Here is a 55982-nt window from a genome sequence, read left to right as displayed (position 1 = left end):
CGTCGGAATCGCCGTAGCGCTCGGACTCCTGGTAACCGTCCGGCTCCTGATAGCCGTCCGGCTCCTCGTAGCGGCCGGAATCCTGGTAGCCGTCGGATTCCCGGTAGGCCCCGGGCTCTTCGTCACGCTCGGACGGGGCCTCCCGGTCGGGAGCCTGGCTCCGCTCGGAGCCGTCCTCCCGGCCGGAGCCGTACTCCCGCTCCGTGTCCCCCCGCTCGCCTCCGCCGGAGTTCCGGCGGGGGCCGTCGTCCCGGCCGGAACCCTCCTCCCGGTCGGAGTCCTCCTCCCGGCGGGGGCCGTCCTCCCGGCCCGGCCGGTCGTTGCGCCTGGGTTCGTCCTCGCGGTCCCGGTGACCCTTGCGCCCGTGATCGCCGTCTCGCTCCCGCTCGGCCGGGGCGGCCGAGCGCGGGAAGGTCGGCTCGGCGGCCAGGTAGCTCTTCCAGCCGCCCTCCGGCCGCTGTCCGACGTCCACCTGTCGCAACTTCTCCAGGACCATGGGGTTCTGCGCGTCCAGCCAGTCGGCCAGTTGCTTGAACGACACGCAGTAGACGCCTTCGCGCGGGCAGACCTCCTTGATGACCTCTTCGACGGCGCGCATGTAGGTCCCGCCGTTCCAGGACTCGAAGTGGTTGCCGATGAAGAGCGGTGCGCGGTTGCCCTCGTAGGCCCGGTCGAAGGCGGCGAGCAGACCGTCGCGCATCTGGCGGCCCCAGCCGGCGCGCTTGGACTTCTTGCCGTTGGTCGAGGAACCCGACTGGTTGGCCAGGAAGTTGTAGTCCATCGAAAGGGTCTCGAACGAGCGGCCCGGAACCGGGATCTGCTGGAGCGGGAAGTCCCAGATTCCATCGATCTTGCGCGGCCACACCTGGAGACCGCCGACGGAGCTCGCGTCGTAGCGCCAGCCCATCTCCTTCGCGGCCCGCAGGAGGTTCTTCTGCCCCTCCAGGCACGGGGCGCGGCCACCGACGAGCTCCTTCTCGTAGTCGAAGGGCAGCGGTTCCTCGTCCTCCAGGCCGGTGTTGGTCTTCCAGTTCTTCACGAACAGCTCGGCCTGCCGGGTCTCGCTCATCCACTCGTCCGGCGTCCAGGTCCCGACACCGTCGTCGGGACCGCAGAAGTGGCCGTTGAAGTGGGTGCCGATCTCGTTGCCGTCCAGCCAGGCGCCCCGCAGCTGCTCCACGGTGTCCCGGATGCCCTCGACGTCGTTGAAGCCGATGGACGAGGTGCCGCGAGGATGCCTCGGCGGATCGTAGAGGTCCCGCTTCTCGTTGGGCAGCATGTAGACGCCGCTGAGGAAGTAGGTCATCGTCGCGCCGTACTTCTTCCCGACCTCACGGAAGTGGGAGAACAGCTTCTGCTCGTCCTGACCCGCGCCGTCCCACGAGAACACGACGAACTGCGGTGGCTTCTTGCCGGGCTGGAGCGTCTCGGTCTTGAACCGGTTCGGCTGCGGGCCGGTGTAGGCGGTCGAGCCGTCACCGATGAGGCGGAGCACCTTTCCGGCGTGGTCCGGGTGTTCCGGCACGGCGGGGCCCTTCTGCGGGCGTTCCCGATCATTGGGCCCTCCGCTGCCCGCGGCGTTCTCCCCGTCTCCGGAGTCACCCGAGCAGTTGGCCAGCGCCGCGAGCGCCGCCATGACGGCGAGCCATGCAGTGACGTTTCTCCTGACCCTCATACCGCCACCTCGTCCCTCTTGTCTCCCTTACCCCGGGAGCTCCGGCCGGATGGGAGCCAACCTCGCACGGACCGAGAAGAAGACAGAGCATGACAAGGCATTTCAAATGACTATTCACCCGATAGATGGAATATCGGCACAGTCGACCGCAAATTGCTTCCTGCCGACTTTACTCAGCATTACCATTCATTTACCAACGCTTGGGATTCGAAGAGGCGCCTCGGCGCTGCGCCGTCGACGACCGCGTTGCCTCCGCGACCACACAGCCCGGCGAGAACCGGAGAGGACAGGCATGGTGAAGTTCTTGGACCGGCACGACTGGGACGACCGGAGCGACCGGAGCGACCGGAGAGACCGGGACGACCGGAGAGACCGGGACGACCGGAGAGACCGGGGCGCACGCAGGGACCGGAGCGCACGCCACAAGGCGTTCGCCGCCTCGATCACCGTCTTCCTGATCGCCGTTCCTCTCGCTTCGGGTATCGCACTGGCCGCCGGAGCTCCGCTCGAGGCCGGGCTGATGGCCTCCGTCGGCGGCGGCGCTGTCGCCGTGCTGCTCGGCGGCCTCCCCCTGCGCCGAGGGCGGGACCGCGGCACACACCGCGACACCGCCGGTCATCGGCAGACCGTCCGCGATGGCCAGCCCCTCCCTGACGGCGGGGCGGGGCGGGCTCGCGCGGAGCCGTCGGGCACCCATGGCTGTCGGCCATGGGTGCCGTGGCGGCACCACCGGTGCACCCACTCCGGTACGACGGAAGGCCCTGGTGGCAGACACGGCGGCGGCCAACTGCTCGGCGGGGTGAGCGCGTTCCAGCGCAACACCGCACCGCTGGTGCGCGACGAGCTGGCCCGGCTGGCGCGGGAGGGGCAGCGGCCCGGCCAGCTCTTCCTCACCTGCGCCGACTCCCGTCTGGTGACCAGCATGATCACCTCCAGCGGGCCCGGCGATCTGTTCACCGTGCGCAATGTCGGCAATCTGGTGCCACCACCGGGCACCGATGGCTCCTGCGATTCGGTGGGCGCGGCCATCGAATACGCGGTGGAGGTGCTGAAGGTCAGCAGCATCACGGTGTGCGGCCACTCAGGGTGCGGGGCGATGCAGGCGCTGCTGGACGCGTCCGCCTCCGCGTCACCCCAGGGACCGGCACAGGCACCGGCACAAGCGCCGGTGCCGGCACCGGCGGCAGCTCCGGTGCTGACACCGGCACCGACCCCTGACCAACCCGAGGCCGCCGACGCGCCCGCACTCGCCACCGCCCCCGAGGAGCCGGCCGCGGCGCGGACCTCAGGAGGTACGGCCGACGGCTCGGCCGGGCAGACTCCGCTGGTGCGCTGGCTGCGCCACGCCCGCCCCGGGCTGGCCCGGATGGCGCGGATCGGGCGGCTGGGCCGTGGCGAGGTCGCCCTGGCCGACCGGCCGGTCGCCGATGATCTGGAGCGGCTCGCGCTGATCAATGTGATGCAGCAGCTCGACCATCTCCGGGCGCACCCATGTGTCGCCCGGAGGACGGCTGAGGGCGGGCTGACCCTGCACGGGATGTACTTCCATGTGGCAGAGGCCCAGGCATATGTACTGGACGGCGGGTCGGGACGGTTCCGTGCCGTCCGGCCGGGCGACGGCGCGCCGATGGCCACCGCCTGTGTGGAGACGGCCACCGACGGCGCCCCTCACGAGGCCGTCCCCGACGCGTTGGGCGTGAAGTGATCAACAACGCACTATAGGTCTAAACCAATTTTGGCCAACAACCCTTGTCAGGGTGCACTGCGGGCTGATGAGCTAAGGCCCTGGACACAACGGACACCCTGGGAATGGGAGATGTCGTGAGCAACGAAAGCCTGGCCAACCTTCTTCGGGAGGAGCGTCGCTTCGCGCCGCCCGCCGAGCTTGCCGCCAACGCCAATGTCACCGCTGAGGCGTATGAGCGGGCGAAGGCGGACCGCCTGGGCTTCTGGGCCGAGCAGGCCCGTCGGCTGACCTGGGCGACCGAGCCGAACGAGACACTCGACTGGTCCAACCCGCCGTTCGCGAAGTGGTTCGCCGACGGCAAGCTCAACGTCGCGTACAACTGCGTGGACCGCCATGTCGAGAACGGCTTGGGCGACCGCGTCGCGCTCCACTTCGAGGGGGAGCCCGGCGACACCCGTTCCCTGACCTACGCGGACCTCCAGCGCGAGGTCTCCCAAGCGGCACACGCCCTCACCGAGTTGGGGGTCGGAACGGGTGACCGGGTCGCCATCTACATGCCGATGATCCCCGAGACCGTCGTCGCGATGCTGGCCTGCGCCCGTATCGGCGCCCCGCACTCGGTGGTGTTCGGCGGCTTCTCGGCCGACGCCCTCGCCACCCGGATCAAGGACGCCGACGCCCGCGTCGTCATCACCTCCGACGGCGGCTACCGCCGCGGCAAGCCCTCCGCGCTCAAGCCCGCCGTCGACGAGGCACTGACCCGTCCCGGGACCGAGGAGGTGCGCAGTGTGCTGGTCGTCCGGCGCACCGGCCAGGACGTGGAGTGGCACGAGGGCCGCGATGTGTGGTGGCACGAGATCGTGGACCGCCAGCCGGAGCAGCACACCCCCGAGGCGTTCGACGCCGAGCACCCGCTCTTCATCCTCTACACCTCGGGCACGACCGGTAAGCCGAAGGGCATCCTGCACACCACCGGCGGCTACCTCACCCAGATCTCCTACACCCACCACGCCGTCTTCGACCTCAAGCCGGAGTCGGACGTCTACTGGTGCACAGCGGACGTCGGCTGGGTCACCGGCCACTCGTACATCGTCTACGGCCCGCTCTCCAACGGCGCCACCGAAGTGCTCTACGAGGGCACCCCGGACACCCCGCATCAGGGCCGCTGGTGGGAGATCGTCCAGAAGTACGGGGTCAGCATCCTGTACACCGCCCCGACCGCGATCCGCGCCTGTATGAAGTGGGGCGACGACATCCCGGCCAAGTTCGACCTGTCGTCGCTTCGGATCCTCGGCTCGGTCGGCGAGCCGATCAACCCCGAGGCATGGGTCTGGTACCGCAAGCACATCGGCGGGGACCGGACGCCCGTGGTGGACACCTGGTGGCAGACCGAGACCGGCGGCATGATGATCACGCCGCTGCCGGGCGTCACCGCCACCAAGCCCGGTTCGGCGCAGGTCCCGCTCCCGGGCATCTCCGCCACCGTCGTCGACGACGAGGCCAATGAGGTGCCGAACGGGGCGGGCGGTTATCTGGTGCTCACCGAGCCGTGGCCGTCCATGCTCCGCACGATCTGGGGCGACGACCAGCGCTACCTGGACACCTACTGGGCCCGCTTCGAGAACCGCTACTTCGCGGGCGACGGTGCCAAGAGGGACGACGACGGCGACATCTGGCTGCTCGGCCGGGTCGACGACGTGATGCTGGTGTCCGGCCACAACATCTCCACCACCGAGGTCGAGTCGGCGCTCGTCTCCCACCCCAAGGTCGCCGAGGCCGCGGTGGTCGGCGCGACGGACCCGCAGACCACCCAGGCCATCTGCGCCTTCGTCATCCTGCGCGGTGGCGCGGCCGAGGACGAGGGTCTGGTGGAGGAGTTGCGGGCGCATGTCGCCAAGCAGCTCGGCCCGATCGCCAAACCCAAGCGGATCCTCCCGGTGGCCGAGCTGCCCAAGACCCGCTCCGGCAAGATCATGCGCCGTCTGCTGCGTGATGTCGCCGAGAACCGGGCCCTGGGCGATGTCACCACGCTCACCGACTCCTCCGTCATGGAGTTGATCCAGAGCAAGCTGCCGTCCGCGCCCAGCGAGGACTGAGCGGCCGGATCCGCGTACCGGTTCCAGACCGGCGCACGCTCCAGGGGCGTCCCCGTCCGACGGGGGCGCCCCTCGCGCATCCGGGTTAAGGTTGAGGTCGTCGCGTCAAGAACGCGACAAGACGAAGAGGCGCGCCGGGAAGTCTGGTCGGCACACAGGACCTGTGTATCCGTTCCACCGACCCCAGGAGGCTCCCCCGTGGCCGCGCCCTCCCGCCGCACCTTCCTCGGACGCCAGTCACTGCCCGAGCGGACGTTCGTCACGGACGCGCTGCGCACCGAGACCGTCGGCGGCATCATCCTGCTCGTCGCCGCGATCGCCGCGCTGATCCTCGCGAACACCCCGCTCAGCGGCTTCTACACCGACGTCAAGGACTTCTCCTTCGGCCCCGGGGCGCTGCATCTGCATCTGTCGGTCGCCTCCTGGGCCACCGACGGGCTGCTGACCATCTTCTTCTTCGTGGCGGGCATCGAGCTCAAGCGGGAGCTGGTCGCCGGTGAGCTGCGCGACCCCAGGGCGGCCGCCCTGCCCGTGGTCGCCGCCGTCTGCGGAATGGCCATCCCCGCGCTGGTCTACGTCGCCGTGGGCGCGGCCGGGGGCGGCAGCCTCCAGGGCTGGGCGGTGCCGACCGCCACCGACATCGCCTTCGCACTCGCCGTCCTGGCCGTCATCGGCACCGCGCTGCCCGCCGCCCTGCGCGCGTTCCTGCTCACCCTCGCCGTCGTCGACGACCTCGGCGCGATCCTGATCATCGCGGTCTTCTTCACCAAGAGCATCCACGTCCTGCCCCTGGTGCTGTCCTTCGCCGGACTCGCCGTCTTCTGGCTGCTGCACCGCAAGGGTGTGCGCGGCGCCTACGTCTACGTACCGCTCGCCGTGGTGATCTGGGCCCTGATGCATGCCAGCGGGGTGCACGCGACCGTCGCGGGCGTCGCGATGGGCCTGATGCTGCGCTGCACCGTGCGCGAGGGTGAGGAGCGCTCCCCCGCCGAGCGCATCGAGCACCGGGTGCGTCCGCTGTCGGCCGGGCTGGCCGTACCGCTGTTCGCTCTGTTCGCGGCCGGGGTGCCCATCTCCAGCGGTGCGGTCGCGGACGTCTTCACCCGCCCCGAGACGCTCGGCGTCGTCCTCGGCCTGCTCGTGGGCAAGACCATCGGTGTCTTCGGCGGCTCCTGGCTCGCCGCCCGCTTCACCAAGGCCGAGCTCAACGAGGATCTGGCCTGGGCGGATGTGTTCGCCATCGCCTCGCTCGCCGGAATCGGATTCACCGTCTCGCTCCTCATCGGCGAACTCGCCTTCTCCGAGGACGTCGTGCTCGCCGAGGAGATCAAGGCGGCGGTGCTCATCGGCTCGCTCTGTGCCGCCCTGCTCGCGGGTGTCCTCCTCAAGCTGCGCAACAACACGTACCAGCGGCTGTGGCAGGAGGAGAACCGGGACGACGACATGGACGGCATCCCGGACATCTATGAACTCGACAGTCCGGAGTACCACCTTCGGATGGCATCGATCCACGAGGCGAAGGCGGCCGAACACCGGCGGCTTGCCGAAGTGGCTGCCGCTGGGGACTCCGGCGACGATGGTCCGGCATGATCTGAGAGGCTTGACATCCGCGGAACGGCGCAGAAGAGGCAGTAGGCGCGCACGACGCGGCGCATCGCAGGAGCGGAAGACGCACAAGAGCAGAGGGAGATGGCGATGAGCGCAGCCGATGACAGCGGCAACCGCGGCCTCGGCCAGGACGACGGCGGCAACCGCAGCCTCGGTCAGCTGATGGCCTCGGCGACCACCGAGTTGTCCGCGCTGGTGCACGACGAGATCGCGCTGGCCAAGGCCGAGCTCCGGGTGGGGGCCAAGCGCGCCGCGGTCGGCAGCGGTGCCGGTATGGCGGCCGGTGTGCTGCTGCTGTTCTCCCTGCCGGTGCTCAGCTTCGCCCTCGCCTACGGTCTGCGCTCCTGGACCGGCCTCGGTCTCGCCTGGTGCTTCCTGATCGTGGGCGGTATCTACTGGCTGATCGCCGGCATCCTGGGCCTGCTGGCGATGGTGAAGTTCAAGAAGGTCAAGCCGCCGAAGCGGTCCATCGCCTCGTCCAAGGAGACGGCCGCGGTCCTGGGCAGCGTCAAGCCGCATCCGCGCGCCTCGAGCAACGGCGGACGCTCCGTACGGGATGTGACACGCTCATCGGCATGACCGTCCCTGATACCTCCGCGTCGGTCGTCCGGCCCGACGGCCCCTGGACCCACCGGGACGTCGCGGCCAACGGCGCGCGCTTCCATATCGCCGAGCTCGGCGACGGCCCGCTGGTGATGCTGCTTCACGGCTTTCCGCAGTTCTGGTGGACCTGGCGGCACCAGCTGGCCGCCCTCGCCGACGCCGGTTACCGCGCGGTCGCCATGGACCTGCGCGGAGTGGGCGGCAGCGACCGCACCCCCCGTGGTTACGACCCGGCCAACCTCGCGCTCGACATCACCGGGGTGGTGCGCTCGCTCGGTGAACCGGACGCCGCACTCGTCGGCCATGACCTCGGCGGATACCTGGCGTGGACGGCCGCGGTGATGCGGCCGAAGCTGGTCCGGCGGCTCGCGGTGTCCTCGATGCCGCATCCGCGACGCTGGCGTTCGGCCATGCTCGCCGATATGCGGCAGAGCGCCGCCAGCTCCCATATCTGGGGCTTCCAGCGGCCGTGGCTGCCCGAGCGCCGGCTGGTCGCGGAGGACGCGGCGGCTGTGGGGGAACTGATCCGCGACTGGTCCGGCCCCCAGCTGCCCGACGACGAGGCGGTGGAGATCTACCGGCGGGCGATGTGCATCCCGTCCACCGCGCACTGCTCGATCGAGCCGTACCGCTGGATGGTGCGTTCGCTGGCCCGGCCCGACGGCTTCCAGTTCAACCGGCGGATGAAGCGCCCGGTGCGGGTACCGACGCTGCATCTGCACGGATCGCTCGACCCGGTGATGCGCACCCGCAGTGCGGCGGGCTCCGGGGAGTACGTGGAAGCGCCCTACCGCTGGCGGCTCTTCGACGGCCTCGGACACTTCCCCCATGAGGAGGACCCCACGGCCTTCTCCTCCGAACTGATCAGCTGGCTGAAGGATCCGGAACCGGACCGCTGAGCGTCCGGCGGTGCCTGTGTCGAGCCCGGTTGAGCACCGCTCAGTGGGGTCCGGTGTGCGGATAGCGACCGCCTCATGGCCGCCGTACGAACAGGTGTCCTACGAACAGCCAATTGCCCGGCGCATAGGCCAATTGCCGCAGCCAGTGGCGATTACGGACCTTGGGCCGGGGGCAGACTCCGGCGTATGGGCTGGACTCACGACTACCGTGACGCATCAAGCGGCCGCGGCTCCGAAGCCGCCGCTGCTGCCAATGCCGCACTGACCGTTTCCGAGCGAGGCGGCTCCGGGCCTGTCCAAGGCCATGACCCCGATATCGGGATTCCCCGCATCATCAGCCGCCGCGCCCGCTGGGTGTCGGCCCGGCTACGCCATCCACGCAGTCGCTAGCACCACCGGCTCCGCCACCACCAGTACTCTCACCGTCACCGACGGCAGCTTCGGCATGCCCGGCAGCATGACGGCACGCCGCTGGGGGCGCGCCCCGTGCTCCGCCGACGGCGGGAGACTCGCTAGAGGGCGCACCCCTGGCTGTCCACCGGCTGCTCGGCCGTGCGCCCTTCCTCGGCGTCCTCGGCCACCTCGTCCGCGGTGAGCGCGTACCCGGTGTCCGCGTCGTCGAGGGACTTGGCGAAGACCACGCCGTAGACCCGGCCTTCCGGGGTGAGCAGCGGGCCGCCGGAGTTGCCCTGACGCACGGTCGCGTACAGCGAGTACACATCGCGGTTGACGGTGCCCCGGTGGTAGATGTCCGGGCCGTTGGCGTCGATACGGTCACGGACCCGTGCCGGGCGGACGTCGAAGGCGCCGTTCTCCGGGAATCCGGCGACGATCGCGTCATCGCCGGATGTCGCGTCCTCCTGGTTGAACTGGAGCGCCGGCGCGCGCAGCGACGGCACGTCGAGCACCGCGATATCGCGCTTCCAGTCGTAGAGCACGACCTTCGCGTCGTAGAGCCGGCCTTCGCCGCCTATCTGCACGGTCGGCTCGTCGACCCCGCCGACGACATGCGCATTGGTCATGACCCGGTTCGGGGCGTAGACGAAGCCACTGCCCTCCAGGACCTTGCCGCAGCCGGGGGCGGTGCCGACCACCTTCACGATGCTCTCCTGCGCCCGGCCGGCCACCGGGGACCGGGCGAGCGCGGGGTCCGGCTGCGGCACCGAGGTGATGCGCTCATTGGCGAAGGGCGAGAAGACCTGCGGGAAGCCGTTCTGGGCGAGCACCGAGGAGAAGTCGGTGAACCAGGGCTTCGCCCCCTTCGGGACGACGTGGTCGACCCCGAGCAGCACCTTGGAGTTCCGGACCTCCTTGCCGACGGTGGGCATCGAGGTCCCGGCCACCAGGGAGCCGATCAGCCAGGCGACCATCAGCATCGCCAGCACGTTCACCAGGGCGCCGCCCGTGGCGTCCAGGGCGCGCGCCGGTGACCAGGTGATGTACCGGCGCAGCTTGTTTCCCAGATGGGTGGTGGCGGCCTGGCCGACCGAGGCGCACACGATCACCAGGGCCACGGCCATGACGGCGCCGAACGTGCCGGGGGACGCTCTGTCCGTCGCGCCGTCCCAGATGACCGGGAGCAGATAGACCGCGACCAGCCCACCGCCGATGAACCCCGTCACCGACAGCACACCGACGACGAAGCCCTGGCGATAGCCGATGATCGCGAACCAAACGGCGGCGAGCAGCAGCAGGAAGTCCAGCACGTTCACCGAGACACCGTCTCATGCACGCCAGTCGAGTGGGACGCGCTTGGCGCGGTCCCAGGGCCGCTCCCAGCCCGCGAAGTGCAGAATCCGATCGATCACCCCAGCGGTGAAACCCCAGACCAACGCGCCTCCGACCAGGAACGCGGGCCCTGTGTGACCGCGCGGATGCACAGCGGTCGCCCGATTCGCCGGATCCGTGAGATCCGCCACGGGGACGGTGAAGACGCGGGCCGTCTCGGCCGGATCCACCGGACCGACCGGGCTCGGACGGTGCCACCAGCCCAGCACCGGGGTGACCACGAACCCGCTGACCGGGATGTAGAGGCGGGGCAGCACGCTGAAGATCTGCACCCCCGTGGGATCGAGACCGGTCTCCTCCTCGGCCTCGCGCAGGGCGGCGCGCAGCGGCCCCGTCCCGTCCGGATCACCGTCCTCCGGGTCGAGCGCACCCCCGGGGAACGAGGGCTGGCCCGCATGGGAGCGCAGCGAACCGGACCGCTCCATCAGCAGCAGCTCGGGGCCGCGCACGCCCTCCCCGAAGAGCACCAGCACGGCGGACGGACGGCCTCCGGCCCGCGGCGGCAGAAACCGGCTCAGCTGGGTCGGCTCGATCGTCTCGGCCGCGCGGGCCAGGGGCAGCAGCCATTCGGGGAGCCCCTGGGCGCTGACCCGCGCCTCTCCGCCGTAGGTGCTCGTCACTCGGCGGCTCCCAGCGGTGCCGCCGGACGGCCCGGGTAGTCGGCCGGAGGGCGCAGCCGCTGACCGGGCTGGCCGCCCATTTCGTACTTCAGCAGCTTCTTCGCCTTGTCCGGGTCGGTCTCGCCCTCGCCGTAGGACGGGCAGAGCGGGGCGATGGGGCAGGCACCGCAGGCGGGCTTACGGGCGTGGCAGACGCGGCGGCCGTGGAAGATGATGCGGTGCGAGAGCATCGTCCAGTCGCTCTTGGGGAAGAGCGAGGCGATCTCCGCCTCGACCTTCTCCGGGTCCTCCTGATCGGTCCACTTCCAGCGCCGCACCAGCCGCCCGAAGTGGGTGTCCACGGTCAGTCCCGGCACCCCGAAGGCATTGCCGAGCACCACATTGGCCGTCTTCCGGCCGACGCCGGGCAGCGTCACCAGGTCCTTCAGCCGCCCCGGGACCTCGCCGCCGAAGTTGTCACGCAGTGCGGCGGACAGCCCCAGCAGCGATCGGGCCTTCGCGCGGAAGAAACCGGTCGGCCGGATGAGCTGCTCCAGGGCCTCCGGGTCGGCGGCCGCCATGTCCTCGGGGGTCGGATAGGCGGCGAAGAGCGCGGGGGTGGTCTGGTTGACCCGCAGATCGGTGGTCTGGGCGGACAGCACCGTGGCGACCAGCAGCTGGAACGAGTTCTCGAAGTCCAGCTCGGGGTGGGCGTACGGGTAGACCTCGGCGAGCTCGCGGTTGATCCGGCGGGCCCGGCGGACGAGGGCGGTCCGGGACTCGGGCTTGGTGCCCCCGGACGACGAGGCGGTCTTGTGCCGGGACGGGGAGGCGGGGGCGGCCTTGGAGGCGGTGGTGGATGTGCGCGCGGCGCCCTTGGACGTGGCGGCCTGGGAGGCGGCGTCCTTGGACGTGGTGGATTTGCGCGGCTTCACCGCTTTCGTCGACTGCCTGGGGCCTTGTTCGCCCACAGCGGAATTGCGAGGTGCGGTCACCCGTCCGGCCCCCTTGCCCTGTGCTCTCACCGGCGTATTGGACACCCGGCCAGCCTAAGCCCAGCCACCGACATCCGGCCCGGCCGGAGCGGGGAGGGCGCCCAATCGGACCCCTGCCGTTCGGTCCGGAAGACCGGTGCGTCAAACTTGTGATTGATCGCACTGTTTTACCGTCCGGCATCATGGGGACGACGGTCCCCTGTGCATGTCGACAAGGAGAGACTCGTGGACGACGTTCTGCGGCGCGCCCCGCTCTTCGCGGCGCTCGATGACGAGCAGGCCGCTGAGCTGCGCGCCTCCATGGGAGAGGTCACCCTCGCGCGGGGTGACGCACTCTTCCACGAAGGGGACCCCGGCGACCGCCTGTACGTGGTCACCGAGGGCAAGGTGAAGCTCCACCGCACCTCTCCCGACGGCCGCGAGAACATGCTGGCCGTACTCGGCCCCGGCGAGCTGATCGGCGAGCTGTCGCTGTTCGACCCCGGCCCGCGCACCGCGACCGCCACCGCCCTCACCGAGGTCAAGCTGCTCGGCCTCGGGCACGGGGACCTCCAGCCGTGGCTGAACGCCCGGCCCGAGGTCGCCTCCGCGCTGCTGCGCGCCGTGGCCCGGCGACTGCGCAAGACCAATGACCAGATGTCCGACCTGGTCTTCTCCGACGTCCCCGGTCGCGTCGCGCGCGCCCTGCTGGACCTCTCGCGCCGGTTCGGCGTGCAGTCGGAGGAGGGCATCCACGTCGTCCACGACCTGACCCAGGAGGAGCTGGCCCAGCTGGTCGGCGCCTCCCGCGAGACCGTCAACAAGGCGCTCGCGGACTTCGCGGGCCGCGGCTGGCTGCGGCTGGAGGCCCGTGCGGTGATCCTGCTCGACGTCGAGCGCCTGGCGAAGCGTTCCCGCTGACGGACGACGCGGGACCCCGTCCCGGAACGTCGCCTGCGGAAGACGCTTCCCGCACCGCGGAAGACACAGCCGAAGGGCCCCACCGGATCTCCCGGTGGGGCCCTTCGGCTGTTCTGTTCGATCCGGCGCGGCTTGCGCCGGCTCCTTCACGGACCGGGCTCAGGACGCGCCCAGAGGCGCCCCGGAACCCTCCCGGGCGGCCGGGAGCCCGACCCGAGCCCGCGACCGCGCTCAGCGCGCCTCCGGACACCTTCACGCGGGCGCACGCACCATCACAGGGGGCGCGCGTTCATCCAACCCGCGCCCGCACCGCCCAGTGCGCCCCGCACCATCCGCTCAGCGCCCGCTCAGCACCCGCCACTCAGATCAGCCCGTGCTCCTGGAGGTACTCCAGTTGGGCCCGGACCGACAGCTCCGCCGCGGGCCACAGCGACCGGTCCACATCCGCGTACACATGCGCCACGACCTCGGAGGGCGTGCGGTAGCCGTCCTCGACGGCCGTCTCCACCTGCGCCAGCCGGTTCGCCCGGTGCGCGAGGTAGTACTCCACCGCGCCCCGCGCGTCGTTCAGCACCGGCCCGTGGCCCGGCAGCACCGTGGACACCCCGTCGTCCACCGTCAGCGAGCGCAGCCGGCGCAGCGAGTCCAGGTAGTCGCCCAGCCGTCCGTCCGGGTGGGCTACCACCGTCGTACCCCGCCCCAGCACCGTGTCCCCGGTGAGCACCGCCCCGTCCGCCGGGAGGTGGAAGCAGAGCGAGTCGGCCGTGTGCCCGGGCGTGGGCACCACCCGAAGCTCCAGTCCGCCGGTGGTTATGACGTCCCCGAGCTCCAGCCCCTCGTCGCCGAGCCGCAGCGCCGGGTCCAGGGCGCGCACCCGCGTCCGCGTCAGTTCGGCGAACCGCGCCGCGCCCTCCGCGTGGTCCGCGTGGCCGTGGGTGAGCAGCGTCAGCGCGACCCGCTTGCCCGCACGCTCCACCGTGGCGATGACCTCGGTGAGGTGGCCGTCGTCCAGCGGCCCCGGGTCGATGACCACGGCGAGGTCCGAGTCCGGCTCGGCGACGATCCAGGTGTTGGTGCCGTCCAGCGTCATGGGCGAGGGGTTCGGGGCCAGGACGCAGACGGCCCGGTCGGTGGCCGGGCCGCCGATCACGCCTCCGCGCGGCTGGCCGGGCAGGGCGGCTGCGTCGGTCATGCGGAGGCCCCTCCCGTGGTGCCCGTCCGGATGTGCTTGGTGAACTCGTCGTGCCCCGGCCAGCTCAGCACCAGCTCGCCGTTCTCCAGCCGCGCCTGCGCGAGGACCGGGGTCAGATCGCGGTCGGCGGCCGCGGCCAGCGCCTCGCCGACCGAGCCGTACGGCCGTAGCTGGCGCAGGGTGGCGATGGTCGGCGGCATCATCAGCAACTCGCCCCGGTCATAGCCGTCGGCCGCCTGGCCCGGCCGGATCCACACCGTCCGGTCCGCTTCCGTGGAGGCGTTGCGGGTGCGCTGCCCCCGCGGCAGCGCAGCCACGAAGAACCAGGTGTCGTAGCGGCGCGGTTCGAACTCGGGGGTGATCCAGCGGGCCCAGCCGCCCAGCAGGTCGGAGCGGAGCACCAGCCCGCGGCGGTCGAGGAACTCGGCGAACGACAGGTCCCGGGCCACCAGGGCCGCGCGGTCGGCCTCCCAGTCGTCGCCCGTGGTGTCCGCGACGACCGTATGCGGGGTGGGCCCGGCGAGCAGCACCCCCGCTTCCTCGAACGTCTCGCGGACCGCCGCGCACACGATGGCCTGCGCCTGTGTCGCGTCGTTCGCGTCGAGCCCCAGCCGCTGCGCCCACTGGGCGCGCGAGGGCCCGGCCCAGGCGACCATCCGCTCGTCGCGCGGATCGACCGAGCCGCCCGGATAGGCGTACGCGCCTCCGGCGAAAGCCATGGAGGCGCGTCTGCGCAGCATGTAGACGGCCGGGCCGTCAGGTGCGTCCTGCTCGTCGGACGCGGATCGCCCGGGGTCCGCGGACGCGCCGCGCTCCCCGGAGTCACCGGCCTCGCCGGTCATCTCGGTCCGCCGGGTCTCCCCGGTCGCTTCGTCGGTTCCCCCGTCGTCCCCGGCGCCGCGCGCGGCGCTCCCGGTCCGCTCAGGCGCGTATACGCCGTCCCCGTCCCGCCCGTCCTGTCCGTCCCGCAGCAGCAGCACGGTGGCGGCCCGGCGCGGCGTCACCGGTGTGAGTTCCCCGGCGGACAACAGCCGGATCCGCTCTGGCCACTCGGGCGGGTACCACTGGCCATTCGTAGTGGACATGGCCGGATGCTATGCGTTTGCGGGCGGATGTTCGAGGGGCCCCCGTCGCACCGGGCCCGGCCCGGCGGCCGGATCCGGGGGAGGCACCGGCTGGACTAGTCCGCGACCTCGACCTGGATCTCGACCTCGACCGGCGCGTCGAGCGGCAGCACCGCCACACCGACCGCGCTGCGCGCGTGCACACCCGCGTCGCCCAGCACCTGGCCCAGCAGCTCGCTCGCGCCGTTGACGACGCCCGGCTGACCGGTGAAGTCCGCCGCCGAGGCGACGAAGCCCACGACCTTCACCACGCGCACGACCTTGTCGAGATCGCCGACGACCGACTTCACGGCGGCCAGGGCGTTCAGCGCACAGATCCGCGCCAGCTCCTTGGCCTCCTCCGGGGTCACCTCGGCGCCGACCTTGCCGGTCACCCCCAGCGTGCCCTCGACCAGCGGCAGCTGACCCGCCGTGTAGATGTACGAACCGGTGCGGATCGCGGGGACGTACGAGGCGAGGGGAGCCGCGACCGCCGGCAGCGTCAGACCGAGCCCGGCGAGCTTGTCCTCGACGGCGCTCATGCCTTCTCCCGCTTGAGGTAGGCCACCAGCTGCTCAGGGTTGTTCGGCCCCGGCACGACCTGGACGAGCTCCCAGCCGTCCTCGCCCCAGGTGTCCAGAATCTGCTTCGTGGCGTGTACCAGCAGCGGCACGGTCGCGTATTCCCACTTCGTCATGAGCCGACTGTATATCGCTCTCCACCGGGCCCTGGTGCGTAGGCCGTGGGGCGACTGGTTAGGCTCCCCAGTGTGAGCAGGCTCCATGTCGTCAGTGGCAAGGGCGGAACCGGCAAGACCACGGTCGCCGCGGCACTCGCGCTGGCCCTCGCGGCCGAGGGCAGGCGAACGCTGCTGGTCGAAGTCGAAGGCCGCCAGGGCATCGCGCAGCTCTTCGAGACGGAAGCGCTGCCCTACGAAGAGCGGAAGATCGCGACCGCGCCGGGCGGTGGTGAGGTGCACGCGCTCGCGATCGATCCGGAATTCGCCCTCCTCGACTACCTCCATATGTTCTACAAACTGGGCTCGGCCGGACGGGCCCTCAAGAAGCTGGGCGCGATCGACTTCGCGACCACCATCGCCCCCGGGCTGCGCGATGTGCTGCTGACCGGCAAGGCGTGCGAGGCGGTGCGCCGCAAGGGCAAGGACGGGCGCTTCGTCTACGACTCGGTGGTCATGGACGCCCCGCCCACCGGGCGGATCACCCGCTTCCTGAACGTCAACCACGAGGTCGCCGGGCTGGCCAGGACCGGCCCGATACACAACCAGGCACAGGCCGTGATGCGCGTCCTGAAGTCCCCCCAGACAGCGGTCCACCTGGTGACGCTGCTGGAGGAGATGCCGGTCCAGGAGACCGCGGACGGCATCGCGGAGCTGCGCGCCGACGACCTCCCGGCGGGCGCGGTCATCATCAACATGGTGCGGCCCGCGGTCCTCGACCACGACGCGGTCGAGATCGCGGCGAACGGGCAGCGCGCGGCGGTCGCGAAGGCGCTCTCGAAGGCGGGTCTGGGCGGCGCACGCCGTGGCGGCCTCGCCGAGCGCCTGGTCGACCCGCTGCTGGAGCAGGCGCGTGAGCACGCCGAGCGGGTCGCGCTGGAGCGGAGGCAACGGGCCGAACTGTCGGGCCTGGGGCTCCCGCTGCACGAGCTGGAGCTGCTCACCGACGGTGTCGACCTGGCCGGGCTCTACCGGCTGGCCGCGGACCTGCGCAAGCAGTGGCCCTCATGAGCGCGGCCCGGGACAGGGGCCGCCCGGACGCGGCGGTCGGCAGGGGCTCGGCGGACGGAACGAGCCGTACGCAGGAGGCGGCATGAGCATGGACGTGGCACCCCGGCTGGAGACCGACGCGCTCCTCGACGATCCGCAGACCCGCATCGTGGTGTGCTGCGGTTCCGGGGGCGTCGGCAAGACCACCACGGCGGCCGCCCTGGGCGTACGGGCCGCGGAGCGCGGCCGCAAGGTCGTGGTCCTCACCATCGACCCGGCACGCCGGCTCGCCCAGTCGATGGGCATCGACGCGCTCGACAACATCCCGCGGAAGGTGGCGGGCGTCGGCGACGGGAACGGCGGCGAACTGCACGCCATGATGCTGGACATGAAGCGGACGTTCGACGAGTTCGTCGAGGCGCACGCCGATCCGGAGCGCGCCCGGGCGATCCTGGCGAACCCGTTCTACCAGTCGCTCTCGGCCGGTTTCGCGGGCACGCAGGAGTACATGGCCATGGAGAAGCTCGGCCAGCTGCGCGCCCGCGAGGAGTGGGACCTGATCATCGTCGACACCCCGCCGAGCCGCTCGGCGCTGGACTTCCTGGACGCGCCGAAACGTCTCGGCTCTTTCCTGGACGGGAAGTTCATCCGGGTGCTGATGGCCCCGGCGAAGGTCGGCGGCCGGGCCGGGATGAAGTTCCTCAACGTGGGCGTCTCGATGATGACGGGCACGGTCAGCAAGGTGCTCGGCGGACAGCTGATGCGCGATGTGCAGACGTTCGCTGCCGCAATGGACACGATGTTCGGCGGGTTCCGCACCCGCGCCGAGGCCACCTACCGGCTGCTCCAGGCCCCCGGTACGGCCTTCCTGGTGGTGGCCGCGCCGGAGCGGGACGCGCTGCGCGAGGCCGCGTACTTCGTCGAACGGCTGGCGGCGGACCGGATGCCGCTGGCCGGACTGGTGCTGAACCGGGTGCACGGCAGCGGGGCCGAACAGCTCTCCGCCGAACGGGCGCTGGCGGCCGCGGAGACCCTCTCCCTGGAGGACGGCGCCGCCGATCCGGTGACGTACATCGCGCCGGAGACCCTCGATCCCGCGACGGATCCGGAACCGGATGCGAGCGATCCGGCCAACCCCGGGGACGGTGCGGAAAATCTTGCCGACGGCGGATTTGTCGATCGTGACTCAGGGAATGCTCAAGCGCGGAACCCCTCGGCAGCGGACCCCGACGTCTCCCCCACGTCGGCGGACACGTCGGCGGAGCGGCTCGCCGCGGGACTGCTTCGGCTGCACGCGGAGCGTATGCAGGTGCTCGGACGTGAGCAGCGGACGCACGACCGCTTCACGGCACTCCACCCCGAGGTTCCGGTGGCCCAAGTGGCCGCGCTCCCCGGAGATGTACACGATCTGGCAGGGCTGCGGGCGATCGGCGAGCGCCTGGCGGACCCGCTGGAGGACACCCAGCGCGCGGGCTGACGCCGTCACTCTGGCGGCTGGTCGTCGGTCGCCGGGCCGGTGACCGACGCGGACGGTGCGTACGGCACGGTCGCGCGCGCTCGGTCGGGCACACAGGTGGGCGCGCGTGCGCAGTGTGCGCGCGCACAACACCGCACCGGCTCACCGCTGATGCGTGTGCGCGTTCCGGGAGTTGTGCGCTGGGTGTGCTGGGGCCGAGGCCGAGGGCGCCCCCCATGGCGCCCTCGCGGGCTCATAGCGTCAGCGTCGTCACTCGGACACCCGGACGCTCAGACCTCGGCGTCGCGCTCAGAAGCGGGCAGACCCCCCATAGGTCGCGGGCCGTACCGTCCGTCCTCCGGGAAACGCCTCATGGCCATCCGACCGACGTGGTCCATGACCACATCCGCCCATGCCCATATCGGCTCCTGGCTGACCACGACCGTTCCTGGCCGCGGCCGTGCCCGTCCCGGACGGATCCGCACGTACCCGTGCCCGTCCCTGAGACCGACCGACACCGCCACCGCTATCCGACGGCGGCGAAGCGCTCGTACTCCTCGTCGTCGAAGGGCAGAATGCCCGCGCTGCGCTCGTACTCGGTGCGCGCGGTCTCCAGCAGCCTGCGCCATGAGGTCACCGTCGGCCGGCGGCGCAGCAGTGCCCGCCGCTCGCGCTCGGTCATCCCTCCCCACACGCCGAACTCGACGCGGTTGTCCAGGGCGTCCGCAAGGCACTCGGTGCGCACCGGGCATCCGGTGCAGACCGCTTTGGCCCTGTTCTGTGCCGCACCCTGGACGAACAGTTCATCTGGATCAGTAGTGCGGCAGGCGGCCTGCGCACTCCAGTCGGTTACCCAGCCCATGCTGGCGCCGTCCTCTCCCGAATCGGAGCTCCCCCACGGCGACAAACGGCATATTCACCGTCGCCAGTTGAGGACGTTACGGAAGGCGAGCAGGGCGCAACACCCCCTGCGGGCCCAATCTTGGATGGCCCGAACGGACTATGGGTACGCGGCAGATCACCCAACGGAGTGAGCTGACGACATTTGCGATTACTAGTGCAAATACGGGCAGTTCACCCAGGAAACAAAGGGCAGCTCAGGACAGGGGCCGCATTCCGGGCAGGTCTCATCACTCACTTGAGTGAGGGTGGGGGTGTGGCACAGCCGTGCATCTGTGGCTGGCGTGAAACAGCTTATGCGAACACGCGGTCCCCTGTCCGGCGATTCGACACGTAGGCTGCCCCCTATGGGTAACACGCGCTCGGGCGGGGGACTCTCCACTGCTCAACAGGCCGCCAAGTTCCTCGGCGTCAGCGTGCTGTCCGGTGCGGTCATGGCCGGGCTCGCGCTGCCCGCGGTCGGGGCGTTCGGCCTGGCCGCCAAGGGGACGGTCGAGGAGTTCGACGAGATTCCGGCCAATCTCAAGACTCCGCCGCTCAGCGAGCGGACCACCATCCTGGACGCCAAGGGCGGTGAGATCGCGAAGGTCTACTCGCGCGACCGCACCATCGTGAAGCTCAAGGACATCTCCCCCTACATGCGCCAGGCGATCGTCGCGATCGAGGACGCGCGCTTCTACGAGCACGGGGCGATCGACCTCAAGGGCGTGCTGCGCGCCGCGAACAGGAACGCCCAGAACGGCGGAGTCTCGCAGGGCGCCTCCACCCTCACCCAGCAGTACGTGAAGAACGTCTTCGTCGAGGAAGCGGGCAACGACGAGAAGAAGGTCGCGCAGGCCACCGAGCAGTCCATCGGCCGCAAGATCAAGGAACTGAAGTACGCGATCCAGGTCGAGAAGGAACTGGGCAAGAAGCGGATCCTCGAGAACTACCTGAACATCACCTTCTTCGGGCAGCAGGCATACGGCATCGAGGCCGCCTCCCAGCGCTACTTCAGCAAGCCCGCCAAGGACCTCGAGGTGGAGCAGGCGGCGCTGCTGGCCGGTCTCGTCCAGTCGCCCAGCCGCTATGACCCGGTGGCCAACCCGGACACGGCCAAGGCGCGGCGCGACACCGTGCTCCAGCGCATGGCCGAGGTGAAGGACATCAGCCGGGCCCAGGCCGACGCGGCCAAGAAGAAGCCGCTCGGGCTGAAGGTCAGCATGCCCCGCAGCGGCTGCATCACCGCCGTCCACGGCGCGGGCTTCTTCTGTGACTACGTCCGCGAGGTCTTCCTCAACGACCCGGTCTTCGGCAAGACCCGCGCGGCGCGCGCCAAGCGCTGGACCCAGGGCGGGCTGACCATCCGTACGACACTGGACCCGAAGGCGCAGGCGTCGGTCCAGAAGTCGATCAAGTCGCATGTCTACCAGTCCGACCGGGTCGCCACCGCCGTCTCGCTCGTCGAGCCGGGCACCGGCAAGGTGCTGGGCATGGGCCAGTCCCGGCCGTACGGCTTCGGCAAGGACGAGACGCAGATCAACCTCTCCGCGGACAAGTCCATGGGCGGCTCGAACTACGGCTTCCAGGTCGGCTCGACGTTCAAGCCGATCACCGCCGCGGCCGCGATCGAACGGGGCACGAAGCCCTACAAGCGCTACTCCTCGCCCTACAAGATGGAGTACCCGAGCCCGGTGAGCACCTGCAAGGGCTCCTGGAGCAACAGCGAGGGCGCGACCGTCGAGAACGAGAACGAGAGCGAGATCGGCCCGTACGGGATGAAGGAGGCGACCGCGAAGTCGGTCAACACCTACTTCGTCCAGCTGATCAGCGACATCGGGGTCTGCCCGGTGACCCAGCTGGCCGACAGGATGGGCATGCAGCGCGCCGACGGCAACGAGCACAACCAGGTGCCGTCGCTCACCCTCGGCACCGAGGGCTTCTCCCCGCTCACCATGGCCAACGCCTACGCGACCTTCGCCAACCGCGGCGTCCACTGCTCCCCGGTCTTCATCGAGTCGATCACCGGCCCCGGCGGCAAGGAACTGAAGGTCCCGAAGTCCACGTGCAAGCGCGCCATGTCGCAGAAGACCGCGGACACCATCAACACCCTGCTGCGCGGTGTGGTCGAGGACGGCACCGGCAAGCAGGCCGGGCTCCAGAACCGCGCGAGCGCCGGAAAGACGGGTACGACCGACGAGCGCAAGGCCGCGTGGTTCGTCGGCTACACCCCGAACCTCGCGGGCGCGGTCTGGGTCGGCGGCCCGGGCGCGGAGGGCGTCAAGATGGAGAACATCTCCATCGGCGGTGTCTTCCACGACAAGGTCTACGGCGCGGACACTCCGGGTCCGATCTGGAAGGACGCGATGAGCGGCGCCCTGGAGGGCAAGCCCGCGCCAGGCTTCGTCACCGTCCCGATCAAGGACCCGAGCGCCCATAGGCCGGACCGCCCGCGCAGGCCGGGCCATGACAAGCCGGGCCGGGGCGGCGACGACCCGTGGCCGGACATCTCCCTCCCCCCGGACCTGATCGGCGGGGGCAACGGGAACGGCGGCGGCGGAAACGGCGGTAACGGGAACGGCGGCTGGCACTGGCCGCGGTAGCGATCACTGAACGCCGGAGGGGGCCGGGCATCCACTGCCCGGCCCCCTTCCATATCCCTGCCCAGCGCGTCTGACCTTGCGAAAACCCCAGGGACAGCGCACCGGGAAGCGGACATGCCGCGGAAGCGGACATTCCGTCGGGAAGCGGTGTCAGCCCGCGAGCCGGCGCTTCACCGCGGCGGAGACACGGCCGCCGTCGGCGCGCCCCGCGACCTTGGGGTTCACGATCTTCATCACGGCGCCCATGGCCCGCGGCCCCTCGGCACCGGCGGCCGCGGCCTCACGCACGGCCTCGGCCACCAGCGCGTTCAGCTCGTCGTCCGTCAGCGGCTTCGGCAGGTACTCGGCGAGCACCTTGCCCTCGGCCTGCTCCCGCTCGGCCTGCTCGGTCCGGCCGCCCTTGGTGAAGGCGTCGGCCGCCTCACGGCGCTTCTTCGCCTCCCGCGCGACGATCTTCTCCACCTCGGCATCGGACAGCTCACGGGCGCTCTCCCCCGCGACCTCTTCCTTCTGGATCGCGGTGAGGGTCAGCCGGAGAGTGGAGGAGCGCAGCTCGTCGCGCGCCTTGATCGCTGCGGTGAGGTCGTCCTTCAGCCTGGACTTGAGCGTGGTGGTCATGGCCATGAGTCTGCCAGTACTGGCCGGGAATCACCCGAAGATTTCTCCCCCACCGCCGTTCTGCGACCATGGTGACCATGCGCGCGCGATACGGAGTACCCCTGGGAATCACGGCGGTCGGCGCCGCCGGCCTCGCCTACTCGGTCGGCTTCGAGGTCCGGTCCTTCCGCCTCCGACGGATCACGGTTCCGGTGCTCCCGAGCGGGATGCGACCGCTGCGTGTCCTCCAGGTCTCCGACATCCACATGGTGAGCGGCCAGCGCAAGAAGCAGCGCTGGCTCCAGTCCCTCGCCGGGCTCCGCCCCGATTTCGTCGTCAACACCGGCGACAACCTCTCGGACCCCGAGGGCGTCCCAGAGGTCCTGGACGCGCTGGGCCCGCTGATGGAGTTCCCCGGCGCCTATGTCTTCGGCTCCAATGACTACTACGGACCGAAACTGCGCAATCCCGCCCGCTACCTGTTGGAGAAGGCCAGCGGCCGCCACGGCCTCAATGGCAATGCCCCGGTCGTCGGCGCGATCCACAACCCCTGGTACGAGCTGCGCGACGCCTTCGACGCGGCGGGCTGGGTGGGGCTGTCGAACACCCGGGGACGGCTGAAGCTCAACGACGTCGAGATCGCCCTCACCGGCCTCGACGACCCCCACATCAAGCGCGACCACTACGCAGAGGTGGCCGGTGGCCCCGAAACGGACGCGGACCTGTCCCTGGCCGTGGTCCACGCCCCCTACCTCCGCGTCCTGGACGCCTTCACCGCCGACCGCTACCCCCTGATCCTCGCGGGCCACACCCACGGCGGCCAGCTGTGCATCCCCTTCTACGGTGCCCTGGTCACCAACTGCGACCTGGACACCCGGCGGGTCAAGGGCCTCTCCAGCCACCAGGCCGGGGGCCACACCTCCTACCTCCACGTCTCCGCGGGCTGCGGCACCAACCGCTACACCCCCATCCGCTTTGCCTGCCCCCCGGAGGCCACCCTCCTCACCCTCACCCCCCAGACCCCCTGAAACCGGACACCCCGGCCCCGACCTGCGAGAGCCCCGAAACCGGATTTCGTCTCTGGCCAGCGGTCCGCTAAAGTAGAGCTCGTTGCTTCGGGGTGTAGCGCAGCTTGGCAGCGCGCTTCGTTCGGGACGAAGAGGTCGTGGGTTCAAATCCCGCCACCCCGACTGAAGGAACAAATCAGGGCCCCTCTCCTACGAGAGGGGCCCTGACGCGTTGTACGGGAACGACGGTCTCGGGCAGCCTGGGACCGCTGCCGCTCACCACCACCCCGCGAAGACTTCCCCGCCGAAGCCGGACCGTGACATCCGCGACGGACGGCCGACCGAACGGCGACCAGCCGATGACCGCTCCGGTGCGACCGCCGCGGTGGCGGGCTGCGCAGGGAGCGGGGGATGGCCGCTCTCGACCGTGGCGGCTGCGCGGAGTCAACCACCGCGCGGGCATGAAGGGATGGGGCCCCGGCCCGGGAGGGGCCGGGGCTGCTGCTCACGGGTTACGCGGTGGGCAGCTTGCCGGCGCGGGTGTGGACCTCGCCCATGAAGTCGGAGTCACGGGAGTTGAGCCGGTAGACGTTGATCCGGACCTTGTGGCCGTCCTTCACGTTCACCTCGCAGGCCTTGTAGGAGCTGGTCTCGCAGGTGCCCTTCTTGCCGCCCGAGGTGGCGTCGTAGACCTCGGCGTAGATGTAGTGGCCGTCCTTGCTGCGGTCGTCCACGGTGACGATCTCAGGGCCGCCGGAGGAGTTCCGGGGCTCGAAGATCACCATCGCGCGCTCCTTCCCGCCCGACGAGAAGTAGTCGACCGTGTTTCCCTCGGCGTGGGCGGTGCCGACGCCTGTCACGAGCGCGAGGCCGATGGCCACCGCCGCGGTGCCGCCGATGCGGGCGAACGAGGGAAGGTGCTTCATCTCTCTCCTAGTGCTGTGTTCCGCCAAATGCAGGCGCCACCCGATCACATGGGCACAGCTGCCACCAATCTCATTTCGCTGAATCCGAGTCGGGACACCGACGCTCCTGTTGCAGAACCGGAGCAGAGAGAGTGCCGTTCCATGAACCACACGTCCGAAAGGTGGCTGTCCCCGGCCCGAGCACGCCGGATAGGAAAGGCGCAGCGCCTGGCCGGATGCCGACGACCGTCGGCGCGGACACCGGCGCCGACGAGGAGACCCGACGTGATCCGTACGCGCATCGCCAGTCTCGCCCTCCTGACCGCCGCGGTCACCGCCTTCGGGATGGGGACCGCGAGCGCCGCCCCCGGTGACACCTTCACCATGTGCGGCAGCCAGCTGACTCCCAGCGGCCATGTGGACACCCAGTGGTGGAACAGCGCGGGCTGCGGCTCGGGCAGCTTCAATCCCAACACCAAGCAGGTCAAGCAGCTCACCGGCTACCCGATCGGTACGCAGGTGAACGCGTGCGCCTCCACCTGGCCGCCCTCGGGTTGGACGATCACGAACACCTACTACAGCAGCGGCTGCCGCTATTCGGCCGTGCCCAGCTTCGACCCCAACACCTGGACGCTCCGCAGGACGTCCTGAGCGCGGGCGGATCAGCCCTCCGCGGCCCGCCAGCCCTGTTGGCGCAGTACCGCCGAGACGTCCGGCGCGCGGTAGTCGTCGCCCTTGAGGACCTTGCCGTCGGCCCGGAGGGTGGGGCGGCCGTCAGGGCCCAGTTTGGTCATATTGGCCCGGTGGATCTCGGCGATCACCGCGTCGAGGTCGATGCCGTGGACCAGGGCGGTGCCGTACGCGACGTAGACCACGTCGGCCAGTTCATGGGCGAGGTGGGCGAGGGTGCCCTCGGCGGACGCCTCGGCGACCTCGGCGAACTCCTCCGCCAGCAGGTCCTGCCGGTGGGCGGCCACGTCGGCGGGGACCGCGGTGGGGGTCGTCCGGGCGTCGAGACCGAAAGCCAGGTGGAATGCGCGGACCAGATCGGCGGGAGAACGATGCACCCGCCGATCGTACGCGGCGGGGCCGGAACGGGGTCTGGATCAGCTCCCGTTCCGGCCCCGGTCGTGTCCGGGCTCCGGCCGCGTCCAGGGCCGGGCCCGTTCCGCTCGGTCCCCGGCCCCGTTCAGGGGCGGCCGAGCGAGTCGTACTCGTCCGCCACCGCCTCCCCGGGCTCCTCCGCCACGGCCGCGGCACCGCCCTCGGGCGCCACCACCGCGCGTCGCGCCGCGCGGCGGGCGCTCAGAAGGGAGACCAGGGGTTCGGTGCCACGGGCGGTGATCGGGCCGAGCACCACCAGGATCAGCACGTACGCCGTGGCCAGCGGTCCGAGCGACGGCTCGATCCCCGCGGTGACCGCGAGCCCGGCGATCACGATGGAGAACTCACCACGGGCGACCAGCGTGCCACCGGCCCGCCAGCGGCCGCGGGAAGAGATCCCGGCCCGCCGGGCCGCCCAGTACCCGGTGGCGATCTTCGTGCAGGCGGTGACGACGGCCAGCAGCAGCGCGGGCAGCAGCACCGGCGGAATGCTGGCGGGGTCGGTGTGCAGACCGAAGAAGACGAAGAAGACGGCGGCGAACAGATCCCGCAACGGACTGAGCAGATTGTGTGCTCCTTCGGCCACCTCTCCGGAGAGCGCGATACCGACCAGGAACGCCCCGACAGCCGCCGACACCTGGAGCTGCTGGGCGATTCCGGCCACCAGCAGGGTCAGGCCCAGCACCACCAGCAGCAGCTTCTCGGGGTCGTCACTGGAGACGAAGCGGGAGATGACCCGGCCGTACCGGACGGCCAGGAAGAGCACCAGTCCGGCGACGCCGAGGGCGACGGCCAGGGTCGCGCTGCCCGCGGCCAGGCCCGCCCCGGCCAGCAGGGCGGTGACGATCGGCAGATAGACGGCCATGGCCAGGTCCTCGAGGACCAGGATGCTGAGGATCACCGGGGTTTCGCGGTTGCCGAGACGGCCCAGGTCCCCGAGGACCTTGGCGATCACCCCCGAGGACGAGATCCAGGTGACTCCGGCCAGTACCACCGCGGCCACCGGCCCCCAGCCCAGCAGCAGGGCCATGGCGGCGCCGGGCAGTGCGTTGAGCGCGGCGTCGACCAGCCCGGCCGGGTACTGCGTCTTGAGGTTGCTGACCAGATCACTGGCGGTGTACTCGAGTCCGAGCATCAGCAGGAGCAGGATGACGCCGATCTCGGCGCCGATCGCGACGAACTCCTCGCTCGCGCCGAGCGGCAGCAGTCCGCCCTTGCCGAAGGCCAGACCGGCGAGCAGATAGAGCGGGATCGGGGAGAACTGGAGCCGTCCGGCCAGCCGTCCCAGCAGGCCGAGGCCCAGGATGACCGCACCGAACTCGATGAGGAAGACGGCGGAGGAATGCACGGATCACTCCCGTCCGAGTATCGCCGCGGCCGTCTCCACGCCTTCGCGGGTGCCGATCACGATCAGGATGTCCCCGCCCGCCAGCCGGAAGTCGGGGGTGGGGGACGGGATGGCGCCGGAGCGGCGCAGCACGGCGACGATCGAGGCGCCGGTCTCGGTCCGCATCCGGGTCTCGCCGAGCACCCGGCCGTTCCAGTACGAGGCCGAGGCCAGCTCGATCCGCTCGGCCACCAGGCCGAGTTCGGTGGTGGAGAGCAGGTTCGGGCTGTGGTGGGTCGGCATCAAGGCATCGACGAGCGATTCCGCTTCCTCGGCCGTCAGTCGGGTGGACAGTGCGCAGGCGTCCGGGTCCTCCTTCCGGTACGCGCTGAGCGTGCGCCCGCCGTCACGATGCGCGATCACCGACAGACGGCGGCGTTCTCGCGTCGTCAGGTCGTAGCGCACACCGATCCCCGGCAACGGCGTACTGCTCATCCGCGGAGCGCCCACAGCTGATCCTCCTCCTTGCCGCGCCCTCGGCGCGGAGCCGTTTCTGCCATCCTGGCGAATGGTAAAGAATACGTAATGGCGCGACGGTGGCCAGGTCCGATGACAGCGCTCCGGCGCGGCCGCGTCACGGCAGTGGTCGGATTCCGGGCGCTTCCGGGCCCCTGGAGTGATTGGCTGTCGAGAGCGGCCAGGGACGGGCGCGGCGGTGACGGGCGCGGCTGCCCGCCGGCAAGCCATCGGGCGGCGAGCCATGAGGAGGGCGGTGACCATGATCGAGTGGAGGCATCTCAGCTCCGGTGTACGGCCCGTCCCCCAGCCCGTCGCCACCCCGGTGATCTGGATCGCCGCGTTCGTCGGAGCGCTGCTGCTGGTGGCGGTGGTGAACTTCCTGGGCGGTCACGGCCGCCCAGGCTTCGCGCTGATCGCGCTGTCGCTGCTGGCCGCGCTGCTGGGGCTGTGCGCGCGGTTCGTGGCGGCACCGGGCACGGCGGCCCTGTGCTGGCTCTTCCTCAACGCCTTCGCCATCCCGCCGTCGGGGGAGCTGACCTGGGCCCAGGGCCGCGATACCGGCTGGCTCGCCTGTCTGCTCGCCGCGGCTGTCGCCGGAACGGCCCTCGCCCGGATCGTCAACGCCCGCGCCGGGTACCGCCGGATCACTCCCCACGGGCACGGCACCTGGCCGTCCGACTGACGCCGTGTCCGGCCGCGGGCCGGTCCGGGCACCCCCCCGGTCCGCGTACACCGCGTCGCATCCCTCCGGATGCGCGGAGGGATGCCTAGGGTGGGGCCGTCAGCGGAGATCGCCACGGAGGTTCTCCCGGCCTTCGACTCCGCTTCCGGAGTGGTGACCCATGAGCCTCAGCATCCGCAATCAACTCCCCGCCACCGTCGTCGCCGTGACCTCCGGCGAGGCCATGGCAACGGTCCAGAGCCGACTGGACGGTGGCCAGGTGGTGACGGCCGCGGTGACCCTGGGCGCCGTCGAGGAACTCGGTATCGCCGAAGGGTCCCGGGTCACGGCGCTGGCCAAGGCCACCGAGGTCGCGCTGGCCACCGGCGAGGTGTCGGGGCTCAGCATCCGCAACCGGCTGCCGGGCACGGTCGCCCGGCTCGTGCTCGGGGCGGCCATGGCCACCGTGGTGATCACGCTCGACGGGGGCGGGGAACTGACGGCCGCCATCACCCAGGACGCGGCGCGGGACCTCGGTCTCGCCGAAGGCACCCAGGTCACCGCACTGATCAAGTCGACCGAGCTGTCGCTCGCCACCGCGTAGCGCGGCTGTCCACCGTCTCACCCCGGCCATGGCGCACGGCCGCCGGTGCGAGGGACACTGGGCCATATGACCGAGCGCAAGCCACCAGGCGTCAGCTTCGAGACATGGGCGGACCGGCAGATCCGCGAGGCGGAGGAGCGCGGTGACTTCTCCGATCTGCCGGGATTCGGAAAGCCGCTCCCCAACCTCGACCGCCCGTATGACGAGTTGTGGTGGGTCAAGGAGAAGATGCACCGCGAGAACCTCTCCTTCCTGCCGCCGACGCTCGTGCTGCGCAAGGAAGCCGAGGACGCGCTCGCGGCGGCCGCCGAGGCCCCGTCGGAGCGTGCGGTGCGGGAGTTGCTCGCAGGGGTCGACGAGAAGATCCGCGAGGCGATCCGCCGGCCGCCGCCGGGCCCACCGCTCAATCTGGCGCCCATCGACATCGATGAGGTCGTCAGGGAGTGGCGGGAACGGCGCGCGGCCGGCGGAAGCGGCGATCCGGCCGACTAGTCGGGCGGCGGGACGGTCGCACCGCTTTCCGTCCCCCTACGCCTCGGTGTCGTACGGCTGGGTGATGATCTCCATCCCATGACCGGACGGGTCCATGAAGTACAGCCCGCGCCCGCCGTAATGGTGGTTGATCTCGCCCGGCTGCTGCTGGCGCGGATCGGCGTAGTAGGTGATGCCCTGCTCCCGGATCCGGGCGAACGCCGCGTCGAACTCCGCGTCGGAGATGAGGAACGCGTAGTGCTGCATGGTGATGGACTCGGCCGGAACGGTCGCGAAGTCCAGGGTGACGCTGTTGCTGGTCTGCACCGGGATGAACGGGCCCCATTCGGCACCGACCTCGAGGTCCAGGATGTTCGCCAGGAATTCGGCGGATTCCCGCTTGTCGCGGGCGTGGATGATCGTGTGGTTCAGCTCGACTGACACGGTGGAATGCCTCCGTAAGGCAATCTCACGGGCACCTCCATGCCTCACCCAACCGGTGACCGACACGCGATGCCGTGTCTTCGATCCTAGGCGGCACCGATCTCCCGCGTCGAGGCCATGACCAACGGTGACCGATTCCCGCGCTCCGTAGTCCTGCCGCATTCGTATGACCTGCCCGGCGCGTGAGCGCGTCGCGCCCGGGTACTCCCGAAGAGTCCGCTTCTTCCCCCAGTACGCCTCACCGCCCTTCCGCACCATCGGGAGCACCATGGCGACGATCGAGAACACCCGTCGCCCCGAGACGGTCATCCACACCGCCGGGCTGACCAAGATCTATCCCCATACGGACTTCGCCGCCGTGGACGGGCTGGATCTGGAGGTGTACCACGGCGAGATCTTCGGGCTGCTCGGCCCCAATGGAGCGGGCAAGACCACCACGGTCGGGATGCTCACCACACGGGTCGTCCCCACGGCCGGTTCGGCGTACATCGGCGACATCGACGTGATCGCGCATCCCGCGCTGGCCAAGCAGGTCATCGCCGTCGTGACCCAGCAGAACACCCTGGACCGCTCGCTCACCGTCTGGGAGAACCTCTACTTCCACGGGCTGCTGTTCGGGATGTCCGGCAAGCGGTCGCGCCAGGTGGCCGACCGGCTGCTGGAGCAGTTCCGGCTGTCGAGATGGGCCTCGTCCTCGGTGTACGCGCTGTCCGGCGGGATGGCGCAACGGCTGATGGTGGCCCGCGCGATCTTCCACCGCCCGGCCGTGCTCTTCCTCGACGAGCCGAGCGCGGGTCTCGATCCACAGAGCAGGCTGGCGCTGTGGGAGATCCTGGACCGGTTGATCGCCGACGGTCAGACCATCCTGCTGACCACGCACAACATGGACGAGGCCGATCAGCTCTGTGACCGGGTGGCCATCATCGATCACGGCCGGGTGCTCGCCCTGGGTACCCCCGCGGCACTCAAGCAGAGCGTGGACGTCGACACCGTCGTGACCGTCATGGCGCACGGTGACACGGACGCGCTCGGTGAGCTGCTGACCCACGACATCGCCGAGGTGGTCCGGGTCCGGCCGGTGGAGGGCGGGGTCGAACTCCAGGTCAAGGGCAATGACCGGCTGCTGCCCCGCATCGTCAACTCCGCGGAGAACGGCGGCTTCCGGCTGATCGACCTGTCCGTCAGCGCGTCCTCGCTGGAGACCGTGTTCATCTCGCTGACCGGAAAGGAGCTGAGGGACGAATGACCTCGGCGGGCGGGCGCCCCCTTTCCACCGCCGGTCCTCCGGAGGGCCCCATCGCCGTACGTCCCTGCCGGTCCGCGGCGGCCGCCAGCCGTTCCGCCCTGGCCGCGCTCATCCGCCGGGACTTCACCGTCCTGATGAAGAACTTCGGCGAATTCGTCGGCCGCACGCTGATGCAGCCGTTCCTCCTCGTCTTCGTCTTCCTCTATGTCTTCCCCACCATCGGACAGGGCATCGGCTCCAGCGGCGGCAGTGCCGGGGAATCCGCGTTCGCCACCGTCCTCGTGCCGGGGGTGGTCTCGATCGCCATCATGTTCCAGGGAATCCAGTCGGTGGCGATCCAGATGTCGCAGGAATTCGGCTTCACCCGGGAGATAGAGGACCGGGTCCAGGCTCCCTGTCCGATCTGGCTGGTGGCGGTCGCGCGGGTGCTCTCCGGCGCGGCCCAGGGGCTGATCTCGGCGATCCTCGTCTTCCCGATCGCGGCGGTGGTGCACGCGCCCGGGGTCCACGCCGACCTGGAGGTCCACTGGTGGGTCGTGGTCACCCTGATCCCGCTGGCCTGTATCGCGATGACCTCGCTGGGGCTGCTGCTCGGCACCTCGTTCGAGCCGCAGAACATCGGGGTCATGTTCGGGTTCATCGTGCTGCCGCTGGTGTTCCTCGGGGGCACCTACTACCAGTGGACCAAGCTGTCCCTCGTCCACGTCGGCGGATTCCACTGGCTCCAGATCCTGGTGCTGGTGAATCCGCTGATCTACATCACCGAGGGAATGCGCGCGGGACTCACCCACGCATCCCATATGCCGCTCTATGTGGTCTATCCGGTCCTGGTGGGATTCTGTGTCGCCTTCCTCGGCTTCGGTCTCCGGAATTTCCGGCGCCGGGTGCTGTCGTGATCACGCGCGCCGCCCACGGCCGAACGCACCCGCGCCGGCCGCGTCAGCCGCGCGGGGCCGGCGCCGCGTCAGCCGCGCGGGTGCCCGTGTCAGCCGCGCGGGAGGGCCGCCACGCTGAAGAGCCCGCCCTCCGTATCCCGCAGCGCCGCGATCCGCCCGTAGGGGCCGTCGGCCGGCGGGGAGATCACCCCGCCGCCGAGTTCCAGTGTGCGGGCGGCCACCGCGTCGACATCGGCCACCTGGAAGTAGACGTGCCAGCGCGGCCGGACGTTCGGATCGGGCGCGGCCTCCAGGGCACCGCCGCGCAGCCCCGCCACCGCCTTGCCGTCGATGTGCAGCACCACCCGGTCGTGCTCGAACCGCACGTCGACCCGCTCCCGCTGCTGTGCGTCCCAGCCGAAGACCTGGCCGTAGAAGAGCGCGGCGTCGAACGCGTCCCGGGTGCGCAGTTCCAGCCATACGGGCGCCCCCGGACGGCGCTCGCCCCACCAGGCGGAGGTGAGGTCGCCCTCCCAGATGCCGAAGACCGCGCCCGCCGGGTCGGCCGCCCAGGCCACCCGGCCGCTGCCGAACTCCAGCGGCCCGACCGCGACCGTACCGCCGCGCTCCTGGGCGCGCCGGGCCACCTCATCCGCACTGTCGGCAGCGAAGTACGTGGTCCAGGTGACCGGGAGGGTCATTCCCCCGGACGGTGACGACGCCCCGATGCCCACGGTCGGTACGCCGCCCTCGGTGTAGGCGATGGTGTAGCGGCCGTGGCCCTGCCGGGTCGGCCGGAAGCCCCAGCCGAAGAGATCGCCGTAGAAGGCGTGCGCGCGGTCCGGATCGGCCGCCATGAGGCTGACCCAGCACGGTGCCCCCTGGACAGCGCGGAATCTCTCCCGCAAGGCCGCTCACCTCACTCCGCCGTTCCGCTGTGCTCCACTGCCGACGTCATCCGCGCACACCTCATGGCACGGGCACCACGCCCGCTATCTCCACTTTCCTCCGGATCGGCGGACCTCGCCACCGCGCGGCCGGGACGCGGGGCACCAGGGCCGGACGGGTCCAGGTGGCGTTGTGGCGTATCCCACCGGTACGGGCTGGGCGCCGGGGGACAGTCGCCCAGTGGCGGCAGGGCAGTATTGCGCCCATGTCGAATCTCCGCTCAAACATCGTCGCCTGGCTGGGTCGCAAGTATTTTTCGAGGATTCACAGGAACGGCTTCGACCTGTCCAAGATGTCGTTTCTCCCGGACGCCACCCTGGCCCCGCTGAGGCGCGATGGACTCGACCCCGTTGCCGATCTGGCCCGGACCAGGGCGAAGGAGCCCATCAGCAAACTCCCCCTGCCTTTTGGGATAAATGCCTGGCTTGTCACTGGATATGACGAGACCAAGGCCGTACTGGGGAAGGCGAAGGGGTTCAGCTCCGATTTCACCAACCTCGCGGAACGGAACATCGGGGTCGCTCCCCAGCAGAATCCGGGAGGTCTCGGCTTCAGCGATCCACCGGTGCATACGAGACTGCGACGCCTGCTGACGCCGGAGTTCACCATGCGGCGGCTCAGCAGGCTCACCCCGCGCATCCACGCGATCGTGGAGGAGCGCCTGGACGAGATGGCCGCCGCGGAGGGGCCCGTGGACCTGGTGGAGGCGTTCGCGCTGCCCATTCCGGCCCTGGTCATATGCGAGTTGCTGGGCGTTCCCTACGAGGACCGGGAGGACTTCCAGCGGCACAGCACCGCGCGGTTCGACCTGTTCGGCGGGGCGAACGCCTCCTTCGGCGCGATGTCCGACCAGCTCTCCTATCTGCACGGCATCGTCCGCAAGCAGCGCGAGACGCCGGGTGACGGACTGCTCGGCATGCTGGTGAAGGAGCACGGTGACGAGCTGGACGACCAGGAACTCGCGGGCCTGGCGGACGGTGTGCTGACCGGCGGTCTGGAGACGACCGCGAGCATGCTGGCGCTCGGCACGCTCATCCTGCTCCAGGCGCCCGACCAGTTCGCCGCGATGCGCGACCAGGACGAGATGGTCGACCGGTTCGTGGAGGAGCTGCTGCGCTATCTCACCGTGGTGCAGGTGGCGTTCCCGCGCTTCGCCCGCGAGGACATGGAGATCGGGGGCACCAGGATTGCCGCCGGCGACCTGGTGCTGTGCTCGCTCAGCGGCGCCAACCGTGACGAGCAGCTGGGCCCGGACATGGAACGGGTCGATCCGCACCGGCAGACCTCGTCCCACCTGGCCTTCGGCTACGGCATCCACCGCTGCATAGGCGCCGAGCTGGCCCGGATGGAACTCCGCGCCGCCTACCCCGCGTTGGTGCGGCGCTTCCCGGAGATGCGACTGGCGGTCCCGGCGGAGCAGCTGTCGTTCCGGAAGCTGTCCATCGTCTACGGCGTGGACGAACTGCCGGTCGTGCTGCGGTAACCGCCGTGGCGGGGCACCGGAGGCACCCCGGCGGGCGGACGGTCGGGAACGAACGGGAAGGGACGACGGGGAGGAAGCGAAAGGGGCGCCGGGGAACGGGAGGGCCGGGGACGGGAGTCAGAAACGCTCGGCCATCTGCTCGCGCTCCAGCGGGGGTTCGAAGGGCACGGCCCAGAAGTCGGTGACGGTCTGGATCCGGCCGTCCGGCGCGGTGGTGAAGAAGCTGATCCCCTGCGTCTCCTCCTCGTCCATCGTGAAGCGGACCCAGGAGACCGCCTGGGTGCTGTCGGCGACGACGCGCTCGACCTCCAGGCTCCACTCCCCCAGGTGCTCGGCGTTGAAGCGGACGACCCCGTCGCGGCCGGCCACGCGTTCGCGGGTCTGCGGCAGCTCGTAGCGGACGTCGTCGGCGAGCGTGGCCCCGAACGCCCGCCAGTCCCTGGCCTGGGCCGTTGCCCAGTACGTCTCCACGGTCGCGCTTATGTCGCCCATCAGTCCCCCTCCATGGCTGTGCTGCCGTGCGTCCCCGTCGCGAACGTTATCCACAGGCGCAGGGGGATGCCAGCGCGGATCCCCCGGGCGGCGCAGAATGGGGGGCATGACTGAGAGCACGGAGTCCATGCCGGACTGGGAGAAGCGCTTCCGGGCGCCGCGAGTGAGCCTGCCCGACTGGGCCGAGGACGCCCCGGACCGCTCGCTGTTCATCTCGAACGCCACGGGGACGTACGAGCTGTACGCGTGGGACCGGGCCACCGGCGCCCAGCGGCAGGTGACGGACCGGCCGAACGGGACGACGGACGGGGTGCTGACCCCGGACGGGCAGTGGATCTGGTGGTTCTCGGACACCGACGGCGATGAGTTCGGGGTATGGCTGCGGCAGCCGTTCGGCGGCGGCGCGGACGGGGAGCGGGCCGATGAGCCCGCGGCGCCCGGCCTCGAGCCCTCTTATCCGGCCGGGCTGGTGCTGGGCCGGGACGGCACGGCGGTCATCGGCCGGTCCACCGACGAGGAGGGCTCCACGATCCATGTGGTGCGGCCGGGGGCGGCTCCGGAGGAGATCTACCGCCACCGGGAGTCCGCCGGGGTGGGCGACCTCTCCCACGACGGTTCGCTGATCGCGATCGAGCACACCGAGCACGGTGACGCGATGCACTCGGCGGTCCGGGTCGTGCGGCGGGACGGCACGGCGGTGGCCGAGCTGGACGACACCAAGGGCGGCACCGAGGAGCTGGGGCTGTCGGTGATGGGCTTCGCACCGGTCGCGGGCGACACCCGGCTGCTGATCGGCCACCAGCGGCGCGGCCGCTGGGAGCCCATGGTGTGGGACCCGCTGACCGGCCGGGAGACGGCGCTGGCGATCGATCTGCCGGGCGATGTCGGGGCGGACTGGTTCCCGGACGGTTCGGCGCTGCTGATCGACCACAGCCACCAGGCGCGCGGTGAGCTGTGGCGGTACGACCTCGGCTCCGGTGAGCTGACCCGGATCGAGACGCCGGCGGGCACGATCTCGGGCGCCTCGGCGCGGCCGGACGGCGCGGTGGAGTTCCTGTGGTCCTCGGCCGAGCAGCCGCCGCGGGTGCGCTCCACGAGCGGGCGGACCGTGCTGGACCCGCCGGGGTTCAAGGCCCCGGTCTCGGTGGCGGTCGGCGACGCATGGGTGGACGGCCCCGGCGGGCGGGTGCACGCGCTGGTGCAGAAGCCCGCGGGCGAGGGTCCCTTCCCCACCGTCTTCGACATCCACGGTGGGCCCACCTGGCACGACAGCGACGCGTTCGCGGCCGGTCCGGCGGCCTGGGTGGACCACGGCTTCGCCGTGGTCCGGGTCAACTACCGCGGTTCCACGGGGTACGGACGGGCGTGGACGGACGCCCTCAAGCACCGGGTCGGGCTGATCGAGCTGGAGGACATCGCGGCGGTCCGCGAGTGGGCGGTGGCCTCCGGGATCGCCGACCCCGAGCGGCTGGTGCTGGCGGGCGGCTCCTGGGGCGGCTATCTCACCCTGCTCGGACTGGGCACTCAGCCCGAGGCGTGGGCGGTGGGGCTGGCCGCGGTCCCGGTCGCCGACTACGTCACGGCCTACCACGACGAGATGGAGGCCCTGAAGGCGATGGACCGCACCCTGCTCGGCGGCACCCCGGAGGAGGTGCCGGAGCGGTTCCGGGCGTCCTCCCCGCTGACCTATGTCGACGAGGTGCGGGCGCCGGTCTACATCTCCGCGGGGGTCAACGATCCGCGCTGCCCGATACGGCAGATCGACAACTACGTGGAGCAGCTGGAGCGGCGCGGCGCCCCGCACGAGGTGTACCGCTATGACGCGGGACACGGCTCGCTGGTCGTCGAGGAGCGGATCAAGCAGCTGCGGCTGGAGATCGAGTTCGCCCAGCGCCATCTGGCGCCCTGGCCGGGCTCCCCGGCGGGCGCTAGCGCGTCGGCTTCTCCGCGGGAGTCCGCTCCGGCGGGTCCGACGGGGTCCGCTCAGGCCGCGGTGCCGGGGACGGCGTCGGCTGCGTCGGCTGCGACGGCTCCGACGGCTCCGACGGCTCCGAGGGGATGAGGCCGAGCGCGAGGTCGCGGGCGGTCTCGGCCTCGCGCCGGAACAGCCGGAACCACATGAAGACCACGAAGCCCGCGAAGACGAACCACTCACCGGTGTAGCCCAGGTTCTGGAACGCCTTGAGGTCCAGTCCGGTGCCCTCCGCCACGACGGGGGGCACCGGCTCCAGGGCCCCGGGCGCCTCGGTGGCGGTGATCCAGGCGTCGTACACCCCGTACGGCACCAGATTCACCAGGGAGGCCGCGCTGATCATGCCCAGCTGGCCCTTCGGGAGCCCGCCGGAGCCCGTTCCGCCGGAGCCCTGGTGCTCGGTGGCCTGGAGCGCCCCGGTGACCGTCACCTCACCGGCCGGGGGCGCGGGCACCTTCGCCGTGGCGGCCTTGCTGTCGGCGTCCCCGGGAAGCCAGCCGCGGACCACGGGCAGCGCCTTGCCCCCGTCGGTGCGCAGCAGGGTCAGTACATAGAAGCCGTCGCGGTCGTCCAGCCGCCGGTCGGGCACGAGGAGTTGGTGCTCGGTGTCATACCGTCCGGTGGCGGTCGCCCGCCGCCCCGCGGTGTCCTGGCTGACGGGCAGCAGCTCCCCCACCGGCCGGGCCGCGGCGCGCTCGGCGCCGGACGCCCGGTCCTCCTGCTGCTCATGGGTGTCGACACGCGCCTCGAAGCGGCTGAGCTGCCAGCTGCCCATGAACAGGCAGAACGGGATCGCCAGCACGGTGAAGACGTTGATCACCCACCAGCGGGGCGTCAGCAGAAACCGATACACACCACCACGGTACGGGCCCCCGGGTACGCGTCCGGCGCCGCCCCCGGCTCCGGGGGCGGCCCTCGGAGCCGCTACGAGGCGGCCAGCAGACCGGTGCTGTAGACGGTCCCCGCGCAGGCGCCGCTGACGGTCACCGATCCGGCCGCCGGTTCGCCCGCCTCCGGCGTATAGCTGACCAGCACACTCGCGGCCGGTGGTTCACCGTCGCCCGGGGTACCGCCGGGCTCTCCCGTGCCGGGGTCGTCCTGGGGCGAGCCCTCCGGGTCGGAGCTCGGCTCGGGGGACGAGGGGTCGCCGCCGCTGGAACAGCCGCTGGTCCCCCCTCCCGACGCCGGGATCCAGGCGAACCGCACCTCGTAGGCCTGGCCCGGCTGGAGGATCAGGGTGCCCGGCTGGGTGGCGGGGTCGGGCAGCTCGGAGGCCGCGTCGCCCGCCGTGTGGGCGACCTGGAAGACGCGCGCCTGGTCCGCGCCGCCCTGTGCGCTCGGGGTGACGGTGCCGCCGCCCTCGACCGTGCACGCCTGGTCCGAGACGTTCGAGACGCGGAACGAGCCGTAGACCCGGCCCTCGGCGTCCGCGGTCCCGGCCGTCCCCGCACCGCTGCTGAGCTGGGTACGGGTGCAGGTGGGCGAGGTGGCGTTCAGCGTGTCCGAGGGGTCCGGCGCGGTACCGCCCGAGTCGCCCTCCGGGTCCTTGGTCGGCTTGTCCTTCTTGTCGCCGTGGCGCCGGTCGTGCTTGTCCGTCTCGACGCTGTCGGACGGCTTGTCGGGGTCCTGGCCGCCGCTGCCGCCGCCACGCTGGCCCCCGGCGGTCCCCGGGGTGCGGTGGCTGCTGGACGCGTTGGCCGGGCGGTCGTCCCCGCCGCCGGTGGTCGCGACGTGGACCAGCGCCGGAATGGCGGCACCGCCGAGCACCACCGCCGCCACGGCCCCCACGAGGGCCTGACGGCGCCGGGTGCGGCGGACGGGCACGGCGCGCCGCAGATGCTCCAGGGAGTCGCGTGAGGGCGCGAGGTCGTCGACCGCGCGGTGCATCAGCAGTCGCAGCGCGACTTCGTCCGTGTCGTCGGAGCCGGGACCGCCGAGCGGGGACCCACCGGCCTCCGACCCACCTGCGCCGTCCGCGTCACTCGCGGCCTCCGGGCCGTCCGCACCGTCGGCGTCGGGCGCGTCGGCGTCGGGTGCGTCGGCGCGCGGCGCGGTCTCGTCCGCCGTCACATCATCGGGCTCGGGCCCGGGCCCGTGTCCGTCCCGCCGGTCGGGGTTCCCCGGGTCCGGCTTCCGTGTGCTGTCGTTCATGCCGGAGCCTCCATGGCGACGCGAAGCGCCGCGATGCCACGCGAACCGTACGCCTTGACCGAGCCGAGAGATATCCCCAGCGTCTCGGCCACCTGGGCCTCGGTCATATCGGCGAAGTAGCGCAGCACGAGGACCTCGCGCTGGCGGCGCTGCAGTCCTCTCATCGCCTTGATCAGTTGGTCGCGCTCAAGCTGTTCGTACGCCCCTTCCTCGGCACTGGCCATATCGGGCATCGGCTTCGAGAGCAGCTTCAGCCCGAGGATGCGGCGGCGCAGCGCGGAGCGGGAGAGGTTGACGACCGTCTGCCGCAGATAGGCGAGGGTCTTCTCGGGGTCCCGGACTCTCTTGCGCGCCGAGTGAACACGGATGAACGCCTCCTGCACGACGTCCTCGCAGGACGCGGTGTCGTCGAGCAGGAGCGCGGCGAGACCCAGCAGCGACCGGTAATGGGCGCGGTAGGTCTCGGTGAGGTGATCGACTGTGGTGCCCGCTGCCATCGCGTCGTCAGTGTCCTCGCGCCCCGTCGTGATGTGCGCGGGGCGAGCAGCCGGCCATGGCGCGATCACCGGCATACCGCTCGGCGAGCGCCGCCGCGGGGGTTGAACCGCCGCGCCGCCGCGCCCAGGAACCGTTGCGATGCCGAATACCTCTGCCACGTCTGTTGGACACGCTGCCCCCTGTCAGGGTTGTACGCGAGAGGCACTGCGTTTGACGATGCATCGAATGCCCCCATACGCACCAACTCTTCCCCTATGCCCCGGTTTTCCACAGCGCCCCGCCAAAGGGCGGCTGGAAAGACGCTCCCCGCACACCGCGGGTTGCGGCGTGCGGGGAACGAATTCGCCTGCCATGTCATCGGCCCAGGTCATCGGAGCCCGGCCGGTCACATGCGCACAGGATATTCACAAGCCGCCGTGAGGTGCGCTGCGGAAACGTCACTTTACGCCGTCGTCCCGCAACGGTGAGCGGCGGCCCAGGCGGGCGGCGGCCCCAGGGAGGGGAAGGCGGAACGAGTGGAGGGGGCGGGGCGTCAGGCTCCGGTGAACTCCGCGGCCACGACCTCCGCGATCTGCGCGGTGTTGAGCGCGGCGCCCTTCCGCAGGTTGTCCCCGCAGACGAACAGCTCCAGCGCCTTCGGGTCGTCCAGCGAACGCCGCACCCGGCCCACCCACGTCGGATCGGTGCCCACGACATCGGCCGGGGTGGGGAATTCGCCCTCCGCCGGGTTGTCGCAGAGCACCACACCCGGCGCGGCCGCCAGGATCTCGTGCGCCGCCGCCACCGTCACCTCGTTCTCGAACCGCGCGTGCACGGCGAGCGAATGCGTGGTGATGACGGGAACGCGCACGCAGGTCGCGGTGACCCGCAGCTCGGGCAGGCCCAGGATCTTGCGCGACTCGTTGCGCACCTTCAGCTCCTCGGAGGACCAGCCGTCCTCCATGAGCGAGCCCGCGAACGGCACCACGTTGAGCGCCATCGGCGCGGGGAACGGGCCGGTCTCGCCGACCGCGCGCCGTACGTCCCCGGGATGCGTGCCCAGGTCCGTACCGGCGACCAGCGCCAGCTGCTCGCGCAGGGTGTCGACGCCTTCCTTGCCCGCGCCGGAAACCGCCTGGTACGAGGAGACGATCAGCTCGCTCAGCCCGAACTCGGCGTGCAGCGCGCCCAGCGCGACGATCATCGACAGGGTGGTGCAGTTGGGGTTGGAGATGATGCCGCGCGGGCGGACCCGTGCCGCGTGCGCGTTCACCTCCGGGACGACCAGGGGGACGTCCGGGTCCATCCGGAAGGCACCGGAGTTGTCGACGGCGACCGCGCCCTTGCCGACCGCGATCGGTGCCCACTGCGCCGAGACCTCGTCCGGCACGTCGAACATCGCGACGTCGACGCCCTCGAACGCCTCCTCGCTCAGTGCGACGACCTCGACCTGCTCTCCCCGGACGGTCAGCTTCCGTCCGGCGGAACGCGGTGAGGCGATCAGCCGGATCTCGCCCCAGATGTCCGCGCGCTCGGAGAGGATCGAGAGCATGACGGTGCCGACGGCGCCGGTCGCGCCGACGACAGCGAGCGTCGGCTTCCGGCCACCGGCGGCACCGCCAGCACGTGTCATCGGCCGGTCCCTCCGTACACGACGGCCTCGACGCTGTCACTGTCCAGGCCGAACGCGCTGTGCACGGCGACGACCGCGTCCTTCACGTCATCGGCGCGGGTGACCACCGAGATGCGGATCTCGGACGTCGAGATCAGCTCGATGTTGACCCCGGCGTTCGACAGCGCCTCGAAGAAGGTCGCGGTGACGCCCGGGTTGGTGCGCATACCGGCACCGACCAGCGAGATCTTGGCGACCTGGTCGTCGTAGCGCAGCGAGTCGAAGCCGATCACGGTCTTCGCCTTGGTCAGCGCCTCCATCGCCTTGTGGCCGTCCGTCTTGGGCAGCGTGAAGGAGATGTCGGTCAGACCGGTCGACGCGGCGGAGACGTTCTGCACCACCATGTCGATGTTGATCTCCGCGTCGGAGATGGTGCGGAAGATGGCCGCGGCCTCACCCGGCTTGTCCGGCACGCCGACGACCGTGACCTTCGCCTCGGACGTGTCGTGCGCGACCCCGGAGATGATCGCCTGCTCCATGCCTTCTTCTCCTTCTGGCGCTTCCGGCCTGCGCACCCAGGTGCCGACATGACCGGAGAAAGACGACCGCACGTGGATCGGGATGTCGTAACGGCGCGCGTACTCGACGCAGCGCAGATGCAACACCTTGGAGCCGCTCGCCGCGAGCTCCAGCATGTCCTCGTACGGAATCTCGTTGATCTTGCGAGCCTTCTTCACCACGCGCGGATCGGCGGTGAACACGCCGTCCACGTCGGTGTAGATCTCGCACACCTCGGCCTCCAGGGCCGCGGCAAGGGCCACCGCGGTGGTGTCCGAGCCGCCCCGGCCGAGCGTGGTGATGTCCTTGCTCTCCTGGGACACGCCCTGGAAGCCCGCGACGATCGCGACGGCGCCCTGCTCGACCGCGTCACGGATGCGGCCCGGGGTGACGTCGATGATCCGCGCTTTGTTGTGGACCGCGTCGGTGATGACTCCCGCCTGGCTGCCGGTGAACGACAGCGCCTCGTGACCCAGGTTTTTGATCGCCATCGCCAGCAGGGCCATGGAGATCCGCTCACCCGCGGTCAGCAGCATGTCGAACTCGCGGCCGGTGGGGATCGGGGATACCTGCTCGGCGAGATCGATCAGCTCGTCCGTCGTGTCGCCCATGGCGGAAACCACGACAACGACCTGGTGGCCGTTCTTCTTGGCTTCCACGATTCGCTTGGCAACCCGCTTGATGCCCTCGGCATCGGCAACGGAGGAGCCTCCGTACTTCTGCACGACAAGGCCCACGTGCGCTCCTCGCAGCTCTCAATAATGCGGTCGGCTCATTTTAACGAGCGGCCGGAATTTGCCGTTCCAAATGTCACATGGCGAGACACATGCCTCACTCAGTGATCAGCTGGACCAGGGGGACCAGGAGGATCAGGCGGTACATCGTCCAGGTACCGGCGTCTCTCCCCGCATCCCACACCACTCGCTCAGCGACGAACCCTGCCCGCTTCCGGGCGATGCATACAGGAACGTAATTCAGCTCACAGAGGGGGACGGGGGGTGGACAGGCGGTGGACGATCACTGAGACGGCCCTGCGCACAGGCTTGCGCGCCGTGGCGGGGCCGGTCCGGGGACCGTTTTCGCACCGTCTCCGGACCCAGGGCTGGTGCCCGCCTCAGCAACCGTCCGGCGCCGGCTCAGCACTGGCTCAGCACCGGCTCAGCGCTGGACGGAGCGGATGCCGAGCGGTGCCGCGATCTCGGCCGCCATGACCCGTCCCGCCGCCTCGGCGAGCTCCTCGTCACCGCCGGAGGCACCGGTGTCCGTGTCCAGCCCGTCCAGCTCGTCCAGCGGGCTGTCCAGCCGGACGTGCGCGACGAGCGACTGGAGGGCGCGCAGCGCGGCGGAGGCCATCGTTCCCCAGTTGGACAGATAGGAGAACTGCCACCACCACAGGGCCTCGTTGATCCGGCCCTCGCGGTAGTGGGCCATCCCGTGCCGCAGATCGGTGATGATCCCGGCCAGGTCGTCGGAGATCCGGCTGGCGACGGGCTCGGCGCGCGGTACGTAGGGGTCGAAGACCTCCGAGTACACATCGACCGGCTCCAGCAGCTGGGCGAACCGCTCCCGCAGCTCGTCGACGTCCGGCTCGGGACCGGTGTCGGGCTCGTACCGCTCGTCCGGGACGAAGTCCTCGTGCGCCCCGAGCCGCCCGCCCGCCAGCAGCAGCTGGGACAGTTCGAGCAGCAGGAACGGCACAGCGCTGTCCGGTTCGTCACCCTTGGCGACTTCGGTGACCGCGACGATGAAACTCTCGATCTGGTCGGCGATCTGGACCGCGAAGTCGTCCGGATCCGGATGGGCGTCGTGCAGCGTTGCGTCAGACATCGAGAAGTCTTCTCCCTTCGAAGGCACGACCCAGCGTGACCTCGTCGGCGTACTCCAGGTCCCCCCCGACTGGGAGACCACTGGCCAGGCGTGTGACCTTCAAACCCATGGGTTTGACCATGCGCGCGAGGTACGTGGCGGTGGCTTCGCCCTCCAGGTTCGGATCGGTGGCCAGGATGAGTTCGGTGACCGTCCCGTCCGCGAGCCGGGCCAACAGCTCCCTGATCCGCAGATCGTCCGGTCCCACACCCTCGATCGGGCTGATCGCTCCGCCGAGCACGTGGTAGCGACCGCGGAACTCGCGAGTCCGCTCGATCGCCACCACATCCTTCGGCTCCTCGACCACACAGATGACCGCCGGGTCGCGGCGCGGGTCCTGGCAGACCCGGCACTGCTCGGACTCGGCGACGTTCCCGCACACCGCGCAGAACCGCACCTTGTCCTTGACCTCGGTCAGCGCGTGAGCGAGGCGGCGGACGTCGGTCGGCTCGGACTGGAGGATGTGGAAGGCGATCCGCTGAGCGCTCTTGGGACCGACGCCGGGCAGCCTGCCCAACTCGTCGATCAGGTCCTGGACCACGCCCTCGTACACGCCTTCATCCAATCTCGCGCCGCCGCGCGGTGGCTGTACTTCATATGAATATTCGAAATATTCAGTTTCTCCGCCCGGACGGAGCCGTGAGGCTCCGGTGGAGCACCCCGAGCCGACCCCCGATCCCGTCCCCCGTTTCGCGGCCTCGGGCCCTCAGGCGCTCAGGCCCTCGGTGCTTCGACGCCTCGGTGCCTCAGAAGGGGAGGCCCGGCATTCCGCCCAGCCCCTGGGCGAGCGGGCCGAGCTTCTGCTGCTGGAGCTCCTGCGCGGCGTGGTTCGCGTCGCGGACGGCCGCGACGACGAGATCCGCGAGGGTCTCCGTGTCCTCAGGATCCACGGCCTTGGGATCGATGACCAGGCCCTGGAGCTCACCGGCACCGGTCACCGTCGCCTTCACCAGACCACCGCCCGAGGAACCCTCGACAGGGGTCCGGGCCAGCTCCTCCTGGGCCGCGGCGAGGTCCTGCTGCATCTTCTGAGCCTGCTGCAGCAACTGCTGCATATTCGGCTGCCCACCACCGGGGATCACGGCTTCGCTCCTGGCTGTCGACGGTCGTTCTGTCGTTCCTTCGATAGCCCGAGCCTACGTGCTCGGAGGGCACCTCGCTCTACGCCGTACGGAGGAGAGCCGGGGGTGGGGGTCATACGGAATGGCGAGGCGGCGCGGGGCCCTCGCCGACGCCGTGGCAAGGGCCTCCCGGGCCCGTGGCGCGGGGCCCGGCGGCCCTCTCAGGGGGCGTACGGGGTACCGCGGCGGCGCCCTGGGGCGGGGCGGTCGCGGAGGCGCGCGAGGGGGCTCCGTCGCGGGCCCCGGTGGCGGCGGCGAGGGAACCGCGGTAGGGGCCGCCACCTGTCGTGGCCTCGGGGCGGAGGCGCGGGTCCGGGACCGGGGGCCGGAGGGAACGGAGGCGGCCCGGGGCCGGGGCCAGGGGGCCGGAGGGAACGGGGGCGGCCCGGGGCCGGCCTACTCGTTCACGATCTCGTCGATGACCGTGGCGCCCAGCTCGCGCACGATGAGGTCGTGCCCGCTCAGCGCGGTGTCGTCGAGATCCGGATCGTCCTCGGCCGGGACGTCGTCCTCCGGCGGGATGGGCGGCGGTTCGGGCTCCCGGTACGCCGATGACTCGGCGGGCGGGCCCCCTGCCCCGGGCCGGGGGGCGGACTCGGGCGCGGTGGGCGCGGGAGCGCTCGGCCGGGGCGCGGACGGCTGCGGCGCCGCGGGCTGACCACCGCCGAAGCCACCGCCCGCGGGACCCGCGCCACCTCCGCCGAAGCCACCGGCGTTGCCGGAACCGCCGCCGTAGCCGCCACCGGGTCCACCGGAGCCGAATCCGCCGGAACCTCCCGGACCGCTCGCACCACCGGCACCGCCACCGCCGGAGGGATCGACGATGGCCTCGATCCGCCACTGCACACCGATGGCATCGCTGAGGGCCTGCCGCAGCACGTCCTCGCTGCCACCACTGACGAAGCTGTCGCGCGCACCGGCGTTGGAGAAGCCGATCTGGAGGGTGGTGCCGTCGAACCCGGACACCGTGGCGTTCTGACTCAGCAGGATCCAGGTGAAACGACGGCGGTTCTTGACCGCCTCCAGGATGTCCGGCCACATCTGGCGGACCTGGACCGCGCCTTGAGCCATGTTCGGCGCGTTCTGCGCCGGGGCCGCGGGAGCGGCGGGGCCGGTGGACTGCTGGTGAGGTGCGGGGGCGGACGGCTGGGCGGGCGGGGCGCCGCCACCGGCCGGGGCGGCCGTGGGCCAGCCGCCGGGCTGGCGGCCCGAGCCCGCGCCGTCCGCCCCGGGGCGGGCACCGCCGGAACCGGGCGACGAGGCGGTGGGCCAGGCACCGGGCCGGCCCGCGGCGGCGGGGGCGGGCGCGGAGGGCGCGGGCGCGGACGGCGCCGCGGGTGCCGCGGCCGCCGGGGGCTGCTGGGCGCCGGAGGGCCATGTGCCGGGGGCGGGCGCGGACGGCTCCTCGGGTCCTTCCGGTCCGGGAGAAGCGGGAGCCTCGGGGGCAGGCGCCTGGGCCGCTGGAGGCGCCGGGGGCTGAGCCGGGGCCGGACCCCGGCCGCCCATCGCGGCGCGCGCGGCGGCCGGCCCGGCTCCCGGATCGACCGGACCATGGGCATCGGGTCCGGGGACATAGCCCATCCCGGGCGAAGCGGCGGCCGTCGCACCACCGGCGGCGGCCATGCCGCCGCCACCGCCGAGACCGCCCGCCAGGGCGCCCCGCTCGAGCCGCTCGAGCCGCGACTGCACCGACCGCTCGTCGTCGAAGGCGGCGGGCAGCAGCACCCGCGCACAGATCAACTCCAGCTGGAGCCGCGGTGAGGTGGCGCCCCGCATCTCCGTGAGCCCCTCGTTGACGAGGTCGGCCGCACGGCTCAGCTCGGCACCGCCGAAGACCGACGCCTGCGCCTGCATCCGCTCGACCACATCGGCCGGGGCGTCGATGAGCCCCTTCTGCGCCGCGTCCGGCACGGCCGCGAGGATCACCAGATCGCGCAGCCGCTCCAGCAGATCGGCGACGAAGCGCCGCGGGTCGTTGCCCCCCTCGATCACACGGTTGACGACCTCGAAGGCGGCGGCGCCGTCCGTCGCCGCGAACGCGTCGACGATCGAGTCCAGCAGCGAGCCGTCCGTATAACCGAGCAGCGAGGTGGCCATGGCGTACGTCACACCGTCGTCGGCCGCGCCCGCGAGCAGCTGGTCCATGACCGACATCGAGTCACGGACGGACCCCGCACCGGCTCGCACCACCAGCGGCAGCACACCCTCCTCGACCGGAATGGCCTCCCGTCCGCAGACCTCGCCGAGGTAGTCGCGGAGCGTCCCGGGCGGCACGAGCCGGAAGGGGTAGTGGTGGGTGCGCGACCGGATGGTGCCGATGACCTTCTCGGGCTCGGTGGTCGCGAAGATGAACTTGAGGTGCTCCGGGGGCTCCTCGACCACCTTCAGCAGGGCGTTGAACCCCGCCGAGGTGACCATGTGCGCCTCGTCGATGATGTAGATCTTGTAACGACTGGACGCGGGCCCGAAGAACGCCTTCTCGCGCAGCTCCCGCGCATCGTCCACACCACCGTGGGACGCGGCGTCGATCTCGATGACGTCGATCGACCCCGGGCCGTTCCGCGCGAGGTCCTGACACGACTGGCACTCCCCGCACGGCGCCGGGGTCGGGCCCTTCTCGCAGTTCAGACAGCGGGCCAGGATGCGCGCGCTGGTCGTCTTGCCACAGCCCCGCGGACCGCTGAACAGATACGCGTGATTGACCCTGTTGTTGCGCAGCGCCTGCTGCAACGGGCCGGTGACATGCTCCTGCCCGATGACCTCCGCGAAGGTCTCGGGGCGGTAGCGGCGGTACAGCGCGAGGGACGACACGCTTACGACGATATCGGGGCCCGCCGACAACCGAAGCCGCCCGCTCCCCCGCCCCCACAACGCAAGGGCCCCCCACGCACCCGCCAGAGCCCACTTACCCTTGCTGCCTTCCGGCCCTGGGGGAGTTCGGTGAGATAGCGCCACGTGAGGGGCTGGCCCCCACCCTAGCGGATGGATCCGGGTGGGAACGAGTTCGCGAGCACGGCATCCGGTCTTGTATTGTTCTCGGCGGAGGATTCGCCTAGAGGCCTAGGGCGCACGCTTGGAAAGCGTGTTGGGGGCAACCCCTCACGAGTTCGAATCTCGTATCCTCCGCCAGTGCCTCACCGGGCACGATGTCGAAGGGCCCCACCGCTCGCGGTGGGGCCCTTCGACATGTCGTGGTCTCATCTTTGGTCCCACTGGGCCGCGGAGGAGCCCCACAGCTTCTCCCCGACCATGATCGCGTCCACGATCACATCCGGGACGCCGAGCGGCAGCAGGACCGTTCCCGCAGTGTGACGTGCATCATGAAGAAGGCCGGGCGGAGGGGCCCGCCCCTCCCGCTGTTCCTCCTGGCGCTGCCGAAGCAGCTTGATCAACGGATCGGGGAGGCCGACCGTGCGCCGTCCGCGGCCGGTGGTCTACGTCGGCGCGGAACCGCCGCGGTGGTCGCGCCGGCGGCGGAATCTCGCGCGGTACTCCCGTGGCCGCTGCCCCGTGTGCCGGGCGAAGATGCCGCCGAACGTCCCGGTGTCGCGGTACCCGACCTCGCCGGCGATGTCCGTGACGGTCCTGTCGGTCGCCTCCAGCAGATGCGTGGCGCGGCGCACCCGGGCCTTGTGGAGGTACGCGAGGGGTGATTCGCCCGCCTCGTCGCCGAAGCGGCGGAGCATCGTGCGCGTGCTGACATGGAACTCACGGGCGAGCGCCGAGAGGTCGTAGCGTGCCGCGAGATCCTGGTCGAGCCGGCGTTTGACGCCCAGTGAGAAGTCCCTGCCCGTGGTCGGTATGAGCGCCGGGTCGACGTAGGGCGCCTGGGTGGAGCGTGCGTCGTCGACCAGGGCGATGCGCGCAGTACCGCGGGCGACACCGGGGCCGTCGTGTTCGCGTATCAGCTGGAGCGCGAAGTCGTACATGGCGCTGAACGCCGCCGTGGTCGTCACTCCGCGGTCCGTCACGACCAGGGCCTCCCGGCGCAGCCGCACATCGGCGTACCGCCGGGCGAACCGGTCCGCGTACAGCCACGACGTGGTGGCCTCGCGCCCGGCGAGCAGCCCGGCTTCGGCGAGCAGGTAGGCGCCGACGCAGATCGACACGACGGCGGTGCCCGAGGCCGCCTGCGCTCGGATCGCGGCGACCTCCGGGGCCAGCCGGGCGAGGGTCGCGTCGACATCGAGCGCGGGCGGCAGCTCGAAACCCGGCACGATCAGGACGTCCACGGGGCGTAGGGCACGGACGTCGAGGGACGATCCGCCGGACGCGGTCACCCGGCGGCGTGGCGAGACGACCGAGGTCTCGTAGCCCGGCCGGGGTTCCCCGTGCGCCGTCGCGACATGCGTGGCCATGGCCAGCAGGTCGGGCACGCCGTACACCTCCGAGGCGAAGCAGCCCGGGAAGGCCAGCACACCAACCCGCAGTGGACTCGGTGGACTCAGTGGACCCATACGCACCCCCGATCGCCGCTGAACGGTGGCGAGATTACCGGGATACCTGTCGATCCCGCCGCTTCCCAGGGGGTGAGCGGCTCAGCATCATCGTGCTCATGGCGATCAGAAGAGGGCAGCGCGATGACCCCCTGGACGACTTCACACGGCGGACCGTGACGGTCGACGGCATCGAAAAGACCGTGTATGTCACCGGGGTGGGTCCGGCGGTCGTCCTCATGCCGGAGATGCCGGGCATCAGCCCCGACGTCGCGCGGCTCGCGCGCTGGACGCGTGACGCCGGATTCTCCGTGTACCTGCCGTCCCTCTTCGGCGTCGACGGTGCCCACCCGCTCGCCGAGGCCCGCGACACCGTGGTCCGACGGGCCTGTGTCAGCGCCGAGTTCAGGGCGTTCGCCGGCGGTGGCACCAGTCCTGTCGTCGGTTGGCTGCGCGGGCTCGCCCGCCTCGCGCACGCCGAGTGCGGCGGGGCGGGGGTCGGGGCCGTGGGGCTGTGCTTCACCGGGAACTTCGCGCTGAGCATGACGCTCGAACCCGCCGTCATCGCCCCTGTGGTCAACCATCCGTCCCTGCCGCTCGACAGCGCCGGTGAGCTGGAGCTCGGCGACGAGGACGCGGTTGCCGTGGCCGAGCGGGTGGCCCGGGACGGGCTGAAGGTGCTCGCCTACCGCTTCGAGGGCGACACGTGGTGCACGGGGCGGCGGTTCGCCGCGTACCGGGCACTGCTCGGGGACGCCTTCGACGGCCGCGTACTCGACCCCCGGACGGCGCACCCGGATCCTCCGCCCTTCTTCCGCGATGTCGTCGGCTGCGCGCACAGCGTCGTGACGGCGCATCTCGTGGACGAGGAAGGTCATCCGACCCTGCGGGCCAGGGACGAGATCATCGCCTTCCTCGCCGAGCGGCTCGGGACACCGCAGGCGCCATAGACCGGCGATCCGCCACCCCACGGGGGTGGGCGGCGGATCGCCGTCGGTCCGGGACCGGGCCGGTCACTGGATGCCGAGGAGCCGCCGGGCGACGGCACGATATGGGCCACCCACGGCCGGGCAGGACCTACGAGCCGATCGTGCCGAAGCACCACACCCACGACCCGCAGGAGCGCCGCGGTGGAGAGCAGGTTGCAGCAGAGGCTCAGGGAGCGCAGGGAGAAGGCTGCCCTGGCGGAGATCGAGCGTGGGCTCGGTGAGCTGCGTACCGGACGCGCGGTGGACGCCCGCGCGATACCCGGCTGGGTCGCGGAGGCTGTCAGCCGGACGTGGGACATCTTCACGGAGCCGCAGGAGACGCTGCCCGATGACGTGCCGCCGGCCCGGCTCGACACGTGGGTCGAGGAGTTGCTCATCGCCCATGGCGTCACCGACCGCGTTCTCGTGGCGAGTCATCTCAGAAGCGTGCCGTGGCTGGAGTGTCATAGGCCCGCGCACGGATGGATGGCACAGGTCCGTGAGGCGATGGAGGAGCCGTGGATATTCCTCTCGGGAGCGCTCGACACGATCGTCGTCGTGACCGAGTCCGAGTACTTCTACGAAGCCCATATCGGTCGTGACGTCCGCACGGAAGACGGAGAATCCGACACGACGTGTCGCTCCGCGTCCGACGCCGAAAGCACCCGGGAATTGAAGGACCCGTAAACCACTCGCCGGAACAGTCCGGGCAGTGCGTTCACCGAGGCATTGACCGTGCTCGCGGAGCGCCGGGGTTCGATGGCGGGGAAGCCGGGTATACCGGGGAAGGCGTCCTGCGGGGTCGGTAGCGGTGGAGGCTCCCACCTCGGCGTATACCGCGGTTTCGGCGTCGGTGACGTGGACGGTGACTCCCGGTGGGACCGTCACCGCGCCCGCTCTTTACTCCACCCTCCATGGCCGGACGGAGCTCCATATCCGTTTCCTAGTGGTTTCCCCAGTAGCTCTTGCCGCAGGCAAGTACGGGGCCAGCGAAAGGAAATTGCGCGGCTAGCCTGGCACGCGCAATTGACCAAAGCATAGGAGAGCGCTCCATGAAGGCCCCACTCAAGCGAATTTTGGCCACTGCCATCGGCACGGTTGCCCTGTCCGCGCTCATTCCCATGAGTTCGGCGGCGGCGATCAGCCGTACGGAGTGCGGTAGCCGCACGGACTTCCTCAAAATCACCAACTACAATGGCTCCGCTTCGCTCTGCTACGCCAACTCGGGCGAGCGGAGTGTTCACATCTACGACGTGGACCACGTGAATTCGGGGAACAACCGGGTCGACGTCATTCTTGGCGGCACGAAGTACCACCTCGAGAAGAACCGGTCGATCGTCGACATCGAGGGCCTGGACCAGGAACTGACCTGGATCAAGATCTACTAAGGGCTTCCAGCTCTCAGGGGGCGTCGATGGCCTCCGCGATGTCCCGGACACGATGCCGGGTCGCGGGGGCCATCGGCCGGTCCACGGCCGTTGCGCCGCCTCGGAGAACCGCGAGAAAAAAGTTCGGGCCGCCATGTCGAGAACCCGCGTCCGGCTCCGTCCCCGGTGTGAAGGCGACCACAATGGGTCGCACCAGCACCGAGGAGAACCACGATGGCCAAGTACCTGCTGCTGAAGCACTACCGCGGAGCCCCGGCACCGGTGAACGACGTTCCCATGGACCAGTGGACGCCGGAGGAGATCTCGGCCCACGTGCAGTACATGAACGACTTCGCGGCCCGGCTCGAGAAGACCGGTGAGTTCGTCGACGGTCAGGCGCTCGCCCCCGAGGGGGCGTGGGTCCGGTACGACGGAGAGGGCCGCCCGCCGGTCACCGACGGTCCGTTCGCCGAGACCAAGGACCTCATCGCCGGCTGGATGGTGATCGACGTCGACACCTACGAGCGCGCCGTCGAGCTGGCCGGGGAGCTGTCGGCCGCGCCGGGGAAGGGCGGGAAGCCGATCCACGAATGGCTCGAGGTACGTCCGTTCCTCACCGCGGCACCCACCGTCGCCGACTGCCACGCCGGTGGATGAGGCCCTGCTCCGAAGCCTCACACCAGGTGTCCTCGGGATCCTCGTCCGCCGCGGAGCCGACTTCGCGGCGGCCGAGGACGCCGTCCAGGACGCGCTGGTCGAGGCGGTCCGCGTCTGGCCCGCCGACCCACCGCGGGACCCCAAGGGCTGGCTGGTCACCGTGGCCTGGCGGCGGTTCCTCGACGCGACCCGGGCGGACGCCGCCCGCCGCCGGCGTGAGGACCTCGTCGACGAGGAGCCGGAACCCGGTCCCGTGCCCTCGGTGGACGACACGCTCCGGCTGTACTTCCTGTGCGCCCATCCGTCGCTGACGCCGTCGTCCGCGGTCGCGCTCACCCTGCGCGCCGTGGGCGGGCTCACCACCCGCCAGATCGCCCGGGCCTACCTGGTGCCCGAGGCGACGATGGCGCAGCGCATCAGCCGTGCCAAACGCACCGTCTCGGGCGTGCGGTTCGACCAGCCCGGCGATGTGGCGACCGTGCTGCGCGTTCTCTATCTGGTCTTCAACGAGGGCTACTCCGGTGATGTCGACCTCGCCGCCGAGGCGATCCGGCTCACCCGGCAGCTCGCAGCCGTGATCGACCACCCCGAGGTGGCGGGGCTGCTCGCCCTGATGCTGCTCCACCACGCCCGGCGCGCCACCCGGACCGCGCCGGACGGCAGCCTGGTGCCGCTCGCCGAGCAGGACCGCGGCCGGTGGGACACCGGGGCGATCGCCGAGGGCGTCGGGATCCTGCAGTCGGCGCTCGCCCGTGACCGGCTGGGGGAGTTCCAGGCCCAGGCCGCGATCGCGGCGCTCCACGCGGACGCGCCCACCGCCGGGGAGACCGACTGGGTGCAGATCGTCGAGTGGTACGACGAGCTCGCGCGGCTGACCGACAACCCGGTCGTCCGGCTCAACCGCGCGGTGGCCGTCGGAGAGGCCGACGGACCGCGCGCCGGACTGGCGGCGCTCGCGGAGCTGGACGACTCCCTGCCCCGCCACACCGCGGTGGCGGCCTATCTCCACGAGCGGGACGGAGACCTGGCGACGGCGGCCCGGCTGTACACCGAGGCGGCCCGGAAGGCGCCCAGCCTCACCGAACGGGACCACCTGACACGCCAGGCCGCCCGGCTCAACACCCGCCCGTCCCGCTGACGGGCCGCACCCGCCCGCCTCCCGGGGGCCGCCGGACCGGACGCTCCCGCCCCCCAGCGCCCGGGCGCCGGGCGCGTCAGGCCGGGGTCCCGGCCGCCGCACCCGCGGCGGGAGCCGTCTGCCGCACGATGCGGCGTCGCCGGACCGGTATCCCGAGCGTCGGGTTGGCGACGCTCCAGGCGGCGCCCTTGCAGACCAGTTCCTTGTAGGCGGCGGCGAGCCGTCCCGTCAGGGCCGCCCGGACGGCGCGGTCGTCCGCGGTGACGTACTGGATCAGCCCTTCCCGGCGGCCCAGCGACACGCACTGGTTGAAGTAGCGCGGCGTTGCGTCCGGCGTCTTCCCCCCGGTCAGCCGCGCCGCGATGGCGTCGGCGGCCTGCCATGCCATCGGGGTGCCCGAGGCGCATGACATGCGCAGCGGCTTGTCGCCGGGGCCCATCGCCATGGCGGCGTCGCCGACGGCGTACACATCCGGGTGCGAGACCGAGCGCATGGTCCCGTCGACCACGATCTGGCCGGTGCCGGTGACCTCCAGGGTGGTGGCCCGGGCGATCGGGTGGACCGCGAAACCGGTGGTCCACACGGTGACCGCGGCCGGGACGGACGTACCGTCGGCCAGGGTGACGCGGTCGGCCCCGACGCCGGTGACGGCGGCGTGCTCGTGCGCGGTGATGCCCAGCTCGGCGAAGACCTTCCGCAGGTGATCGCGGCCCTTGGGGGAGAGCCAGTCGCCCAGGCCGCCGCGGGCGGCGAGGCTGACGTCGAGCTCCGGGCGGGCCTCGGCGATCTCGGTCGCGGCCTCCAGTCCGGTGAGGCCGCCGCCGACCACGACCACGGACTGTCCGGCGTCCAGCCGGGCCAGGCGCTCGCGCAGCCGGAGCGCTCCGGCGCGGCCCGCGATGTCATGGGCGTGCTCGGCCGTGCCGGGGACGCCCTGGTCGTCCCAGCCGCTGCCGAGGGCGTACACGAGGGTGTCGTACGCCAGCTCCTCGGCACCGTGGGCGGCGGTGACCGCGACGGTCCGGCGGTCGACGTCGACACCGGTGACCTCGGCGAGCTTCAGGGTGACGCCGGTGCCCGCGAACATCGCGCTCAGGGGCCGGGGCGCCAGCTCCTGGCCGACGGCGAGCTGGTGCATCCGGACGCGCTCGACGAAGTCGGGCCCGGCGTTGACGAGGGTGATGGCGACGTCTTCGCGGTGCAGCCGCTTGGCGAGGCGCCCGGCCGCGATGGCTCCGGTGTATCCGGCTCCGAGGACGACGATGCGGTGCTGCATTTCTGACTCCTGTCGTGGACGGATTCGCCCCTTGAACCGGGCGGCCCGCCGATTCCTGACAGGATCGCGATGTGAAGCACCTCACATCGCGGTCAGAAGGCCGTGAGCAGGGGTTCCCCGTGGTCCCCGGACGCCCAGCGCTCCGTCGCGCGCTCCAGCTTGTCGGGGTTGGCCTGGTTGCGGAACGCGGCGATGCCGTCGGTGGTGATCTCCAGGCACATGACGCCGACGACCCGGTCGCCGACCACCACCACAAGGGCCGGGCCCCCGTTGGCGGTCGTGACGTGGATGTCGGGCGAGCCGCCCACCAGGGCGCGCTTGGCCTGGCTGGGTTTGAACAGGCCCCGCATGAACTTCGCCACCGCGAGGGCGCCCTCGAACGCCTTGGTGCGGGCCGGGACCTTCCCGCCGCCGTCGCCGACCGCGAAGGAGTCCTCGGTGAGCAGCCGCACGAGCGGCTCGGTCCGGCCGCTGGTGGCGGCCGCGAGGAACTCGTCGATGATCCGCCGGGCGGTCTCCTCGTCGACCTCGGTGCGTGCCTTGCCCTCCGCGACGTGCTTCTTGGCCCGGTGGAAGATCTGCTGGCTGGCGGCCACGCTGATGTCGAGGATCTCGGCGATCTCCCCGTGCGGGTAGGCGAAGGCCTCCCGCAGCACGTACACCGCCCGCTCGTCGGGGGAGAGCCGCTCCAGCAGGGCAAGGACCGCGTACGAGACCGATTCGCGCTGTTCGGCGGTGTCGGCCGGGCCGAGCATCGGGTCCCCGGCCAGCAGCGGCTCGGGGAGCCACTGGCCCACGTAGGTCTCGCGCCGCGCGCGGGCCGAGGTGAGCTGGTTGAGGCACAGATTGGTGAGGACCTTCGTCAACCAGGCCTCGGGGACCTCGATCCGGTCGACGTCGGCGGACTGCCAGCGCAGGAACGTCTCCTGCGCGGCGTCCTCGGCCTCGCTCGCGGAGCCGAGGAGCCGATAGGCGATGGCCTCCAGACGGGGCCTGGAAGCCTCGAACCGCTCGACGTCGTTCATGGTCAGGGCCATGGCCCGGATCCTAGTCCGGCCCGGCGGCGGCGGAGAGGGGTTCAGTCGTCGTCAGGTCGCCGGGGACGCGCCGGGCCCAGGGCCTCCCACAGGCGGCGCGGTTCGTTCCGCCGCTTCCGGTCCGCCCTGCGGGAATGCGCGGGGAAGGACGACCGGTGGAGGGCCCGGGCGTGGTGCTCCGGGCCCTCATGGCGGCTAAGAGGCCGTGTTCACCAGACGCTCGTACTGCTGCGAGAAGCGTTCCAGCGGGTCACCCTCGGCGTTCCAGGGCCAGGGGGTCGCCACGCCCGTGGTGGCGCGGAGTGCGGTCGCGGCCTCGTCCATACGGACGGACTTGACCAGGGCGAAGGCCAGGACGTTGAGGTCGGCCAGGGCCGTCGCGTGGCGGAAGAAACCGGGGCGGGGCCAGTCCTGGGCGGCGCGGTCGAGGACCGAGGCCACTTCGGGGCGGCGCCAGTGGTCACCCGCGCTGATCGCCGCCAGCCCGCCGGTGGCCACGGCGCGCTGGTGGCCGCGGACGATCGAGGTCATCTCCAGTCCGGCGGCGGGGGCGTCGGCGGGCATGCCGTAGCGGATCGAGTCGAGCAGATCGACGACCTGCACGGTGGAACCGCATTCGTCCGGGGAGAGATAGCCCAGCGCCTGGAGGTGCGCCTCGCGGTTCCAGGGGTCGCGGGCCTTGATCTCCTTCCAGACCGCGGACAGTTCCTGGTAGGGCCGTCGCTCATGGCGCAGCGTGGCCAGGTACACCACCCACGGGGTGGGGTCGGCGGGGAGCAGATCGGCGGCCTGGAGACAGGTGGCGCGGGCCTCGCCGAGATCGGCGGAGGAGCCCTGCCTGCCCGCCTGGACCA

The 55982-nt window shown here is 71.0% G+C and carries 52 protein-coding genes, 2 tRNA genes, 1 other RNA gene and 3 pseudogenes (2 of these 58 running past the window's edge); 26 read left to right on the top strand and 32 right to left on the bottom strand.

The features are described from left to right. Positions 1-1675: the 5' portion of a polysaccharide deacetylase family protein gene (locus tag AC07FT_RS21305; RefSeq protein ID WP_479177607.1), read on the bottom strand. The gene continues 83 nt to the left of window position 1, outside the view; 1675 of the gene's 1758 nt are visible here — the first part of the coding sequence; its start codon is at positions 1673-1675; the stop codon falls past the left edge of the window. A gap of 625 nt (positions 1676-2300) precedes the next feature. Between AC07FT_RS21305 and AC07FT_RS21300 the strand changes: the two are divergent. The 6 genes and pseudogenes from AC07FT_RS21300 to AC07FT_RS21275 form a co-directional block, all read left to right on the top strand. Next, positions 2301-3380: pseudogene (locus tag AC07FT_RS21300) on the top strand (carbonic anhydrase); the annotation flags it as partial. 116 nt (positions 3381-3496) lie between these two features. Further along, positions 3497-5458, top strand: coding sequence for an acetate--CoA ligase (acs, locus tag AC07FT_RS21295; protein WP_479177606.1), 1962 nt, complete (start codon positions 3497-3499; stop codon positions 5456-5458). A 198-nt stretch (positions 5459-5656) separates the two neighbouring features. Further along, positions 5657-7048, top strand: coding sequence for a Na+/H+ antiporter NhaA (gene nhaA, locus AC07FT_RS21290; RefSeq protein ID WP_479177605.1), 1392 nt, complete (start codon positions 5657-5659; stop codon positions 7046-7048). 105 nt (positions 7049-7153) lie between these two features. Further along, the gene (locus AC07FT_RS21285) at positions 7154-7645 is read left to right on the top strand and encodes a phage holin family protein (RefSeq protein WP_254739934.1); all 492 of its coding nucleotides are present in this window, start codon (positions 7154-7156) and stop codon (positions 7643-7645) included. Beyond that, on the top strand, positions 7642-8568 hold the full coding sequence (locus AC07FT_RS21280; RefSeq protein WP_479177604.1) for an alpha/beta fold hydrolase: 927 nt from the start codon (positions 7642-7644) through the stop codon (positions 8566-8568). Before AC07FT_RS21285 ends, AC07FT_RS21280 begins: the two co-directional genes overlap by 4 nt. A gap of 186 nt (positions 8569-8754) precedes the next feature. Beyond that, positions 8755-8958 carry a hypothetical protein gene (locus tag AC07FT_RS21275; protein WP_479177603.1) on the top strand — a complete coding sequence of 68 codons (204 nt, stop codon included), beginning with the start codon at positions 8755-8757 and terminating at the stop codon, positions 8956-8958. 122 nt (positions 8959-9080) lie between these two features. On the opposite strand, the gene AC07FT_RS21270 is transcribed toward AC07FT_RS21275, so the two are convergent. Genes AC07FT_RS21270 through nth form a run of 3 tightly spaced genes read right to left on the bottom strand, consistent with a single transcriptional unit; the run spans position 9081 to position 11890 of the window. Then, positions 9081-10280 (bottom strand): MarP family serine protease, encoded by a 1200-nt coding sequence (locus tag AC07FT_RS21270; protein WP_479177602.1) that lies wholly within the window; start codon positions 10278-10280, stop codon positions 9081-9083. Between the two features lie 12 nt (positions 10281-10292). Then, positions 10293-10976, bottom strand: coding sequence for an NUDIX hydrolase (locus tag AC07FT_RS21265; RefSeq protein ID WP_479177601.1), 684 nt, complete (start codon positions 10974-10976; stop codon positions 10293-10295). Further along, positions 10973-11890: an endonuclease III gene (gene nth, locus AC07FT_RS21260; RefSeq protein ID WP_479177600.1), complete on the bottom strand. Its 918-nt coding sequence runs from the start codon at positions 11888-11890 to the stop codon at positions 10973-10975. Before nth ends, AC07FT_RS21265 begins: the two co-directional genes overlap by 4 nt. A 285-nt stretch (positions 11891-12175) precedes the next feature. Here nth and AC07FT_RS21255 point away from each other — a divergent pair, with 285 nt between their 5' ends. Then, entirely contained in the window at positions 12176-12850 is a 675-nt protein-coding gene (locus AC07FT_RS21255; protein ID WP_014061749.1) for a Crp/Fnr family transcriptional regulator, read from the top strand. Positions 12851-13211: 361 nt separating this feature from the next. On the opposite strand, the gene AC07FT_RS21250 is transcribed toward AC07FT_RS21255, so the two are convergent. From AC07FT_RS21250 to AC07FT_RS21235, 4 genes are all read right to left on the bottom strand, one after another. Then, positions 13212-14042: an MBL fold metallo-hydrolase gene (locus tag AC07FT_RS21250; RefSeq protein WP_479177599.1), complete on the bottom strand. Its 831-nt coding sequence runs from the start codon at positions 14040-14042 to the stop codon at positions 13212-13214. Continuing rightward, entirely contained in the window at positions 14039-15127 is a 1089-nt protein-coding gene (locus AC07FT_RS21245) for an NUDIX hydrolase (protein ID WP_479177598.1), read from the bottom strand. Before AC07FT_RS21245 ends, AC07FT_RS21250 begins: the two co-directional genes overlap by 4 nt. Before the next feature lie 95 nt (positions 15128-15222). Further along, a complete protein-coding gene (locus AC07FT_RS21240) occupies positions 15223-15687 on the bottom strand; it encodes a RidA family protein (RefSeq protein WP_471191518.1) in 465 nt (154 codons plus the stop codon). Further along, positions 15684-15842, bottom strand: a complete 159-nt coding sequence (locus AC07FT_RS21235; protein ID WP_003967454.1) for a Sp36 family protein — start codon at positions 15840-15842, stop codon at positions 15684-15686. The genes AC07FT_RS21240 and AC07FT_RS21235 overlap by 4 nt, the downstream gene beginning before the upstream one ends. A 72-nt stretch (positions 15843-15914) precedes the next feature. On the opposite strand from AC07FT_RS21235, the gene bagA reads away from it, so the two are divergent. Together bagA and bagB are read left to right on the top strand one after the other, a co-directional pair. Next, a complete protein-coding gene (gene bagA / locus AC07FT_RS21230) occupies positions 15915-16892 on the top strand; it encodes an ATPase BagA (protein WP_479177597.1) in 978 nt (325 codons plus the stop codon). Positions 16893-16974: 82 nt separating this feature from the next. Then, entirely contained in the window at positions 16975-18348 is a 1374-nt protein-coding gene (bagB, locus tag AC07FT_RS21225) for an ATPase BagB (protein WP_479177596.1), read from the top strand. 505 nt (positions 18349-18853) lie between these two features. Here the strand turns inward: bagB and AC07FT_RS21220 are convergent. After that, positions 18854-19189 (bottom strand): WhiB family transcriptional regulator, encoded by a 336-nt coding sequence (locus AC07FT_RS21220; RefSeq protein ID WP_030829787.1) that lies wholly within the window; start codon positions 19187-19189, stop codon positions 18854-18856. Between the two features lie 385 nt (positions 19190-19574). On the opposite strand from AC07FT_RS21220, the gene AC07FT_RS21215 reads away from it, so the two are divergent. Further along, complete coding sequence (locus AC07FT_RS21215; protein ID WP_479177595.1) at positions 19575-21809, top strand: transglycosylase domain-containing protein; 2235 nt, start codon at positions 19575-19577, stop codon at positions 21807-21809. A 150-nt stretch (positions 21810-21959) separates the two neighbouring features. On the opposite strand, the gene AC07FT_RS21210 is transcribed toward AC07FT_RS21215, so the two are convergent. Then, positions 21960-22427, bottom strand: coding sequence for a GatB/YqeY domain-containing protein (locus AC07FT_RS21210; RefSeq protein WP_471191532.1), 468 nt, complete (start codon positions 22425-22427; stop codon positions 21960-21962). Positions 22428-22504: 77 nt separating this feature from the next. Between AC07FT_RS21210 and AC07FT_RS21205 the strand changes: the two genes are divergently transcribed. Next, positions 22505-23434, top strand: a complete 930-nt coding sequence (locus AC07FT_RS21205; protein ID WP_254739960.1) for a metallophosphoesterase — start codon at positions 22505-22507, stop codon at positions 23432-23434. Between the two features lie 88 nt (positions 23435-23522). Continuing rightward, positions 23523-23596: transfer RNA gene (locus tag AC07FT_RS21200), tRNA-Pro, on the top strand. A gap of 329 nt (positions 23597-23925) precedes the next feature. On the opposite strand, the gene AC07FT_RS21195 is transcribed toward AC07FT_RS21200, so the two are convergent. Continuing rightward, positions 23926-24339, bottom strand: a complete 414-nt coding sequence (locus AC07FT_RS21195) for a hypothetical protein (RefSeq protein ID WP_432587614.1) — start codon at positions 24337-24339, stop codon at positions 23926-23928. 264 nt (positions 24340-24603) lie between these two features. Between AC07FT_RS21195 and AC07FT_RS21190 the strand changes: the two genes are divergently transcribed. Then, positions 24604-24969: a hypothetical protein gene (locus AC07FT_RS21190; RefSeq protein WP_479177594.1), complete on the top strand. Its 366-nt coding sequence runs from the start codon at positions 24604-24606 to the stop codon at positions 24967-24969. Between the two features lie 11 nt (positions 24970-24980). Here the strand turns inward: AC07FT_RS21190 and AC07FT_RS21185 are convergent, their stop codons facing one another. The 3 genes from AC07FT_RS21185 to AC07FT_RS21175 form a co-directional block, all read right to left on the bottom strand. Further along, a complete protein-coding gene (locus tag AC07FT_RS21185; RefSeq protein ID WP_479177593.1) occupies positions 24981-25385 on the bottom strand; it encodes a pyrophosphohydrolase domain-containing protein in 405 nt (134 codons plus the stop codon). Positions 25386-25507: 122 nt separating this feature from the next. Beyond that, positions 25508-26770, bottom strand: coding sequence for a cation:proton antiporter (locus tag AC07FT_RS21180; protein ID WP_479177592.1), 1263 nt, complete (start codon positions 26768-26770; stop codon positions 25508-25510). A 3-nt stretch (positions 26771-26773) separates the two neighbouring features. Then, the gene (locus tag AC07FT_RS21175; protein WP_471191549.1) at positions 26774-27244 is read right to left on the bottom strand and encodes a cation:proton antiporter regulatory subunit; all 471 of its coding nucleotides are present in this window, start codon (positions 27242-27244) and stop codon (positions 26774-26776) included. Between the two features lie 283 nt (positions 27245-27527). Between AC07FT_RS21175 and AC07FT_RS21170 the strand changes: the two genes are divergently transcribed. The 3 genes from AC07FT_RS21170 (at position 27528) to AC07FT_RS21160 (ending at position 29025) form a co-directional block, all read left to right on the top strand. Continuing rightward, positions 27528-27950, top strand: a complete 423-nt coding sequence (locus AC07FT_RS21170; RefSeq protein ID WP_479177591.1) for a hypothetical protein — start codon at positions 27528-27530, stop codon at positions 27948-27950. Positions 27951-28110: 160 nt separating this feature from the next. Next, positions 28111-28533 (top strand): TOBE domain-containing protein, encoded by a 423-nt coding sequence (locus AC07FT_RS21165; protein ID WP_479177590.1) that lies wholly within the window; start codon positions 28111-28113, stop codon positions 28531-28533. A gap of 66 nt (positions 28534-28599) precedes the next feature. Further along, entirely contained in the window at positions 28600-29025 is a 426-nt protein-coding gene (locus AC07FT_RS21160; RefSeq protein ID WP_479177589.1) for a DnaJ family domain-containing protein, read from the top strand. A 36-nt stretch (positions 29026-29061) separates the two neighbouring features. Here AC07FT_RS21160 and AC07FT_RS21155 read toward each other — a convergent pair whose 3' ends face one another. After that, positions 29062-29448, bottom strand: a complete 387-nt coding sequence (locus AC07FT_RS21155; protein ID WP_479177588.1) for a VOC family protein — start codon at positions 29446-29448, stop codon at positions 29062-29064. Positions 29449-29716: 268 nt separating this feature from the next. On the opposite strand from AC07FT_RS21155, the gene AC07FT_RS21150 reads away from it, so the two are divergent. Continuing rightward, entirely contained in the window at positions 29717-30694 is a 978-nt protein-coding gene (locus AC07FT_RS21150) for an ABC transporter ATP-binding protein (RefSeq protein ID WP_479177587.1), read from the top strand. After that, positions 30691-31590: an ABC transporter permease gene (locus tag AC07FT_RS21145; protein WP_479177586.1), complete on the top strand. Its 900-nt coding sequence runs from the start codon at positions 30691-30693 to the stop codon at positions 31588-31590. Before AC07FT_RS21150 ends, AC07FT_RS21145 begins: the two co-directional genes overlap by 4 nt. A gap of 89 nt (positions 31591-31679) precedes the next feature. Here AC07FT_RS21145 and AC07FT_RS21140 read toward each other — a convergent pair whose 3' ends face one another. Next, complete coding sequence (locus tag AC07FT_RS21140) at positions 31680-32426, bottom strand: VOC family protein (RefSeq protein WP_479177585.1); 747 nt, start codon at positions 32424-32426, stop codon at positions 31680-31682. Positions 32427-32722: 296 nt separating this feature from the next. Here AC07FT_RS21140 and AC07FT_RS21135 point away from each other — a divergent pair, with 296 nt between their 5' ends. Beyond that, the gene (locus AC07FT_RS21135) at positions 32723-34000 is read left to right on the top strand and encodes a cytochrome P450 (protein ID WP_432014987.1); all 1278 of its coding nucleotides are present in this window, start codon (positions 32723-32725) and stop codon (positions 33998-34000) included. A gap of 117 nt (positions 34001-34117) precedes the next feature. Here AC07FT_RS21135 and AC07FT_RS21130 read toward each other — a convergent pair whose 3' ends face one another. Then, positions 34118-34492: a nuclear transport factor 2 family protein gene (locus AC07FT_RS21130; protein ID WP_479177584.1), complete on the bottom strand. Its 375-nt coding sequence runs from the start codon at positions 34490-34492 to the stop codon at positions 34118-34120. Positions 34493-34589: 97 nt separating this feature from the next. Here AC07FT_RS21130 and AC07FT_RS21125 point away from each other — a divergent pair, with 97 nt between their 5' ends. Beyond that, positions 34590-36554: a S9 family peptidase gene (locus AC07FT_RS21125; protein WP_479177583.1), complete on the top strand. Its 1965-nt coding sequence runs from the start codon at positions 34590-34592 to the stop codon at positions 36552-36554. Positions 36555-36639: 85 nt separating this feature from the next. Here AC07FT_RS21125 and AC07FT_RS21120 read toward each other — a convergent pair. The 10 genes and pseudogenes from AC07FT_RS21120 to ffs form a co-directional block, all read right to left on the bottom strand. Beyond that, a pseudogene (locus tag AC07FT_RS21120) lies at positions 36640-37266 on the bottom strand (SURF1 family protein); the annotation flags it as partial. 122 nt (positions 37267-37388) lie between these two features. Next, a complete protein-coding gene (locus AC07FT_RS21115; RefSeq protein WP_479177582.1) occupies positions 37389-38615 on the bottom strand; it encodes a hypothetical protein in 1227 nt (408 codons plus the stop codon). Then, entirely contained in the window at positions 38612-39187 is a 576-nt protein-coding gene (locus tag AC07FT_RS21110) for a SigE family RNA polymerase sigma factor (protein WP_254740046.1), read from the bottom strand. Before AC07FT_RS21110 ends, AC07FT_RS21115 begins: the two co-directional genes overlap by 4 nt. Before the next feature lie 458 nt (positions 39188-39645). Then, positions 39646-40725, bottom strand: coding sequence for an aspartate-semialdehyde dehydrogenase (locus AC07FT_RS21105; protein ID WP_479177581.1), 1080 nt, complete (start codon positions 40723-40725; stop codon positions 39646-39648). After that, entirely contained in the window at positions 40722-41999 is a 1278-nt protein-coding gene (locus AC07FT_RS21100) for an aspartate kinase (protein ID WP_471191582.1), read from the bottom strand. Before AC07FT_RS21100 ends, AC07FT_RS21105 begins: the two co-directional genes overlap by 4 nt. Positions 42000-42420: 421 nt before the next feature. Next, the gene (locus AC07FT_RS21095; protein ID WP_471191585.1) at positions 42421-43089 is read right to left on the bottom strand and encodes a DUF5063 domain-containing protein; all 669 of its coding nucleotides are present in this window, start codon (positions 43087-43089) and stop codon (positions 42421-42423) included. Then, positions 43082-43681 carry a recombination mediator RecR gene (recR, locus tag AC07FT_RS21090; protein WP_254740054.1) on the bottom strand — a complete coding sequence of 200 codons (600 nt, stop codon included), beginning with the start codon at positions 43679-43681 and terminating at the stop codon, positions 43082-43084. The genes AC07FT_RS21095 and recR overlap by 8 nt, the downstream gene beginning before the upstream one ends. A 193-nt stretch (positions 43682-43874) precedes the next feature. Next, a complete protein-coding gene (locus AC07FT_RS21085) occupies positions 43875-44210 on the bottom strand; it encodes a YbaB/EbfC family nucleoid-associated protein (RefSeq protein ID WP_201870403.1) in 336 nt (111 codons plus the stop codon). Positions 44211-44645: 435 nt separating this feature from the next. Next, positions 44646-47060: a DNA polymerase III subunit gamma and tau gene (locus tag AC07FT_RS21080; protein WP_479177580.1), complete on the bottom strand. Its 2415-nt coding sequence runs from the start codon at positions 47058-47060 to the stop codon at positions 44646-44648. Between the two features lie 61 nt (positions 47061-47121). Further along, positions 47122-47216, bottom strand: an RNA gene (gene ffs / locus AC07FT_RS21075) — signal recognition particle sRNA small type. A 74-nt stretch (positions 47217-47290) separates the two neighbouring features. Here ffs and AC07FT_RS21070 point away from each other — a divergent pair. Further along, positions 47291-47378 (top strand) — tRNA-Ser (locus tag AC07FT_RS21070). Positions 47379-47497: 119 nt separating this feature from the next. Here the strand turns inward: AC07FT_RS21070 and AC07FT_RS21065 are convergent. Together AC07FT_RS21065 and AC07FT_RS21060 are read right to left on the bottom strand one after the other, a co-directional pair. Further along, positions 47498-47671: pseudogene (locus tag AC07FT_RS21065) on the bottom strand (site-specific integrase); the annotation flags it as partial. A gap of 12 nt (positions 47672-47683) precedes the next feature. Then, the gene (locus tag AC07FT_RS21060) at positions 47684-48625 is read right to left on the bottom strand and encodes a GlxA family transcriptional regulator (protein ID WP_479177579.1); all 942 of its coding nucleotides are present in this window, start codon (positions 48623-48625) and stop codon (positions 47684-47686) included. Positions 48626-48804: 179 nt separating this feature from the next. Here AC07FT_RS21060 and AC07FT_RS21055 point away from each other — a divergent pair, with 179 nt between their 5' ends. From AC07FT_RS21055 to AC07FT_RS21035, 5 genes are all read left to right on the top strand, one after another. Next, the gene (locus tag AC07FT_RS21055) at positions 48805-49635 is read left to right on the top strand and encodes a dienelactone hydrolase family protein (protein WP_479177578.1); all 831 of its coding nucleotides are present in this window, start codon (positions 48805-48807) and stop codon (positions 49633-49635) included. Positions 49636-49815: 180 nt separating this feature from the next. Continuing rightward, positions 49816-50340 carry a hypothetical protein gene (locus AC07FT_RS21050; protein WP_479177577.1) on the top strand — a complete coding sequence of 175 codons (525 nt, stop codon included), beginning with the start codon at positions 49816-49818 and terminating at the stop codon, positions 50338-50340. Positions 50341-50705: 365 nt separating this feature from the next. Beyond that, the gene (locus tag AC07FT_RS21045) at positions 50706-51041 is read left to right on the top strand and encodes a beta/gamma crystallin domain-containing protein (RefSeq protein WP_479177576.1); all 336 of its coding nucleotides are present in this window, start codon (positions 50706-50708) and stop codon (positions 51039-51041) included. A 213-nt stretch (positions 51042-51254) separates the two neighbouring features. Further along, positions 51255-51677, top strand: a complete 423-nt coding sequence (locus AC07FT_RS21040) for a YciI family protein (protein ID WP_471191608.1) — start codon at positions 51255-51257, stop codon at positions 51675-51677. After that, complete coding sequence (locus AC07FT_RS21035) at positions 51670-52815, top strand: RNA polymerase sigma factor (RefSeq protein WP_479177575.1); 1146 nt, start codon at positions 51670-51672, stop codon at positions 52813-52815. The genes AC07FT_RS21040 and AC07FT_RS21035 overlap by 8 nt, the downstream gene beginning before the upstream one ends. Positions 52816-52891: 76 nt before the next feature. On the opposite strand, the gene AC07FT_RS21030 is transcribed toward AC07FT_RS21035, so the two are convergent. From AC07FT_RS21030 to AC07FT_RS21020, 3 genes are all read right to left on the bottom strand, one after another. After that, positions 52892-54091: an NAD(P)/FAD-dependent oxidoreductase gene (locus AC07FT_RS21030; protein WP_479177574.1), complete on the bottom strand. Its 1200-nt coding sequence runs from the start codon at positions 54089-54091 to the stop codon at positions 52892-52894. A gap of 92 nt (positions 54092-54183) precedes the next feature. After that, positions 54184-55128 (bottom strand): RNA polymerase sigma factor SigJ, encoded by a 945-nt coding sequence (gene sigJ, locus AC07FT_RS21025; protein ID WP_479177573.1) that lies wholly within the window; start codon positions 55126-55128, stop codon positions 54184-54186. 195 nt (positions 55129-55323) lie between these two features. Next, positions 55324-55982, bottom strand: the 3' portion of a protein-coding gene (locus tag AC07FT_RS21020) for a hypothetical protein (RefSeq protein ID WP_479177572.1). 295 nt of this gene lie beyond the right edge of the window; the window shows 659 of its 954 coding nt (coding positions 296-954); the start codon falls outside the window, past its right edge — the gene reads right to left on this strand; the stop codon is at positions 55324-55326.

The organism is Streptomyces sp. NPDC045899 (assembly GCF_056431485.1).
This window is presented reverse-complemented; position numbering and strand designations above follow the sequence as displayed.

Coding starts and splice junctions, on each gene's coding strand:
- AC07FT_RS21285 (WP_254739934.1), top strand. CDS start 7,154: ATGAGCGCAGCCGATGACAGCGGCAACCGCGGCCTCGGCCAGGACGAC.
- AC07FT_RS21280 (WP_479177604.1), top strand. CDS start 7,642: ATGACCGTCCCTGATACCTCCGCGTCGGTCGTCCGGCCCGACGGCCCC.
- AC07FT_RS21275 (WP_479177603.1), top strand. CDS start 8,755: ATGGGCTGGACTCACGACTACCGTGACGCATCAAGCGGCCGCGGCTCC.
- AC07FT_RS21250 (WP_479177599.1), bottom strand. CDS start 14,042: ATGACCGACGCAGCCGCCCTGCCCGGCCAGCCGCGCGGAGGCGTGATC.
- AC07FT_RS21245 (WP_479177598.1), bottom strand. CDS start 15,127: ATGTCCACTACGAATGGCCAGTGGTACCCGCCCGAGTGGCCAGAGCGG.
- AC07FT_RS21240 (WP_471191518.1), bottom strand. CDS start 15,687: ATGAGCGCCGTCGAGGACAAGCTCGCCGGGCTCGGTCTGACGCTGCCG.
- AC07FT_RS21235 (WP_003967454.1), bottom strand. CDS start 15,842: ATGACGAAGTGGGAATACGCGACCGTGCCGCTGCTGGTACACGCCACG.
- bagB (WP_479177596.1), top strand. CDS start 16,975: ATGAGCATGGACGTGGCACCCCGGCTGGAGACCGACGCGCTCCTCGAC.
- AC07FT_RS21220 (WP_030829787.1), bottom strand. CDS start 19,189: ATGGGCTGGGTAACCGACTGGAGTGCGCAGGCCGCCTGCCGCACTACT.
- AC07FT_RS21215 (WP_479177595.1), top strand. CDS start 19,575: ATGGGTAACACGCGCTCGGGCGGGGGACTCTCCACTGCTCAACAGGCC.
- AC07FT_RS21210 (WP_471191532.1), bottom strand. CDS start 22,427: ATGACCACCACGCTCAAGTCCAGGCTGAAGGACGACCTCACCGCAGCG.
- AC07FT_RS21205 (WP_254739960.1), top strand. CDS start 22,505: ATGCGCGCGCGATACGGAGTACCCCTGGGAATCACGGCGGTCGGCGCC.
- AC07FT_RS21195 (WP_432587614.1), bottom strand. CDS start 24,339: ATGAAGCACCTTCCCTCGTTCGCCCGCATCGGCGGCACCGCGGCGGTG.
- AC07FT_RS21175 (WP_471191549.1), bottom strand. CDS start 27,244: ATGAGCAGTACGCCGTTGCCGGGGATCGGTGTGCGCTACGACCTGACG.
- AC07FT_RS21170 (WP_479177591.1), top strand. CDS start 27,528: ATGATCGAGTGGAGGCATCTCAGCTCCGGTGTACGGCCCGTCCCCCAG.
- AC07FT_RS21165 (WP_479177590.1), top strand. CDS start 28,111: ATGAGCCTCAGCATCCGCAATCAACTCCCCGCCACCGTCGTCGCCGTG.
- AC07FT_RS21160 (WP_479177589.1), top strand. CDS start 28,600: ATGACCGAGCGCAAGCCACCAGGCGTCAGCTTCGAGACATGGGCGGAC.
- AC07FT_RS21150 (WP_479177587.1), top strand. CDS start 29,717: ATGGCGACGATCGAGAACACCCGTCGCCCCGAGACGGTCATCCACACC.
- AC07FT_RS21145 (WP_479177586.1), top strand. CDS start 30,691: ATGACCTCGGCGGGCGGGCGCCCCCTTTCCACCGCCGGTCCTCCGGAG.
- AC07FT_RS21140 (WP_479177585.1), bottom strand. CDS start 32,426: ATGGCGGCCGATCCGGACCGCGCGCACGCCTTCTACGGCGATCTCTTC.
- AC07FT_RS21135 (WP_432014987.1), top strand. CDS start 32,723: ATGTCGAATCTCCGCTCAAACATCGTCGCCTGGCTGGGTCGCAAGTAT.
- AC07FT_RS21130 (WP_479177584.1), bottom strand. CDS start 34,492: ATGGGCGACATAAGCGCGACCGTGGAGACGTACTGGGCAACGGCCCAG.
- AC07FT_RS21125 (WP_479177583.1), top strand. CDS start 34,590: ATGGGGGGCATGACTGAGAGCACGGAGTCCATGCCGGACTGGGAGAAG.
- AC07FT_RS21115 (WP_479177582.1), bottom strand. CDS start 38,615: ATGAACGACAGCACACGGAAGCCGGACCCGGGGAACCCCGACCGGCGG.
- AC07FT_RS21110 (WP_254740046.1), bottom strand. CDS start 39,187: ATGCCGGTGATCGCGCCATGGCCGGCTGCTCGCCCCGCGCACATCACG.
- AC07FT_RS21105 (WP_479177581.1), bottom strand. CDS start 40,725: ATGACACGTGCTGGCGGTGCCGCCGGTGGCCGGAAGCCGACGCTCGCT.
- AC07FT_RS21095 (WP_471191585.1), bottom strand. CDS start 43,089: ATGTCTGACGCAACGCTGCACGACGCCCATCCGGATCCGGACGACTTC.
- AC07FT_RS21055 (WP_479177578.1), top strand. CDS start 48,805: ATGGCGATCAGAAGAGGGCAGCGCGATGACCCCCTGGACGACTTCACA.
- AC07FT_RS21045 (WP_479177576.1), top strand. CDS start 50,706: ATGAAGGCCCCACTCAAGCGAATTTTGGCCACTGCCATCGGCACGGTT.
- AC07FT_RS21040 (WP_471191608.1), top strand. CDS start 51,255: ATGGCCAAGTACCTGCTGCTGAAGCACTACCGCGGAGCCCCGGCACCG.
- AC07FT_RS21030 (WP_479177574.1), bottom strand. CDS start 54,091: ATGCAGCACCGCATCGTCGTCCTCGGAGCCGGATACACCGGAGCCATC.
- sigJ (WP_479177573.1), bottom strand. CDS start 55,128: ATGGCCCTGACCATGAACGACGTCGAGCGGTTCGAGGCTTCCAGGCCC.